We start from the raw sequence: 55,589 nt of genomic DNA on the forward strand, positions 1-55,589 counted from the left end.
ACCGTGGTCAGCACCGACCCGACCAACACCACGAACATCACAGGGGACTTGACCATCACCCGCGGATCGAGCTTGCGGATGGCGTCCGGCAGCGACTTCAGCAGCAGCTTGGGATCGAACAGTCCCGCGCCGACACGGCCTTCATCCTTGTGACCCGTGGGCACGTCGCTGTGCGGCGCCCGGGTGGGAGTAGTCGTGGACACGGCGTCCTCTTGCTTCTTCTGTTTCGTGATGTCGGTGGTCATGTCGCCAGCCCCTCGGCCAGCGGCCCCAGTGCCAGCGCCGGGAAGTAGGTCAGACCGGTGATGATCAGGATCGCGCCCACCAACAGGCCGGTGAACAGCGGCTTTTCGGTACGCAGGGTGCCCGCGGTGGCCGGCACCGGCTTCTGCTCGGCGAGCGATCCGGCCAGCGCCAGCACGAACACCATCGGCAGGAACCGGCCGAGCAGCATCGCCAGACCCAGGGTGCTGTTGAACCACTGCGTGTCCGCGTTCAGACCCGCGAAGGCCGAACCGTTGTTGTTCGAGGCCGAGGTGTAGGCGTAAAGGATCTCGGAGAATCCGTGCGCCCCGCTGTTGGTCATCGAGTTGCCCGGGGTGGGCAACGCCATCGCCGCAGCGGTGAAGACCAGCACCAGCGCCGGGGTGATCAGGATGTAGCAGGCCGCCAGCTTGATCTCGCGGGTGCCGATCTTCTTGCCCAGGTACTCGGGCGTACGGCCGACCATGAGGCCCGCGATGAACACCGCGATGATCGCCATGACCAGCATGCCGTAGAGACCGGAGCCGACACCGCCGGGCGCGATCTCGCCCAGCTGCATGCCCAGCAGGTTCAGCCCGCCGCCCAGGCCGGTGTTGGACGAGTGGAAGGAGTCCACCGCGCCCGTCGAGGTGAGCGTCGTGGAGATCGAGAAGATCGACGAGGCGCCGATGCCGAAACGCTGCTCCTTGCCCTCCATCGCACCGCCGGCGATCTCGAACGCCGGGCCGTGATGGGCGAATTCGGTCCACCACATCAGGCAGATGAAGCCCAGCCAGATGGTCGCCATCGTGGCGAGGATCGCGTAGCCCTGCTTCAGCGAGCCGACCATCCGGCCGAAGGTGCGCGTCAGCGCGAACGGGATCAGCAGGAGCAGGAAGATCTCGAAGAGGTTGGAGAACGGGTTGGGGTTCTCGAAGGGGTGGGCGGAGTTGGCGTTGAAGTAGCCGCCGCCGTTGGTGCCCACCTCCTTGATGGCCTCCTGGGAGGCGACCGCGCCGCCGTTCCACTGCTGGGAGCCGCCCGTGAACTGTCCGACCTCATGAATCCCGGAGAAGTTCTGGATGACGCCGCACGCCACCAGCACGATCGCGGCGATCACGGAGATCGGCAGCAGGATGCGTACGACTCCCCGTACCAAGTCGGCCCAGAAGTTGCCCAGTTCACCGGTGCGGGAGCGGGCGAAGCCCCGTACGAGAGCGACCGCCACCGCGATGCCGACGGCCGCGGAGACGAAGTTCTGCACGGCCAGACCGGCAGTCTGCACGACGTGGCCCATGGCCTGCTCACCGTAGTACGACTGCCAGTTGGTGTTCGACACGAAGGACGCGGCGGTGTTGAACGCCTGGTCCGGGTCGATCGAGGCGAAGCCCAGCGAGCCGGGCAGGATGCCCTGGACGCGCTGCAGGACGTACAGGAAGAGCACGCCCGCCGCGGAGAAGGCGAGGACGCCGCGCAGGTACGCGGGCCAGCGCATCTCGGTGTTCGGGTTGGCGCCGATGCCCCGGTAGATCCACTTCTCGACGCGCAGGTGCTTGTCGGAGGAGTAGACCCGGGCCATGTAGTCGCCGAGGGGTCGGTAGGCCAGCGCCAGCGCCGCGATGAGCGCGAGCAGCTGGAGCACACCGGCAAGTACGGGGCTCATGGCGGGCGTCAGAACCTCTCCGGGAAGATGAGGGCGAGGACGAGATAGCCCAGCAGGGCGACGGCCACGATCAGGCCGACGATGTTCTCGGCGGTCACAGCTTCGCCACCCCCTTGGCTATGAGCGCCACCAACGCGAACACCGCGATCGTGGTGACGACGAAGGCCACGTCGGCCATGGGAGCTCCTGGATGAGGTTCGGAGTGAATGGGTGGACAAGGACGATTCCGAGGAAACCTCCACTCCGACCGGATTCGGCCACCGTTGACGGGTCCCATACGCCGACGCATACGCCCTTGACGGTTCTCTTACGGCTCGAGCGCGGACCCCGAGGCTCCATCGTGTGGGAGCGCTTCCATGAGAGGCGTGTTCATGTCACGATGCCCTGGGGGCTCCTTCGTGAGAGGGGCAAGTTGTGAGGTTTTCGCTTGCGCGTGTGGTTGTGGGCGGGCTGCTTCTGGGGCTGTTGGGTGTGGTGGGCGTTGCCGGGCCGTCGTCGGGGGCGGTCGGGGTGCGTACGGAGGCTCCCTCCGCGGCCTCCGCCCGTACAGAGGCTCCCGCCGCGGCCCCCACCGCAGAGCTCACCGAGATCACGAACTTCGGCACCAACCCCAGCAACCTCCAGATGTACCTGTACGTCCCGGACAACGTCGCCCCCAACCCGGCGGTCCTGGTGGCCGTGCACTACTGCACGGGGTCCGGTCCGGCGATGCACTCCGGCACCGAGTACGCCCAGCTGGCCGACCGGTACGGCTTCGTCGTGATCTATCCGTCCGTCACGCGCAGCAGCAAGTGCTTCGACGTCTCCTCGCCGCAGGCGCTGCGCCGGGACGGCGGCAGTGACCCGGTGGGCATCAAGTCCATGGTCGACTGGGTGACTCGTACGTACGACGCGGACACCGACCGGATCTTCGCCACCGGCATCTCCTCCGGCGCGATGATGACGAACGTGCTGCTGGGCGACTACCCCGACGTGTTCGCGGCGGGCGCGGCGTTCGCGGGCGTGCCGTTCGCCTGTTTCGCCACCACCAACGGGTCCGAGTGGAACAGCGACTGCTCGGGCGGCAACCTCATCCGCACCCCGCAGGCATGGGGCGACCTGGTCCGCGGCGCCTACCCGGGCTACGACGGGCCCCGGCCGCGTATGCAGCTCTGGCACGGCACCGAGGACGACGTCCTGCGCTACCCCAACTTCGGGGAGGAGATCAAGCAGTGGACGAACGTGCACGGCGTCGGCCAGACACCCGCCCACACCGACTCACCCCAGGCGGGCTGGACCCGTACCCGCTACGGCTCCACCGGTGACCGGGCTCCCGTGGAGGCCATCAGCCTCCAGGGCGTCGGCCACAACCTGTACGCCTGGGGCATGGGGGCCCGGGTGATCACGTTCTTCGGCCTGGACGGCACGGGCCGGTGAGGCCGTCGACCCGCCTCTTCCGTCAGCACTGGGGATAGCACCGGTAGCGCTGCGTCCCGCCCGGGCCGGGTTCAGACCCGACCCCAGGTCCCCCGGTCCCGGGCCATCGCATGGAGCGCCTCGACATCCGCCGGCTTGAGCACGCCCCCCGCACTGGCCAGCGACGCGACATCCGTGTCCTGGAGAACGCGAACCTCACGCAGCGGCGTCGCCACCGACACGTTCGACGGCGCGTAGAGCGCCAGCACCGGATGGACCTCCGCCGTCAGCGCGTACGACGCCCGGTCCGCGACAGCCCGAACCCGCCGCAGCAACGGTGTCGGTTCCCGACGGCCGACCGTGACCATGGGGTCAGCCACCAGCACCCGCTGCTTACGGGCGTACAGCGTGTGGACGGCGAACAGCCCGCCGGGCCCGATCGCCAGGTGGTGAAGACGGTCGCCGCCGGGCAGCGTAAGGGAATGCAGCGCATGCCACCCCGTCCCCTCCAGCCCGTCAAGCGCCTCCCCCACCGCCAGCTCCGACGCCAGCGCCCGCCGCCGGGGATCGGGCCGCAGCCGGTGCGGAGGCGAGGGATCGCGGTCCAGAGCGATCTGGAGGGCCTCACCGGGCCGGTTGGGGGCAAGGTCGTCGTCGGGGTGGAGGGTGAGCCGGGCGAGCTCGGCGGGGGTCGGGACCGGGGGCGGCCCCACGGTCACGGGCCCGGTCAGAAACGGGCCGAGCGCGTCGAGAACATCCTCGCGCCGGTCCTCGCTGAGCAGGTTGACCCGCCCCGCCTCCCTGTCGTACCAGGCGACGTTCCTGCCGTCGGTGTGACAGATGTACAGCCGTTCCTGACCGTGCCGCCAGGTCGGTACAACGCGCAGTCCGTTCATGCGCCATCACCCCACGACCATGGGAACAGGCGGGGTACTCCAGGGGCAAGAACCCAGCTACCTTTGTCACGACTCGAGCGGGAGGCGCCGTTGCTGCCCAGCAGGAAGCAACCCGATGTGCCGGCCCCGGACAGCCCGTGGAGCGAGATCGTGCCCGGCCTGTGGATGGGCGGGCACGAGTACAAGGGCCGGTCCGGCGGGCTGGAGTTCGCTGTCGTACACGATGAGTTCGACCTGGTCCTGACGTTGCTCCGACTACCCGGCCACGGCCCCGACGACGACGTGGAACACCATGTGTGGCCGATCCCGGACGGCCCTCTGGACGGTACGCAGCTCGCGGGCGTCCTGCGGCTCGCACGGGCCGCGGGCGAGGGGCTGGCGCAGGGCCGCCGGGTCCTGGTCCGCTGCTACCACGGCTACAACCGCTCGGGCCTGGTCGTCGCCCACGCCCTGATCGGCGCGGGCCACACCGCCGACGAGGCGATCCGCCTGATCCGTAGCCGCCGTTCACGGTGGGCCCTGCACAACGAACTCTTCGTGGAGTATCTGAAGACCGGCCTCGACACGGTCCGGCTCCTCGAAGAACTGGCCGAGTGATCAGCGGAGTCACCGAGCGCGACCATCCACGACGAACCGCGGCTCAGAACCGGCACGTACCCCGATGGCCCAGCACGACGGGCGCCCTCCAAGGTCGACTCCTAGCGTGGCGATTGATCACCTTTCAGTCACCACCGCACCTTTCAAGGAGGACTCAGTCATGCCCCTGCGTTCCGCTTTCACCCGCCTCGCCATAGTCACCACCACCGCCGCCGCACTCGCCCTCACCGCCACCGGTCCCGCCCTCGCGAACGGCGACGACGGCGGCGGCGGCGGGAACGGAAATGGGAACGCCAACGCCAGCGAGGGCGGCGGTAACGGCAACGGCAAACCCAACTTGGGTGGCGGCAACGGCAAACCCAACTTGGGTGGCGGCAACGCCAATGCCCACTGGGGCGGTGGTAACGACAACGTCAACGTCCACGTCCACGTCCACGGCCACGCCGACCCAGGTGGCGGCAACGCCGACGCCAACTCGACCGGCGGCAACGGCAATGCCGACGCCAACTCGACCGGCGGCAACGGCAACGCCGACCCCAGCGCCAACCCGGGCGGCGGCAACGGGGGCAACAACGGCCGCCCCGACGGCCACCCCAACAACAATCCCAATAGCAACCCCAACAACCCCAACAACAACCAGGAGTTCACCCAGGGCCGCGTCACCGCCATCGGCGGCCTGACCCTCCGCGACCGGCCGACCCGCAACAGCGCCGCGATCGGCCACGCACCCCAGGGCTCGACCGTCCGCATCTTCTGCCGGACGCCGGGCAGCACCGTCGACGGCAACAACCTCTGGTACCTCCTCGCGGACGGCACCTGGGCCTGGGGTCCGGCCCGCTACATCGACACCTTCGGCCACAAGCAGCCCCGCTGGTGCTGAGGCCGACATAACGGGACATGAGCCACATATCCTGTTACGTTCCGGGCATGCTCTCGCCCGGACCGACAGCGCAGGCGGATCCGCCCACTCCCGCCGTACGCCTCCCCCGGCGCCGAGGCATCGAGTTCACGCTCCTCGTCCTGGCGGTGCTGCTCTCGGTGTACGGCTACTGCGCCGTCGGCCTCGCCAGGAACGGCACCCTCCCGCCCGGCGCCGCACGTTACGGCGCCGGGCTCGGCGTGCTCGCGCTTCTCGCGCATGTGGCGGTGCGGTGGCGGGCGCCGTACGCCGATCCGCTGCTGCTTCCGATCGCCGTACTGCTCAACGGCCTCGGCCTGGTGCTGGTCCACCGGCTCGACCTGGAGACTCCGGCCGATCCTGCGGCCCCCACGCAGCTCGTCTGGTCGACGCTGGGAGTCGGCCTGTTCATCGCGGTCGTTCTCGTCCTGCGCGACCACCGGGTGCTCCAGCGCTACGCGTACGTCTGCGTCGTCACCGCGCTCGTCCTGCTGATGCTGCCGATCTTCTTCCCGGCCGTGAACGGCGCCCGGCTCTGGATCAGGGTCGGCGGATTCTCCATCCAGCCGGGCGAGTTCGCGAAGGTGCTGCTCGCGGTGTTCTTCGCCGGCTATCTCGCGGCGAACCGCAACGCCCTCGCGTACACGGGCCGCCGCATCTGGAAACTCCAACTGCCCGCGGGACGCGTACTCGGCCCGATCCTCACGATCTGGGTGCTGAGCGTCGGCGTCCTGGTCCTGGAGCGGGACCTGGGCACCTCGCTCCTCTTCTTCGGCCTGTTCGTGATCCTGTTGTACGTCGCCACGGGCCGCACCGGCTGGATCGCGGTCGGCCTGCTGCTCGCGGCCCTCGGAGCCTTCGCCGTCGGCCGTCTCGAACCGTATGTGCACAGCCGCGTCGAGGACTGGCTGCACCCCTTCGCGTCCGTCGAGGCGGGCCTTGGGCCCAGCCAACTCGCCCAGTCCCTCTACGCGTTCGCCGCTGGCGGGCTGCTCGGCACCGGCCTCGGCCTCGGCCATTCGATCCTCATCGGCTTCGCCGCCAAGTCGGACTTCATCCTGGCGACGGCGGGCGAAGAACTGGGCCTGGCCGGACTCTCCGCGATCTTCCTGCTGTACGGGCTGCTGGTCGAGCGCGGCTACCGGGCGGGCCTCGCCCTGCGCGACCCCTTCGGGCGGCTGCTCGCGGTCGGGCTCGCCTCGATCGTGGCGCTCCAGGTGTTCGTGATCGCGGGCGGGGTGACCGGGCTGATCCCGCTGACCGGGATGCCGATGCCGTTCCTGGCGCAGGGCGGTTCGTCGGTGGTCACCAACTGGATCATCGTGGCCCTGCTGATCCGCCTCAGCGACTCGGCACGCAGCCGGTACGACGGAGCGCCGTACGACGCGGAGGGCGCACCATGACCGGGGACGGCCGCCCCATGCCCCGGTACATCCGGCACGCCGCCGCCTTCTGCGCCCTGCTCCTGCTCGCGCTCCTGGTGAACGCCACCCGCCTCCAGATCGTCCAGGTCCGCTCGTACGACGAGAACCCGGCCAACCGCCGCCAGACGATCGCCCGTTACGGCCAGCCACGCGGCGACATCCTGGTCGGCGGCAGCCCGGTCACCGGTTCCAGGGACTCGGGAGAGAACCTCCGCTACGAACGGACGTACAGGTACGGCCCGTTGTACGCACCCGTCACCGGCTTCGCCTCGCAGACGTACGGAACGACTCTCCTGGAGAACGCCGAGGACGACCTCCTCTCCGGCACCGACCCGATGCTCTCCCCTCTCCCTCTGTGGAACGACCTCACACGCGCCCGCAACCCCGGCGGCAACGTCGTCACCACCCTCGACGCGATCGCGCAGCAAGCGGCGTACGACGGACTCGGCGACCGGCGGGGCGCGGTGGCCGCCGTCGAACCCTCGACGGGACGGATCCTGGCGCTCGTCTCCACCCCCTCCTACGACCCTCAGGAGCTGTCCGGGACGGACAAAGCGGTGGCGAAGGCCTGGGCACGGCTGAACGGCGCGGCGGACCGGCCGATGCTCAACCGGGCCGTCCGCCAGACCTATCCGCCGGGTTCGACGTTCAAGGTGGTCACCGCGGCGGCGGCGCTGGACGCGGGCGTGGTGGAGGACCTGGACGCGCCCCTCAAGGCCCCCGATCCGTACCGGCTGCCGGGCAGTTCGGCGCGGCTGACGAACTCGGTCGACGACTGCGCCGGCGCCTCGCTGCGCTACGCCTTCGCCTGGTCGTGCAACACGGTGTTCGCCAAGCTGGGCGTGGACGTGGGGTTGGCGGACATGGCGCGCACCGCCTCCGGCTTCGGCTTCGACGAGCCGGGGCCCAGGATCCCGTTCCCGGTCTCCACCAGCACGTTCGGCAGCGGCCTCGACCAGGCGCAGCTCGCACTGTCCTCCATCGGCCAGTTCGACACCCGGGCGACACCGCTGCAGATGGCGATGATCGCGGCGGCGGTGGCGAACGGCGGCTCGGTGCGCGCGCCCCATCTGGTGGAGCGGACGACCACGGCCGCGGGCACCCCGGTGTCGACCACCGGCCCGCGGGCCGAAAGCCGGGCCATGAACCCGTCCACGGCCAGGCTGCTACGGGAGTTGATGACGGACGCGGTGCGCAAGGGCACCGGCCGGAAGGTCGCCGTCCCCGGCGCCGAGGTCGGCGGCAAGTCGGGCACCGCCCAGCACGGCATCGGCAACGCCGGTACCCCGTACGCCTGGTTCATCTCCTGGGCCCGGGCCCGCGACGCCGTGGAACCGGCGGTCGCCGTGGCGGTCGTCGTCGAGGACGCGGCGGCCGACCGGGGCGAGATCAGCGGGGGCGGGGACGCGGCACCGATCGCACGGGCCGTGATGAAAGCGGTACTCGACTGACTGGTACTCGACCGGCCGGTACTCGACCGACTGGTATTCAACTCACCCGCTCATCATGGCCGTTGACGAGGGTTCCTGGACGAGCACGGCGGGCAGGGCCACGTACGCCGTGACGCCCGAGCCCGCGGTGGGGCGCAGCTCCACATGGGCGCCGAGGCGGGAGGCGAGCGCGCCCACGACGTGGTGGCCGAGGAAGCGGGTGGGTGCCGTGAGGAAAGAGCCGCTGCCGGAGAGCAGGGCGTTGGCCTCGGCCATGCGTTCCAGGGTCATGCCGATGCCACGGTCGACGACGGCCAGGCAGTACTCGGCGCCGTCCTGCCAGCCGTAGACCTCGACGGGCTGCTGGGGCGGGCTGAACATCAGGGCGTTCTCGAGGAGTTCGGCCAGCAGATGGGACAGCTCGGCGACGGCGTGGCCGCGGATGCGGCAGGCCGCGACGTCGACGGCCGTGACCCGGCGGTACTGCTCGACCTCCGAGACGGCCGACTGCACCACCTCGGTGACGGAGACCATGCCCGGCCAGGAGCGGGCGGGCGCCTCCTCGCCGGCGAGGACGAGCAGGGACTCGGCGTTGCGGCGCATGCGGGTGGCCAGATGGTCGAGCTCGAAGAGTTCGGCGAGGGCGTCCGGGTCGATTTCCTGGTTCTCCAGGGCGGTGATCAGGCCGAGCTGGCGCCTGAGCAGCGTCTGGTTGCGGCGGCCGAGGCTGGCCAGGGACTCGGTGCTGTTGCGGCGCAGGACGGCCTGTTCGGCGGCGAGGCCCACAGCGGTGTGCTCGACGTTGCGCAGGGCGGCGGCCAGGCGGGTGATCTCCCGTGCGCTGCCCGGGAGTTGGGTCCGGTCCGAGCCGTCCGGGTCGCCCGGTTGGGGCGTGTCGGGGTCGGCCTCCTGGATGCGTTTGACGACCGTCGGCAGTCGGGTGCCCGCGACCGCGTCGGCCTCGTCGGCGAGGGCGCCGAGGGGACGGGTGATGGAGCGCGCGGAGATGACGGCGAGCGCGACGGCCACGGCGACGATCAGCGCGCCGAGCCCGAGGAAGCCGCCGAGCTCGCGGGTGGCGGCGCTGCCGCTGTCGGCGGCGTCGGCCCGTACGTCGTCGCCGACGGTGCGCTGCACGTCGTGCAGGTCGTCGACGAGGGTCGTCATGTCCCGCCACCAGCGGGCCGGGGCGACGTTCAGCGATGAGCCGTCGGCACCGCGCTCGGCCTGCGTCTCGTAGCCGCTGACGCGCCGGGCGGCGGCCGTCCTGAAGGCGGCGTCGAGATCGGACTGCTGGGCGGATGTGGCGAGTTGGCGGAACTGGCCGAGCGCGGCGAGGCGGGTGGCGCGGATCTCGGTGAAGTCGAGGTACTCGCCGCCGCGGAAGCGTCCGGCCGCGAACACCCCGTTGAGCGAACCGCGTTCGAGGGCCACGGCCTCGGTGGCGCGGGCCAGGGCCTGCAGCGCCTGGACGCCCTCGGTGATACGGCGCTCGCCGTGGGCCGCGCCCGCGGACTCGGCGTCGATGAGGGCGGTGACGGCCTTCGTGTAGTAGGCCAGGGTGTCGGCCCGGTCGGCGGTGCCGGCGTCGACCTCGGCACGGGTGGCGGGAAGGTCGGCGAGGGGAAGCTGGGCATCGTCGAGGGCGGAGGAGGCTGCGTCCGGCAGATCACCGCTCTCCTCCGAGAGCACCGTTCGCAATGCGGAGCGGGCGTCGTCGGTACGGTCCCGCTGGTTCCGTACGTCGTCCTGGTACTCCTCGGCACCACCCAACAGCCCGTTGGTGAGCCCGCGTTCGCGCTGCACTTCCCGTACCAGATCCTGCACCCGCAACAGCACGCCCACCTGCGCCTCGGTCCCCCGCGCGGCGGACCAGTCGGCGGCACGGTCGGCGACGCCCAGCCCCGTCAGCACGAGCAGCAGGCAGGTCGGCACGGCCAGCACGATGGCCATGCGCCCACGGATGGAGTTCCAGCCGGGAAGGGCAGGAAGGGTGGGAAGTTTGGTCAGCACGTTCCCCGTCATGCTCCGCGAGGCTACGGGCGGGCCGGTCAGGCGGCGGTTTCCCGCCCGTAAGACGTCGGTTCACAGGAACTCACGCTGCGTCGGGGGCAGTTGTGAGAAGGGGAGGTACGGGACGGAGGCGCGCCCACATCGTCCGCCCGGCCGGACGGGTTCGTGTCCGAGGGTTGAGAAAGGCCTTGAGCACGCCATCGAGCCGACCTAACGTTCGGTCCATGACGCAACCCGCCGCGTACGAACTCGCCCAGGTCAACATCGCCCGCCTCAAGGCCCCGTTGGATTCCCCTCAGTTGAAGGACTTCGTCGACGCCCTCGACCCGGTGAACGCGGTCGCCGACTCCTCGGACGGCTTCATCTGGCGCCTGCAGAGCGACTCGGGCAACGCGACGGACGTCCCCGTCTTCGGCGACGACTGGCTGATCGTCAACATGTCGGTATGGCGCGACACCAACGCCCTCACGGCCTTCATGTACCAGGGGCAGCACCGGGAGTTGCTGTCCCGCCGCCGCGAGTGGTTCGAGAAGCTCCAGGAGGCGGTGACGGCCCTGTGGTGGGTCCCGGCGGGCCACCGCCCCACGGTCGCGGAGGCGGAGGCCCGTCTGCTGCACTTGCGGACACACGGGCCCACGCCGTACGCGTTCACGCTGCGGACGTCGTTCCCGCCGGGAGCCTCGGAGCCGGTGCTCGGCGAGGTGCCGGAGGGGCTGGGCTGCTCGGTCTAAGTGGCTCAGGCCTGCAGGTCCGGGAACTCCGAGGGGGGCGCGACTGGCGGTCGGCGGTTGATGGCAGTGAGATCGATGGTAAGGGGAAACGGGACGGTCAGCTTCAGCCGATCGTGGTGGATGCCGGTGACGCCGTAGGTGTTCGTGGATCGATCGAGCTCGTAGGTGTAGACCACGGGCAGGCCCTCGCTCTCCTCCACGCGCCAGAAGTACGGAATGCCCGCTGCCGCGTATTTGCGGGGCTTGACCTCACGATCACGCGCCGTGGAGTCCTCGGAGACGACCTCGATGGCGAGGACGACGGCATCGGAGTGGTGCCAAGTCTGATGTGGTCCGGTAGCTGCGTCCGCCCGGTACACGAGGACGTCAGGCTCGGGCCGGTTGCGTCGGTCCAGCCTGACGCTGAACTCCCGATCGACGTCGTACGCATCCGGTGCCTGGCTGAGCAGGGCGTACTCCAGAAGCCGGATCGTGCGCAGGTGAAAGCGGGTCTGCGGACTCACGAAGACGAGGCTCCCGTCGATCAGCTCCGTGTGCGGAGGAAGATTCGGGAGCCGGTCCAGGTCATCCGCCGTCCAGCCGCCCTCCGGCGGACGGGGCCACTCGTAGTCCTCGTCCAGCCCGTACTCGCGTCCGGCGCTCATGATCACTCCCATGGAACGGAGTCTGCCTGGCATCGTCAGCGTACCCAGGACGAACAGCGATTCGCCGCCCCATCGAGTGATCAACCATCGAGGTGTTGACCTGCCTCGATCGCCCCCTCCACCTCCGCCACCCGCTCCCGCTCCTCCACCGCGAAGCGCTCCGCGTCCAGCTTCTCCGCGATCTCCTCGTCCTGCGCCATCAGCAGATCCAGATTCGAGTTGCCCATCTCGAAGACACCCATGTCGACGTACGCCTGCTGGAGGCGCTTGCCCCACAGGCCGATGTCCTTGACGCAGGGGACGATGCGGCTGAAGAGCAACTGGCGGAAGAGAGCGAGGAATTCGGACTGCTCGCTGTACTCCTCGGCCTCCGCCCTGGGGATGCCGAAGTTCTCCAGGACCTCGACGCCGCGCAGCCGGTCGCGCATCAGGTAGCAGCCCTCGATGACGAACTCCTCGCGTTCGCGCAGTTCGGCGTCGGAGAGCTGCTTGTAGTAGTCGCGCAGCGCCATGCGGCCGAAGGCCACGTGACGGGCCTCGTCCTGCATGACGTACGCGAGGATCTGCTTCGGCAGCGGCTTGTCGGTCGTATCCCTGATCATGCCGAAGGCGGCAAGCGCGAGGCCCTCGATCAGGACCTGCATTCCGAGATACGGCATGTCCCAGCGCGAGTCGCGCAGTGTGTCACCGAGCAGGGACTGGAGGTTGTCGTTGATCGGGTAGACCATCCCGATCTTCTCGTGCAGGAAGCGTCCGTAGATCTCCGCGTGCCGGGCCTCGTCCATCGTCTGGGTCGCGGAGTAGAACTTGGCGTCCAGGTCGGGCACGGACTCCACGATCCGGGCCGCGCACACCATCGCGCCCTGCTCGCCGTGCAGAAACTGGCTGAACTGCCAGGAGGCGTAGTGCTTGCGCAGCTCACCCTTGTCCCGCTCCGTCATCTTCGCCCAGTGCCGGGTGCCGTAGAGGGTGAGTGACTCGTCGGGGATTCCGAGCGGATCGTACGGGTCCACCTCCAGGTCCCAGTCGATCCGCCGCTGTCCGTCCCACTGCTTGTCCTTGCCCTTCTGGTACAGGGCAAGGAGCCGGTCGCGTCCGTCGTCGTACTCCCAGCTGAACCGTGCCGCACCGCTCGCGGGCACCTGCCAGAGGGGGTCTCCGGGGTCCTGGGCGTAGAGGTCATAGGTCGGCATGATGCGCAGGCTCTCGCGTGCTAGACGAAGTGTCAACAAGTCTTACGCGAGGGATTGACGAGCTTGCTGACAAGCGGTCTCATAAGCCTTGACCGCCGGTAACTCCCTTGGCCTGTCCGGATCTTCGAAGAGGTGGCGCGACCATGACGCCCGTGACGGAAGCCGATGCGCTCGACGGTGTGCGCGACGCGCTCGGCCTGCTCAAGGACCGGGAACAGGTGGCCGCACGGCTGCTCGACGCGTCCGCGAAGCACTCCTTCGACCCCGACGAGGAGCTGGACTGGGACGCGCCCTTCGAAGAGGGCAAGTGGTTCTGGCCGCCGGAGCTGGTGTCGCTGTACGGCACGCCGATGTGGCAGCGGATGTCCCAGGAGCAGCGGATACTCCTCTCCCGGCACGAGGCCGCGGCGCTGGCCTCGCTGGGGATCTGGTTCGAGATCATCCTGATGCAGCTGCTCGTACGGCACATCTACGACAAGGCGGCGACGAGTGCCCACGTGCGGTACGCGCTCACGGAGATCGAGGACGAGTGCCGCCACTCCAAGATGTTCGCCCGCCTCATCAGCCGGGGCGACACCCCGTACTACCCGGTGAGCCGCCTCCACCACAACCTGGGCCGCCTCTTCAAGACGATCTCCACCACCCCGGGTTCCTTCACGGCGACGCTGCTCGGCGAGGAGGTCCTCGACTGGATGCAACGCCTGACGTTCCCGGACGAACGCGTCCAGCCGCTGATCCGGGGCGTGACGCGGATCCACGTCGTGGAGGAGTCCCGCCACGTCCGCTACGCCCGCGAGGAACTCCGCCGGCAGATGGTGACCGCTCCGCGCTGGTCCCAGGAGTTCACGCGTGTCTCCTCCGGGGAGTTCGCGCGCGTCTTCTCCCTCGCGTTCATCAATCCCGACGTGTACGCGAACGTCGGGCTCGACCGGGGCGAGGCGCTGGCCCAGGTCCGGGCCAGCGCGCATCGGCGCGAGATCATGCAGACCGGAGCCAAACGCCTGACGGACTTCCTCGACGACATCGGGGTGCTGCGGGGGGCGGGGCGGCGCTTGTGGAGGGCGTCCGGGTTGCTGGCGTGACCCTTGCGGTGGGCTGGGCAGGCGTTTCTTTCCCCAGCCCCGCCCCTTCCCGAAACTGGGGGCTACGCCCCCAGACCCCCCGCCAGGGGGTGGTGGGTGACACTGCGTGTCGCGGCTGCGGGTGCATCGTGGCTGGTCGCGCAGTTCCCCGCGCCCCTGAAAAGCCAAAGCCTGCGGCTTCCCGCACCCCGAGGAGCCGGGGCCCCGGGGAAGCCCGTACCCCCGACGACCCGCGCTCTCCCTCCGGCGGGAGGGGGCGTGGGCCGGTGCGTCCTATGCCCGTCGCTTAGCTCCGGTCTCGGAGAACCAGGGCCTTGTACCAGGCCAGGGCCGTATGCCCGCCCTGCGACGGGCTGACGCACCGGCCCACGACCCCGCCACCCCCCACCCACCCAGGGGCGCGGGGAACTGCGCGACCAGCCACCCACACACCCGCACCCAAAAACGAACCCAACCGCCCAACCCCCGGAGGGATACGCTGAGCCATATGGCCTCCGAGGTCCCCACCCGCACATACCGCCGACTCTCAGTCGAAGAACGCCGCGGCCAGCTACTGAACGCGGCGCTGGACTTGTTCGCCCACCGAGTGCCGGAAGACGTGTCGCTCGACGACGTGGCGGAGGCCGCCGGAGTGTCGCGGCCGCTCGTGTACCGGTACTTCCCGGGCGGCAAGCAGCAGTTGTACGAGGCCGCCCTGCGCTCCGCCGCCGAAGAACTGGAGCACTGCTTCGCCGAGCCCCCTCAGGGTCCGCTGACCCAGCGGCTGGCCCGCGCGCTCGACCGCTATCTGGCTTTCGTGGACGAGCACGACGCGGGATTCAGCGCGCTACTCCAGGGCGGCAGCGTCATCGAAACGTCCCGGACCACGGCCATCGTGGACGGCGTACGACGGGCCGCCGCCGAGCACATCCTGAGTCACCTGGACGTGAAGGAGCCGGGGCCGCGGCTCCGGATGACCGTACGGATGTGGATCACCGCCGTCGAGGCCGCCTCGCTGATCTGGCTGGACGAGGAGAAGGAACCGCCGCTGGACGAGTTGCGCGACTGGCTGGTCGAGCAGTTCGTGGCCTGTCTCGTGGCGACCGCCGGACGCGACCCGCAGACCGCCGGCGTCGTACGGGCCGCGCTCGCGCTGGAGACCGCGGAGGGACCGCTCGGCGAGCTGGTCCGCAGGGTGCTCCCGGTGGTCGGCGACGCCCGTTTGTGAGACTGGCCCGGTGAAGAGCGAAGACACTCCCTTCGTGGGCGGCCCTCTCGACGGGCGCGTACTGCCGGTTCTGCTCGGCATGACCGGGCACCCGCCGAAGGTGTACCGGGTTCCGGTGCCGGACGCGGCGGGCGGTCCGCCGACGGTTCTGGTCTACCGGCGCATACCGGCGGCGCAGGGCAAACCGCTCAGTCTCCACCCGGGGTGGAAGTACGAGTTCGACCCCGAGGGCGACAAGGGCGGCAGGCTCAAATGGCCGTGGTCCAAGCCGGAGACCACACCGGACGCCGCACCGCACACCGATCCAGACGCCACGCCGCGCGGCAAGCCCGACGACGCCGACGAGTGACCCCCTTGGGCCGAACCGACCACTGCCCGCGCGCGAGCGCGACGCAGCCGTCTGATGCTCGCGGTACGGGGTGGAGGGGCCACCCCGTACCGGAGGTGATGACGTGTCAGGAAGGTTTCTGCGTCTGGTCTGTACGGCGGCGATCGCAGCCGGCGCAGCTCTCTCGCCAACATCCGTACCCGCGGCGGCCGAGCCCGGCGAACGGCCCGTAGCCGAGCTGCTGACAGACCTTCAGCGCCTCTACCAGGAAGCCGAACAGGCCACCGAGACCTACAACGCCACCGAGGAGAAGCTGACCGACCAGCGCACCGAGGTCGCGAAACTGAACCGGCGGCTCGCCAGGGCCCGGCTCTCCCTGCACGACAGTCGGAGCGCCGCCGCACGGCTCGCCCGGCAGCAGTACCAGAGCAGCACCGAGATCTCCCCGTACGTACGCCTTCTCCTCGCCCGCGACCCGCAGCACGCCCTCGACCAGGGGCATGTGATCCGGCAGCTCTCCAAGCGGCGGGCCGCGACGGTGAACCGGCTGATCGGGAGCGAGAAGAAGACCGACGCACTCGCCCGCGCCGCCCGCAAGGCCCTCGACGGCCAACTCGCCCTCGCCGAACGGCAGAAGAAGGACCGTGACGCCGTACAGCAGCGCCTGAAGGACGTCGAGGAACTGCTCACCTCCCTCAGTGCGGATCAGCTCGCCGAACTGGCCGAGCTGGAGAAGGCCGAGGTCGCCGAGGCGCAGGAGGAGCTGGTGGCCTCCGGCGCGCTCGGCAGCAGCGCGCGCCCGCCCTCGCGGCAGGGCGAGGCGGCGCTGCGGTACGCCGTGGAGCAGATCGGCAAGCCGTACGAGTGGGGCGCCGAGGGGCCGGACACGTACGACTGCTCGGGGCTGACATCCGAGGCCTGGGGGCACGCGGGGCAGCCCACCCCCCGTACCAGCCAGGAGCAGTGGGACCGGCTGCCCCGGATTCCGCTGAGCGAGCTGCGGCCCGGTGACCTGGTGGTCTACTTTCCCGAAGCCACCCACGTCGCCCTCTATCTGGGCGACGGCATGGTGATCCACGCACCCCGTCCGGACGCGACGGTCAAGGTCTCACCGCTCGCGGCCAACCCCGTCCTCGGCGCGGTCCGCCCGGACCCGGCCGGGGAGCCCCTGCGGCAGTACACACCACCGAAGCTCCCCCCGGGCGCGACGGACGGATCCGACGAGGGGTACGAGGGTGAGAGCTGAGCGACCTTGGTGAAGTCCGGTGCGGTACCGCGCCCCTAAGGAGGCCGCAGGCCTCTTAGGGGCGCGGGGCTGTTTCGATATGCGGCTCCGCCGCGTGGGCGCGACCAGCCACGACGGACTCGCAGCCGAATCACTGCACCTCCAGCGGAGCGCTTACGCTCCCGCCACCGACGCCAGATAGGCCTCGGTCTTCTCTGGCTCGTAGAAGAAGTTCTCGTAGTCCGCCGGGTCGTTGAAGCCGTTGGCGAAGCGGTCGGCGACCGGCGGGAGCTGGCCGGCGGCGCCGATCAGGTTCAGGACGTGCTCCGGCGGGGCGCCGAGCATCGCGTTGGTCCACTTGGTGACGTACTGCGCGGTGTCCCAGTAACGCTCGAAGGTCCCCCGCATCCAGGCCTCGTCGAAGGGCTGGTCACCGTGCGAGAGGATCGAGTCCAGGTACGAAGCCGCGCATTTCGAGGCGGAGTTGGAGCCCTGACCGGTGATGGGGTCGTTCGCCACGACGACGTCCGCGACGCCCAGGACCAGGCCGCCGCCGGGGAGGTGGCCGACGGGGTTGCGGACGGTGGGGGTGTAGCGACCGGACAGCGTGCCGTTGGCATCGGTCAGTTCGACCTTGGTGGCCCGCGCGTACTCCCACGGCACGAACCGCTCCATGAGTTCCAGGGTCAGGGAGAGGTGTTCGGCCGGGTCCTTGACGCCTTGGAAGACGTCGAGCGGGCCGCCGGGTATGCCCTCGAAGAAGAGGATGTCGGCGCGGCCGGAGTTGGTGAGGCAGGGCATGACGAAGAGTTCGCCGACGCCGGGGACCAGGTTGCAGCGGACCGCTTCGTAGTCGGGGTGCTCGGGGCGCGGGCCCAGGCCGTGCACGTACGCGACGGCCAGCGCGCGCTGCGGCTCGCTGTACGGGGAGCGGGCGGCGTCCCGGCCGAACATGGAGACCAGCTCGCCCTTGCCCGCCGACACCAGCACCAGGTCGTACGTACGGGAGAAGTAGTCGAGGTCGGACACCGCCGCGCCGTGGATGACGAGCTGGCCGCCGCGCTGCGCGAACGTCTCCATCCAGCCGGCCATCTTCACGCGCTGGTCGACGGACTGCGCGTACCCGTCGAGGCTGCCCACCCAGTCGATCGCGCGCTGCGTGGGGCCCGGGTCGTGGGAGCCGGGGGCCGCGACCGAGACGCCGAGTCCTTCGATCTTCGGGGCCTGGGACTCCCAGAAGTTCAGCTGGAGATCGCGCTCGTGCTGCAGGGCCGTGTGGAACATGCACTGCGTGGACATGACGCGGCCGGTACGGATCTCGTCCGCCGTCCGGTTGGACATCAGGGTGACCTCGTACCCGTGCGACTGGAGTCCGAGGGCGAGCTGGAGTCCGGACTGGCCGGCTCCGACGACGAGTATCTTCCGCATGCGGGTCCTGTCTCCTACCTGGCACTACTGGCCTGGAACTACTGGCGACTACTCGGGGCTTACTTCGAGCGCGTGGCCGACGAGGGCCAGCAGGGTCTCGATCACCGAGATCCGGCGGCGCGCGTCCATGATCATGACAGGTATGTGTGCGGGCACAGTGAGGGCCTCGCGTACGTCTTCGGGCTCGTACCGGTCGGTGCCGTCGAAGTGGTTGACGGCGACGACGTACGGCAGTCCGCAGCTCTCGAAGTAGTCAAGAGCGGGGAAGCAGTCCTTCAGGCGGCGGGTGTCGGCGAGGACGACCGCGCCGATCGCGCCGCGTACGAGGTCGTCCCACATGAACCAGAACCGCTGCTGGCCCGGTGTGCCGAAGAGGTAGAGCACCAGGTCGTCGTCGAGCGTGATGCGGCCGAAGTCCATGGCCACGGTCGTCGTCAGCTTCTCGGGCGTCGCGGTGAGGTCGTCGGTGTCCTCGCTCGCCTCGGTCATCAGCGCCTCGGTCTCAAGAGGCGTGATCTCCGAGACGGCGCCGACGAGCGTGGTCTTGCCGACGCCGAAGCCGCCGGCCACCACGATCTTCGTGGCGATCGGGGCGCGTGTCGGGTCCGTCTGCCAGGCCTGGAGGTTCTCGTCCGCGTCCGGGACGGCTATGGGTTCGGCGACGGCCTCAGAGACGGCGGAGTCCATTCAGCACCCTTTCGAGCAGTGCGCGGTCCGGCTGTCCGGTGCCGTGACCGGTTCCGTACACGCGGATCTTTCCCTGGTCCGCCAGATCGCTGATGAGTACGCGGACCACGCCGAGCGGCATCTTCAGCAGCGCGGAGATCTCGGCCACCGTGCGCATCCGGCGGCAGAGTTCGACGATGGCCCGCATCTCGGGCATGACGCGGGTGTTGAGGGAGCCGTTCGTCAACTCCCGCCGTTCTTCGGGGGCTTCGAGCGCGGCGGTGCTGGCGACGAAGGTCTCGACGAGCAGTACGTGGCCGAAGCGCGTACGGCCGCCGGTGAGCGAGTAGGGGCGTACGCGGGCCGGTTTCCGGTCGGCACCTCGTACCGGAAGCTTGGGCGCCTGGCTGCTCACTGGGTGCTCCCTATCGACGCGTCCTCTATCGACTGGCGCAGCTCGCTGCGGAGTTCGGGGGTCAGGACGTGCCCGGCGCGGCCCACGAAGAGCGCCATGTGGTACGCGACGACGCTCATGTCGCAGTCCGACGCGCCGTGCACACCGAGCAGCGAGCCGTCGCTGATCGACATGACGAAGAGGCTGCCCTCCTCCATCGCGACCATGGTCTGCTTGACGCGGCCGGAGTCCATCAGCCGGGCGGCGCCGATGGTGAGGCTGCCGATGCCGGAGACGACGGTGGCGAGGTCGGCGGAGGAACCCCTGGGTCCTGTGGGCCTGGCCGTGCCCGCCACGGCGACAGCCTCCGCGTTTCTCCCGGGGTCGGAGGAGAGCAGCAGCAGGCCGTCGGAAGAGACCACCGCGACCGACAGGATGCCCGGCACCTCCTCGACGAGGTTCGTCAGCAGCCAGTGCAGATTGCGGGCCTCATTGCTCAGTCCGAAGGTACTCGGCGCCTTCAACTGCTTGCCTCCTCGACGGTGTCCCCCTGGACGTTGTCCCCCTCGGTCTCCACGACTTGTGCTGCGCGTTCCGCTGCGGGTTCTGTGGCGCGTTCCGCGCGTTCCCCTGTCGGCGCCCGCGTCCCGGCCGTCTGCTGCTCGTCGAGCTCCGCCTCGACGTCCCGGCGGCCCTCGATCGCGCCCCGGTGGAACCCGCCCAGCCTGCGGCGCAGCGCCTCGGCGTCCACGGAGGCCGCGCGCGGCCTGGCAGCCGGTGCAGGCGCGTTGATCTTGGGCGTCCGCTTGGGCAGGCCCTTGTCGGTGACCCGCTCCGGCTCGTCCGCGACCTGTCCGTCCGTGACTTGCTCGCCTGCGACCCGCTCGCTTGCGAAACGGTCGTCGTGAGCCCGTTCGTGGGAGTCGGGGCCGATGGCGTAGGGGTCGGGGTTGCCGGCCTGGGCGGGGATGGCGATGAGCGCCATGGTGGTCTCAGGCCCGGAAGGCTCGGGTGGTTCCGAAGGCCCAGCGGGCTCCGGTGGCTCTGGGGCCTCGCCCGGCTGAGCGGACTCTGCGAGCTGAGCGGGCTCTGGTGGCTCTGGGGCCTCAGCGGGATCTGGGGCGTGGGCGGGATCTGGGGCCTCGCCCGGCTGAGCGGGCTCCTGGAGCCCAGCGGGCTGATCGAGCTCAGCGGGCTCCGGGAGCTGATCGGGCTGAGAGGGCTCAGCGGATTTCGCGGGCGCGCGCTCGGCTTCCGATGCGGAGGGCGCGAGGGACGCCGCGTCGTCCCGTACGGCTTCCCCGGCGCCGGTGTCGGAATCGACGTCGGCTCCGGTGTCCTCCCGTACCGCCCCCTCCGCCGCCGCGATCAGCGGATCCCGGCTCGAACCGCTCGATTGGCCCGAACGGCCCTGCAGCACATTGGAGTTGACCTCGGAGTCGGCGCCGGGGAACGACAGCGAGCCGGCGCTGCCGACCGCCGGGTGGGTCGTCGACGGGACCGCTATGGCCGGTGCGGCGGCGAGCAGCGACTTGGGCAGGACCACGACCGCCGCGATACCGCCCTGCTTCTGCTCGCGCAGCCGTACCCGTACGCCGTGCCGGTGGGCGAGCCGCGCCACCACGTACAGGCCGAGCCCGAGACCCTCGCCGCCCTCCTGGTCGTACGTGTCGTAGCTGTCATCGGGGCTGAAGTCCGAGAGGCGGGCGTTGAGCTGGTCGAGCCGCTCGGTGGTCATGCCGATGCCCTCGTCCTGTACGGAGAGCATGACCTCGCCGCTTTCCAGGAGCCAGCCGGAGACCTCGACGGGGATGTCGGGCGGCGAGAACGACGTGGCGTTCTCCATGAGTTCGGCCACCAGGTGGCTGATGTCGTCCGCCGCGAACCCGGCGAGGTGCGCGTGTGGCGGCACCGCGGCGATCCGTACCCGTTCGTAGCGCTCGATCTCGCTGACGGCGGCGCGTACGACATCGATGAGCGGGACCGGCTCGGGGTGCTGGTGGCCGTGTTCGGCGCCCGCGAGGACCAGCAGGTTCTCGCTGTGGCGGCGCATGACGGTGGCGAAGTGGTCGAGACGGAAGAGCGTGCCGAGCCGGTCGGGGTCCTGCTCGCGCTCCTCGAGCTGCTCGATGACGGAGAGCTGCCGCTCGACGAGGCCGAGGGTGCGCAGCGAGAGGTTGACGAAGGTGCCGTGGATGTTCTGCCGTACCTGCGCCAAGTGGGCGGTGGCCTCGGCGAGTTCACTGCGCAGCTTGTCGCGCTCGTCGGCCATGTGCTGCCGACCGCCGATGAGGTGCTTGCGGTCGCTCTCCAGGGTCTTCAGCCGCTCCTGGAGCGCGACGGCGTGCGCGTGCAGGGCGTTGACGGAGCGTACGACCTGGGCGAACTCGTCGTTGCGGCCGGTGAACTTCACCGGCTCCTCGGTGGCCGGGGCGGCGGCGAGGCGGGCCGAGCCGAGGCGGAGCACGGCCAGCGGGCGGGTCAGCGTACGGGCCATGGCCGTGGAGACGCCGACGGCGAGCAGCATCAGGAAGCCGAGGAGTGCGATACGGATCTCCAGCGCGGTGACGTCGTCGTCGCGCAACTGGGCGAGATCCCTGGCCCGTTGGCTGTTGAGGGACGCCTCGATGCCGCGCATCGACTCGACGCGGGCGGAGAGCGCGGCGTCCAGTTTCTCGGTGTTGGTGCCGAGTTCGGACTCGGAGAGGGTCGCCCGGTCGACGAGGGTCGCGAGGTACCTCTCGGCGGAGGTGACGTCGGGGCCGGTCACCGTGGAGTAGTACGAGGCGCTGTCGGTGTTCGGCGCGCCGTCGTGGAAGTCGGCGAGTGCGGCCTGCTCGCGGACGTTCGCCTGCTGGGCGGCGGCGCTTAGGGCGTTGCGCGTCCTGGTGTCGGCCGCGGAAGACGTGGTCTCCCTGCTGGTCTCGCCGGTGATCGGGTCGGTGACGGTCTCGGTCCTGGTGGGCACGTTCAGCGCGGCGAGGAGCAGTCCGCGGGTGGCGGCGGCCTGCTGGACGGCGGTGTCGAGGTCGGCGAGCGCGTGCGCGCCGGAGCCCGCGCGGGGCGGCAGCTGCTCGGCCAGGTCCTCGGCGAGGCCGTGGAGTTCGGTGATGGCGGCGGAGTACGCCCGATGCGCTTCGAGAGCGGTGCTCTCACCGGTGAGCGCTGCTCTGCGTACGGAAGCGATCTCGTCGAGGTCCTTGCGCAGCTCGGCGGGCGCCTCCTCGGTGCTCAGCTCGTCGACCTGCCGGTCGACGCGGGCGCTGTGCCGTTCGGAGGGGCCCTCGCCGTCGGGGCGGCCGGCCGCGATGTAGGAGGTGACCTCGTCGCGTTCGTCGGCGAGCGCGTGGGCGAGGGTCAGCGCGTCCTTGGTGTGATCGGCGAGCGTGACCAGGTTCTGGGAGTCGTTCAGGTCGCTGGAGGCGGTGACGATGGAGGGGGTACCGGCTCCGGCGATCGCGGCGGCCACGACGGCGACGGCGACGATCAGCCGGGTGCGTACGTGGGCGGGGCGGCCTTTTCCTGCGGGGTCGGGGCGACCGGGCTCTCGCGCCGGGGAGTTCGGGGAGCCCGGCGGGCGCCCGGAGGCCTCGTTCGAGGCCGTCTGATTGCCTTTGCGCCGAGGCCGCATCTTCTGCACCGATGCTCGCATTCTTGACTCGTGTACCCATGGGCCCGGGTGACGATCAGTAAACAGACGTGTCGCCACCGTTACGGCTTCCGACCCTCCCAGTGCCGGTGGGCGGTGGCCGCGCAACGCCTGACCCACCACCCAAAGGAGTGAACCCCGGTGGGGCAGGGGTGGGCAAGTTCTTCTGGCCAGTGCAGCGACCTTGCGCGGCGGGCCGGTTGGACTCCCACAGCGGCCGGTGGCAAGATGCGCCGCCACGCCCCGGCGGAGCCTTTTATTCCGCCCCATTTCAGGCGCGTGACCTGCCGCTCCGCGCCAATTCGGCGACGATTGCCAGCCTTTGAAGAAGCTTGTGAAGAGCTCGTGCAGACTGGCCGAATGCGTACGGAACTGATCTCGGTGCCCGGCGACCCCGCCCGCCCGAACGAGGACTACGCGGCGGCCGGGCTCCCGGCCTCCGGTCAGGGCGGTTCGCTTGTCGTGCTTGACGGTGTGACTCCGCCGGCCACCGAGGTGGACTGTCGGCATTCGGTCCCGTGGTTCACGGCGCGGCTCGGCGGAGCGCTGGGGGAACTGTCCGTTTCACGCCGAGATCTGCCCCTCACCGAGGTGCTGGGCCAGGCCATCTCACGAACCGCTGACGCCCATCGCACCACATGTGACCTTTCTCACCCACGAACCCCTCAGGCCACTGTGGTCCTCGCTCGCTGGTCCGCGCACGAGGTCGAGTACCTGGTCCTGTCCGACTCCGCCCTCCTCGCCGAGTCCCCCTCCGGCACGGTCACCCCGCTCCTCGACGACCGCCTCTCCCGCGTCCCCCGCACCTCCCTGGCCACACACGCGATCACCGACGCGACGATCCGCAACAAGGAGGGCGGCTTCTTCACGGCCGCCGCGGATCCCTCGGTGGCGGCACGCGCGGTGACCGGCACTCTCCCGCGCGCCGACGTCCGCACGCTCACCGCCCTGACGGACGGCGCCACACGCTGGGTGGACAAGTTCCGCCAGGGCGACTGGGCCGACCTCGTCACGCTGGTACGCAAGGAGGGCGGCCAGGCGCTCGTCGACCGGGTACGGGAGCTGGAACGGGCCGATACGGGAAGGGAGTTCCTGGGGCGGAGCAAGACGCATGATGACGCGACGGTGGTGTACGTGGAGCTGTGATCCACTCGTACTCCCCCGGAGGTCAGCCCTCACTCCTCCGGTTCAACTGGTTCAGCAGCCGGGCCAGTTCGGCGACCTCTTTGCGATCCCAGTTGGCGAGCTGGCGCACGTAACGCGCCCGTCGCGCATCCCGGACCATACGGAACCTGGCCCGCCCCTCCTCCGTGAGGTGGACCAGCCAGGCGCGGCCGTCGGCGGGGTCGGGCTCGCGGGCGATGAGGCCCAGCTCTTCGAGGGCCCTCAACTGCCGGGACATGGTGGCCTTGCCGACGCCGATGAAGGCGGCGAGCTCGGTGGCACGCTGACCGCTGCGCTCATCCAGGCGTGCGAGCAGCCCGTACGCGGCGGACTCCAGATCGGGGTGGACCTCCCGGGCCATCTCCCCGGAGGAGGCCCTCGCGCGCCGCAGGAGAACGGTCAACTCCCGCTCCAGGGCCAGGAACTCCTGATCCACACCCTGCCCCGACCGCAACGGCTGCTCCTCACCGTTTCCGCCCTCGCCCACATCGGCCCCTGACTCTGCTTCCCGATCCTGAAAGTTGGCCGAAGCTTAGTCATTCCCGCAGCTCCGGGGGTATTTCCGGGCTGCGGGCGCCCCGAGAAGCAGACCAGGGCACGTGCGCCCCGTCAGGGCGCGGGAAGCCGCAGGCTTTTGCTTTTAGGGGCGCGGGGCTGTATCGATTTGCGGCTCCGCCGCGTGGGCGCGACCAGCCACAACGAACCTGCACCCGGCAACGAACCCAAAACCCACCCCCACCCCACCCGGCCGTATGCCGAAGACCCGGGCCCCGCAAGGGGACCCGGGTCTTCATTCCCGATGGCGTCCGTCACGCCGCCACCGGAACCTCCGGAGCCGCCCCGTTCGTAGCCGGCGACAGCGCCAGCTCCAGCACCTGGCGGACGTCCGTGACGGCGTGGACGTCGAGCTTCTCCAGAACCTCGGCGGGGACGTCGTCCAGGTCGGGCTCGTTGCGCTTGGGGATGATGACGGTGGTGACACCGGCCCGATGCGCGGCCAGCAGCTTCTGCTTGACGCCGCCGATGGGCAGCACCCGCCCGGTCAGCGAGACCTCACCTGTCATCGCCACATCCGTACGCACGAGCCGCCCGCTCAGCAGCGACGCGAGAGCCGTCGTCATCGTGACGCCCGCGCTCGGTCCGTCCTTGGGGACCGCGCCCGCCGGGAAGTGGATGTGCACGCCCCGGTCCTTCAAGTCGGCCACGGGCAGCTCGAGTTCGGCGCCGTGCGAGCGGAGGAAGGAGAGCGCGATCTTCGCGGACTCCTTCATCACGTCGCCCAGCTGACCCGTGAGGGTCAGACCCGCGGCTCCCGTCTCCGGATCGGCCAGCGACGCCTCCACGTACAGCACGTCACCACCCGCGCCGGTGACCGCGAGCCCGGTGGCGACACCGGGGACGGCCGTACGACGCTCGGCCGGGTCCTGGGCGGACTCGGGCACATGGTGCGGCCGGCCGATCAGCTCACGCAGATCGCCCTCGCCGACGGTGAACGGCAGCTTCCGCTCGCCGAGTTCGTGCTGAGCGGCGACCTTGCGGAGCAGCCGTGCGATGGCCCGCTCCAGGTTTCGTACACCCGCTTCCCGCGTGTACTCACCGGCGAGCTTGCGCAACGCGCTCTCGTCCAGGGCGACTTCGGCCTCCTCCAGACCGGCCCTCTCCAACTGCCGCGGCAGCAGGTGGTCCCGGGCGATGACGACCTTCTCGTCCTCGGTGTAGCCGTCGAGCCGCACCAGCTCCATCCGGTCGAGCAGCGCCTCCGGAATGGCTTCCAGGACGTTGGCCGTGGCCAGGAACACCACGTCGCTCAGGTCGAGTTCGACCTCCAGGTAGTGGTCGCGGAAGGTGTGGTTCTGGGCGGGGTCGAGGACTTCGAGCAGGGCGGCGGCGGGGTCGCCCCGGAAGTCGGAGCCGACCTTGTCGATCTCGTCCAGGAGCACGACCGGGTTCATGGACCCGGCCTCCTTGATGGCGCGGACGATACGACCGGGCAGCGCGCCCACGTACGTACGCCGGTGACCGCGGATCTCGGCCTCGTCGCGTACGCCACCGAGGGCGACCCGTACGAACTTCCGCCCCATCGCGTGCGCGACGGACTCGCCGAGGCTGGTCTTGCCGACACCGGGCGGGCCGACGAGCGCGAGCACGGCACCGCCGCGGCGACCGCCCACGACTCCCAGCCCTCGCTCCAGGCGCCGCTTGCGCACGGCGAGGTACTCGGTGATCCGCTCCTTCACGTCCTGCAGCCCGGCGTGCTCGGCGTCGAGGATGGCCTGGGCGCCCTGGATGTCGTACTCGTCCTGCGTGCGCTCGTTCCAGGGCAGCTCGAGCACGGTGTCGAGCCAGGTCCGGATCCAGGAGCCCTCGGGCGACTGGTCGCTCGACCGCTCCAGCTTGTCGACCTCCTTGAGGGCGGCCTCACGGACCTTCTCGGGAAGGTCGGCGGCCTCGACTCGGGCCCGGTAGTCGTCGGACTCCTCGCCTTCCTGCTCACCGTTCAGCTCGCGCAGCTCCTTGCGTACGGCTTCGAGCTGCCGCCGCAGCAGGAACTCGCGCTGCTGCTTGTCGACGCCTTCCTGTACGTCCTTGGCGATGGACTCGGCGACGTCCTGCTCGGCGAGGTGCTCGCGGAGCTGCTCGGTGGCGAGCTTGAGGCGGGCGACGGGGTCGGCGGTCTCGAGGAGCTCGACCTTCTGCGCGGTGGTCAGGAAGGGCGAGTACCCGGAGTTGTCGGCCAGGGCGGACACGTCGTCGATCGCCTGCACCCGGTCGACCACCTGCCAGGCGGCGCGCTTGCGCAGCCAGCTGGTGGCAAGGGCCTTGTACTCCTTGACGAGCTCGGCGGCGTGACCGGGCAGCGGATCGGGCACGCTCTCGTCCAGCCGGGTCCCCTCGACCCACAGCGCGGCTCCGGGCCCGGTGGTCCCGGCCCCGATCTTCACCCGCCCGCGCCCGCGGATCAGCGCGCCCGGGTCACCGTCGGCCAGCCGGCCGACCTGCTCGACGGTCCCGAGCACACCCGTACTCGCGTATGTCCCGTCGATGCGTGGAACAAGCAGTACCTTCGGCTTGCTACTCCCACTGGAACGCGCGGCGGCCTGTGCGGCCTCCACCGCGGCTCGTACATCGGCGTCGTTCAGGTCCAGGGGCACCACCATTCCGGGCAGCACGACCTCTTCGTCGAGCGGCAGCACGGGCAGGGTGAGCGGTGTGGACGTCGAAGTCATGGTCTCCCCTATGGCAGTCAAGTTGAGTTATGCAGACTCAATGCACAGGGGTTGTGGAATGTTCCCCGCGCTGGGGACCGTTCGCTGTCAGCGATCACAGAGCACTACGCTCTCCTCCTTGAGGAAGGCGGCGAACAAAGATCACGCGAGCGGCAGACTGACCCCATGACCGCATCGGATCCCAAGGCTGACCTTCGCTTTTACCTCCAGTCCGCCCGCGATGCCCTGCTGTGGAAGCTCGAAGGGCTCTCGGAGTACGACACCCGCCGCCCACTGACGCCGACCGGCACCAACCTCCTGGGCCTGGTGAAACACGCGGCAACCCCGGAGCTGGGCTACCTCGGCGACACCTTCGGACGACCGTCCGGCGAGCCGCTGCCCTGGCTCGACGAGGGTGCTGAGCCCAACGCGGACATGTGGGCCACCGCCGACGAGTCACGCGAGTACATCGTGGGGCTCTACCACCGGGCGTGGGCGCACGCGGACGCGACGATCGACGCACTGACGCTGGACACGACCGGCAGGGTGCCGTGGTGGCCCGACGGCAGGGACGAGGTGACGTTGCATCATGCCGTCGTGCGCGTGATCGCTGATACGCACCGGCACGCCGGGCACGCCGACATCGTCCGGGAACTCATGGACGGCGCCGTGGGGATGAACAAGGGCAACGACAGCATGCCGCCGGGTGACTCGGCATGGTGGGAGAACCATCGAAGCCGACTGGAGCGTGTGGCTCGGGAAGCCGACCGAGACGCGTGACGTCGGACTGATGGGTTCGGCGGGGCATCGCCGAACTCTTAACTCAGCCCTCGGGGCGAACCGCACGCCTCGCGCAGCCAGTCGTCGAGTACGGCGAAGTCCGTATCGACGAGGCCGACCGTGGAATCGACGCGGTGGAGGAGGGCTTGCCCTGGATGGTGCGTCGACACCCAGGCGCAATCGAGATCGGTGATCTCGTCGTCGACCCAGATGAACGGGCGCCCCGCCGCAGCCTGGACGAGGGCTCGGGTCTTCCAGTGCAGCACGCCTGCCTCGTCCTCCTCCGGCGCGTCCGGCAGGTCCGCCACCGGAAGCTCGGGCAGCCCGAGCAGGGGAGCTATCACCTCGTTGGCGTCGTCCATCCACGCGGTGGCCCACATCAGGGTGCAGGGCAGCGCCAGCAAACGCGGACCGTGCGCGAGATCGATCTTCGCCAGCTGAGGATTCGACACGTCCTGCCAGCCGTCCCAGTCCTCAAGCGCCGAGGGAAGCCGCGCTCCCCCAACGGGCAGGAGCGTTCCATCGACGTCCAGGAAGAGCAGCGGGCGCTCCGCGTGTTCGGCCATGGCCGCACGCTATCGGCTCGCCCCAAGCGGGCGGCTGCGCTCCATCAAGCGCTGCTGCCCACCGACAGGTGGGTCCGGAAAATGTGACACCTTCCCCCATCACTGTCACATTTTCCCGCGCACGCCCCTCCCCCTCCCCTCCGGGGGAGGTGACCGGCCCCGGACTACCGTGACCGCATGACGACCGACTCGGCCTCACCCGAAGACCTCGCATCGTTACCCAAAGCCGAGTTCGCCTTCCCCGGACCGCTGCGCGACCAGCTTGTCGCGGCGATTCTCGACGGTTCCAAGACGTCCACGACGGGGCTTCTCGTCGACTACGAGCACGAGGGTGAGCCACTGCCCGAGGCGGGGAGCCGTTCGGTGGTCGTCGACTCCGACGACCGGCCGGTGGGAGTCATCGAGGTGACCGACGTCCGCGTCGTACCGCTGGCGCAGGTGGCTCTCGCCCACGCGGTGGACGAAGGTGAGGGCTACACCGGCGTGGCCGAGTGGCGGGCGGGCCACGAGCGGTTCTGGCACAGCGAGGAGATGCGCGCGGCACTGGAGGACCCCGGGTTCACCGTGGACGACACGACGCCCACGGTCCTGGAACGCTTCCGCCTCGTCGCCGACCTCCGCCCCGCCGGCTGACCTGCCGGGCCCGGCCAACGCCGCCCTCGCAGGACCGACGCCACGTGGCTCCGCCAATTCGGCTGCCCCTCGCCGGAGCGACTTGCCAGGATGGCCCCATGACCACCCCGTACGACACCCCCGTAGACCCGGAAGCCCCCGTAGTCATCGACCGCCGCGACGGCCCGTACGGCGAAGTCGTCCTGCGCCGCCACGGCGAACTGCTGCAGATCATCGCCAACGGATGCTTCCTGATGGACACGTCGGACGGCCGCTCGGAGCGGCTGCTCATCGACGCCGCTCGCGACACCCTGGACGGGCGGCGGCCGGAGCCGAGCGTGCTGATCGGCGGTCTCGGTGTCGGGTTCTCGCTGGCGCACGCGGCCGCCGATCCGCGATGGGGGCGTATCGCGGTGGTCGAGCGGGAGCGGGCGATCATCGACTGGCATCTGGAGGGGCCGCTGGCGGAAATCTCGGCAGCCGCGCTCGCGGATTCGCGTACCGAGATCGTCGAAGACGACCTGGTCGCTTACGTCAATGAGACATCGGACACATACGACGCGCTGTGCCTGGACATCGACAACGGGCCCGGATGGACCGTGACGGAGGGCAACGAAAGCCTCTATTCGGCGGCCGGACTCACCGCGTGCGCAAGGTTGTTGAGGCCAGGCGGGGTGCTGGCCGTGTGGTCGGCCCAGCCATCGTCTGATTTCGAGGGAACCTTGCGGAATGCCGGGTTCCAGCAGGTGCGTACCGAAGAGATCCCGGTTGCCCGGGGCGTTCCGGACGTCGTGCATCTCGCGGTCGGGCCTGGATAGCCGAGCGGTGGTAACTGCCCGTACTCTGCTCACCGACGCGGATCATTCAAGCGTCAAGCGCAGTCATGGAATCACCCCCACGATTCCGGAAAGCACACTTCAGGGGCGGGCGATGGAGCAGACCCACACATCCCAAAACGGCACGGCGGCCACGCCGGGCGCACAGCGCCGGGTGCTGGTGGTCGAGGACGATCCGACGATCGTGGACGCCATCGCCGCCCGGTTGCGTGCCGAGGGATTTCTCGTACAGACCGCAGGTGACGGACCGGCCGCCGTCGACACGGCCGAGGCCTGGCAGCCCGATCTGCTGATCCTCGACATCATGCTGCCGGGCTTCGACGGCCTGGAGGTCTGCCGTCGGGTGCAGGCGCAGCGACCGGTGCCGGTGCTGATGCTGACCGCGCGCGACGACGAGACGGACATGCTGGTCGGGCTCGGCGTGGGCGCCGACGACTACATGACGAAGCCTTTCTCCATGCGTGAGCTGGCCGCGCGTGTACACGTGCTGCTGCGCCGCGTGGAGCGCGCCGTGGTCGCCGCGTCGACTCCCCGTTCCGGCATCCTGCGCCTGGGCGAGCTGGAGATCGACCATGCGCAGCGGCGGGTGCGGGTGCACAACGAGGACGTCCATCTGACGCCCACCGAGTTCGATCTGCTGGTCTGCCTGGCCAACACGCCGCGTGCGGTGCTCTCGCGCGAGCAGCTGCTCGCCGAGGTGTGGGACTGGGCGGACGCCTCCGGCACCCGGACCGTGGACAGCCACATCAAGGCCCTGCGCCGGAAGATCGGTGCCGAGAGGATCCGCACCGTGCACGGTGTGGGATACGCCCTGGAGACGCCGACGCCGTGAGCGAGGCGGAGGGCACGGAAGAGCCGTACGCCGGGCAGGGACGCCGCCCCGCCCCGGGGCGGCTCCTCGCGACCGCCCTCCTGTGGTGGTCGAAGGCCCTGCTGTGGTGGTCCGACGTGCTGCTGCGGCGCTCCGAGATCCTGCACCGGCGGTCCGACAGCCTGCGTCGGCGGTCCGACGCCGCACGCCTGCGGGCCGAAGCCGTGCTCCGCACGAAGGAAGGGCCCGTCGCCGGCAGGCTCTTCGGGCCTCTCGGTGCGGCGCTCCAGCATCTGCGGCCCTTCTCCATCAAGACGAAGCTCGGCACGCTCGTCGTCGTCTCGGTCTTCATCACCACCGGTCTGATGACGATCGCCGTGCGCACCGAGACCGAGCTGCGCTTCATCACGGTCTTCTCGATGATCGCGACGCTGCTGATCACGCAGTTCGTGGCGCACTCGCTGACCGCCCCGCTGGACGAGATGAACACCGTGGCCCGGTCCATCTCGCACGGCGACTACACGAGCCGGGTCAGGGGCGCCGACCGCCGCGACGAACTGGGCGACCTGGCCCAGACGATCAACCGCATGGCCGACGACCTGGAGGCCCAGGACCTCCAGCGCAAGGAGCTGGTGGCGAACGTCTCGCACGAGCTGCGCACCCCCATCGCGGGCCTGCGCGCGGTCCTGGAGAACGTCGTGGACGGCGTGTCGGCCGCTGACCCCGAGACGATGCGCATCGCCCTGAAGCAGACGGAGCGCCTCGGCCGCCTGGTGGAGACCCTGCTCGACCTCTCGCGCCTGGACAACGGCGTCGTACCGCTGCGCAGGCGCCGTTTCGAGGTGTGGCCGTATCTGTCCGGCGTGCTGAAGGAGGCCAACATGGTGTCCTCCGCGCGCGCGGGCATCTCCTCGGGCTCCGGCACCCACACGCGTACGGATGTGCATCTGCACCTGGACGTGTGGCCGCCCGAGCTGACCGCGCACGCCGACCCGGAGCGGATCCACCAGGTCGTCGCCAACCTCATCGACAACGCGGTCAAGCACAGCCCTCCGCACGGCCGCGTGACGGTGAAGGCACGGCGCGGGGACTATCCGGAGTCGCTCGATCTGGAGGTTCTGGACGAGGGCCCCGGGATCCCGCAGTCGGAGTGGCACCGGGTCTTCGAGCGTTTCAACCGGGGCGGAGTCGTCGCACCGCACGGTCCGGGCAGCGACGGCGGTACGGGTCTGGGGCTGGCCATCGCGCGCTGGGCCGTCGATCTGCACGGCGGCCGGATCCGGGTGGCCGAATCCCAGCGCGGTTGCCGAATCCAGGTCACCCTTCCGGGGCTGCCTCCGCTCACGGGCTGACGTACGGTTCGAATCCGGATCGCCAGATCATCGCAAGATGCACGGATCGGGTCGCAAGATCCCTGGATTCCGCGGGGCGCCCGCAGGGTAACCGCGCTTGTTTCCCGCCATTTCCAGCATCGAAACACGTGTTTCGATGTGACTTACATGACGATCGCCTGGCCCGGTCTGCATCCGGCGGCCATGGGGGCGTAGCCTTGATTCCCGCTGTCCATCACCTTGTGAAGCGGAAGAGGGCGGTTGCCGCCGTGTCGCCACAGTCCCCCAGTAACTCGAGCATCTCCACAGACGACCAAGCCGGGAAGGCCGGGAAGAACCCGGCCGCCGCCTTCGGTCCGAACGAGTGGCTCGTCGACGAGATCTATCAGCAGTACCTCCAGGACCCGAATTCGGTAGACCGCGCCTGGTGGGACTTCTTCGCCGACTACAAGCCGGGCGGCGTCGCCGCCTCGGCCACGTCGCGTACTGCGGCCGCGGGGGCCGCAGGGACCCCCACGACGACGGCTCAGGCCGCGCCCGCCGCGGCTCCGGCTCCTGCTGCCCCGGCTTCCGCCGACGGTCAGGCTCCGGCCGCCCCCGCGGCGCCGAAGCCCGCAGCCGCTGCCCCGGCCCAAGCTCCGGCTCCGGCCAAGCCCGCTGCCGCCGCCAAGCCGGCCGCGGCGAAGCCCGCGCCTGCCAAGGCCGCGCCCGCGACCGAGGCTCCGGCCGGACCGGAGTACGTGCCGCTGCGCGGCCCGGCCGCCGCCGTCGCGAAGAACATGAACGCCTCTCTGGAGCTGCCCACGGCCACGTCCGTGCGCGCGGTCCCGGTGAAGCTGCTGTTCGACAACCGCATCGTCATCAACAACCATCTGAAGCGCGCCCGGGGCGGGAAGATCTCCTTCACCCACCTCATCGGCTACGCGATGGTGCAGGCCATCAAGGCCATGCCGTCGATGAACCACCACTACGCGGAGAAGGACGGCAAGCCGACCCTGGTCAAGCCGGAGCACATCAACTTCGGCCTGGCGATCGACCTGGTGAAGCCCAACGGCGACCGTCAGCTCGTCGTCGCCGGCATCAAGAAGGCCGAGACGCTGAACTTCTTCGAGTTCTGGCAGGCCTACGAGGACATCGTCCGCCGCGCCCGCGACGGCAAGCTGACGATGGACGACTTCTCCGGTGTCACGGTCTCGCTGACCAACCCCGGCGGCCTCGGCACCGTCCACTCCGTGCCCCGCCTGATGCCCGGCCAGTCGGTCATCATGGGCGTCGGCTCGATGGACTACCCGGCGGAGTTCCAGGGCACGTCCCAGGACACGCTCAACAAGCTCGGCATCGCGAAGGTCATGACGCTCACGTCGACCTACGACCACCGGGTGATCCAGGGCGCCGCCTCCGGCGAGTTCCTCCGCATCGTCGCGAACTACCTCCTCGGTGAGAACGGCTTCTACGACGAGATCTTCGAGGCCCTGCGCATTCCGTACGAGCCGGTCCGCTGGCTCAAGGACATCGACGCCTCGCACGACGACGACGTCACGAAGGCCGCCCGCGTCTTCGAGCTGATCCACTCCTACCGGGTCCGCGGCCACGTCATGGCCGACACCGACCCGCTGGAGTACAAGCAGCGCAAGCACCCCGACCTGGACATCACCGAGCACGGGCTCACCCTGTGGGACCTGGAGCGCGAGTTCGCGGTCGGCGGCTTCGCCGGCAAGTCGATGATGAAGCTGCGCAGCATCCTCGGCGTCCTGCGCGACTCGTACTGCCGCACCACCGGCGTCGAGTTCATGCACATCCAGGACCCGAAGCAGCGCAAGTGGATCCAGGACCGCGTCGAGCGCGGCCACACCAAGCCGGAGCGCGAGGAGCAGCTGCGCATCCTGCGTCGGCTGAACGCGGCGGAGGCCTTCGAGACCTTCCTGCAGACGAAGTACGTCGGCCAGAAGCGCTTCTCGCTGGAGGGCGGCGAGTCCGTCATCCCGCTCCTCGACGCGGTCATCGACAGCGCCGCCGAGTCCCGCCTGGACGAGGTCGTCATCGGCATGGCCCACCGCGGCCGGCTGAACGTGCTGGCGAACATCGTCGGCAAGTCGTACGCGCAGATCTTCCGCGAGTTCGAGGGCAACCTCGACCCGAAGTCGATGCACGGCTCCGGTGACGTGAAGTACCACCTGGGCGCCGAGGGCACGTTCACGGGCCTGGACGGCGAGCAGATCAAGGTCTCGCTGGCTGCCAACCCCTCGCACCTGGAGGCGGTCGACCCGATCCTGGAGGGCATCGCCCGCGCCAAGCAGGACATCATCGGCAAGGGCGGCACGGACTTCACGGTCCTGCCGGTGGCCCTCCACGGCGACGCGGCCTTCGCGGGCCAGGGCGTGGTGGCCGAGACGCTGAACATGTCGCAGTTGCGCGGCTACCGCACCGGCGGCACGGTCCACATCATCATCAACAACCAGGTCGGCTTCACGGCTCCGCCGGAGTCCGCGCGCTCGTCGATGTACTCCACCGACGTGGCCCGGATGATCGAGGCGCCGATCTTCCACGTGAACGGTGACGACCCCGAGGCCGTCGTCCGGGTCGCGCGCCTGGCCTTCGAGTTCCGGCAGGCGTTCAACAAGGACGTCGTCATCGACCTCATCTGCTACCGCCGCCGCGGTCACAACGAGACCGACAACCCGTCGTTCACGAACCCGCAGATGTACAGCCTGATCGACAAGAAGCGCTCGGTGCGCAAGCTCTACACCGAGTCCCTCATCGGTCGCGGCGACATCACGCTGGAACAGGCCGAGCAGGCGCTGCAGGACTTCCAGGGACAGCTGGAGAAGGTCTTCACCGAGGTCCGCGAGGCCGTCCACGCCCCCGCCGAGGTGCACGTCCCGCAGCCGGAGGCGGAGTTCCCGGTCCACGTGGACACCGCGGTCTCCCAGGAGGTCGTGAAGCGGGTCGCCGAGTCGCAGGTCAACATCCCCGACCACATCACCGTCCACCCGCGTCTGATGCCGCAGATGCAGCGTCGCGCGGCGATGATCGAGGACGGCACGATCGACTGGGGCATGGGCGAGACCCTGGCCTTCGGCTCGCTGCTGATGGAGGGCACCCCGGTCCGTCTTTCGGGCCAGGACTCCCGCCGCGGCACGTTCGGCCAGCGCCACGCGGTCCTGGTGGACCAGAACACGGGCGAGGACTACACCCCGCTCCAGTACCTCTCGAGCGACCAGGCGCGCTACAACGTCTACGACTCGCTGCTCTCCGAGTACGCGGTCATGGGCTTCGAGTACGGCTACTCCCTGGCCCGTCCCGAGGCGCTGGTCCTGTGGGAGGCGCAGTTCGGCGACTTCGTCAACGGCGCGCAGACGGTGGTGGACGAGTTCATCTCGTCGGCGGAGCAGAAGTGGGCCCAGACGTCCGGCGTCACGCTTCTCCTCCCCCACGGCTACGAGGGCCAGGGCCCGGACCACTCGTCCGCCCGCCCGGAGCGCTTCCTCCAGCTCTGCGCCCAGAACAACATGACGGTCGCCATGCCGACCCTCCCGTCGAACTACTTCCACCTGCTGCGCTGGCAGGTCCACAACCCGCACCACAAGCCGCTGGTCGTCTTCACCCCGAAGTCGATGCTGCGTCTGAAGGCGGCGGCGTCGAAGGCGGAGGAGTTCACGACGGGCGGCTTCCGTCCGGTCATCGGTGACGCGTCGGTGGACCCGGCGGCGGTCCGCAAGGTCGTCTTCACGGCCGGCAAGGTCTACTACGACCTGGACGCCGAGCGCCAGAAGCGCGGCATCACGGACACGGCGATCATCCGCATCGAGCGCCTGTACCCGATCCCGGGTGCCGAGCTCCAGGCCGAGATCGGCAAGTACCCGAACGTCGAGAAGTACCTCTGGGCCCAGGAGGAGCCGGCGAACCAGGGCGCCTGGCCGTTCATCGCCCTCAACCTCATCGACCACCTGGACCTGGCGGTCGGCGCGGACATCCCGCACGGCGAGCGGCTGCGGCGGATCTCCCGCCCGCACGGTTCGTCTCCGGCGGTGGGTTCGGCCAAGCGGCACCAGGCCGAGCAGGAGCAGCTGGTTCGGGAGGTGTTCGAGGCGTAGGCCTCGGGCGTACGTCCTCTGCGGGGCCTGGCACCGAGTTCGTCTCGGGGCCGGGCCCTCTGGCGTATCCGGGCGCGTGCGGTTGAAGGTCCGGCTCCGCATAACCTGGAGACGTCAGACCTACGCCCCCAGGAGAGCACCCGTGTACTTCACCGACCGTGGCATCGAGGAACTTGAGAAGCGGCGCGGCGAGGAAGAGGTCACCTTCGAGTGGCTCGCCGAGCAGTTCCGTACGTTCGTCGATCTCAACCCGGACTTCGAGGTACCGGTGGAGCGGCTGGCGACCTGGCTGGCGCGACTGGACGACGACGAGGACGACGAGTAGGGCTCGCGACGCCTCAGCAGTCCGGCGGCGGGCGTCGAACCTGCGCATTCACCTCTTGCGAGATCACTGGAACGTGTGTCTTGACTTTCCGTGACCGCGATATATCGTGAATAACGGAAGACGCGATATGGCGCGATCGGCCTTGGCTCGTGCTGGCTGGTGCCCCCTGTCGCGATGTTTCGCAACGTCCCGTTCGTTCGCGTCGAGGAGGTCAGCACCATGTCCGAGTGGTCCGTCGCCGAGCCCAAGAAGCTCACCTTCGATGACCCCGTGACGGAGCTCCATGTGCGCCTCGTCAACGGAACGGTGAACGTCGTGGGGGTGGACGAGGGTTCCACCCGCCTCGAGGTGACCGAGATAGAGGGACCGCCTCTCACGGTGACCCACAAGGACGGCACGCTCACGGTGGCGTACGAGGACCTGCCGTGGAAGGGCTTCCTCAAGTGGCTCGACCGCAAGGGCTGGCGCCGCGACGCGGTGGTCTCCCTGGCGGTTCCGGCACATACGCGCGTCGAGGTGGGCGTGGTCGGCGCCGCCGCCGTGGTCTCCGGGGTGGACGGCCCGACGGTGGTGAAGGGCGTCACGGGAGACACGACACTCGTCGGCCTCTCCGGCTCCGTACGCGCCGACACGGTCTCGGGGAATCTGGAGGCCCAGGCCGTCACCGGCGACCTGCGTTTCAACTCCGTCTCCGGCGACCTCACCGTCGTCGAGGGCTCGGGCTCCACCGTACGGGCCGACTCCGTGAGCGGCTCGATGATCGTCGACCTCGACACGGACAGCCCCACCGACGTCGTGCTGAACAACGTCTCGGGGGAGATCGCCATCCGGCTGCCGCACCCCGCGGACGCGGAGGTCGAGGCCAACACCGCGAGCGGCACCGTCTCCAACGCCTTCGACGACCTCCGGGTCAGCGGCCAGTGGGGCGCCCACAAGATCACCGGCCGCCTGGGCTCGGGCACCGGAAAGCTGAAGGCGACGACCGTCTCGGGCTCGATCGCGTTGCTACGGAGGCCTCCGGCGGAGGACGAGCCATGGGACGCCGAGCCGGAGGACACCGGTACCGGCCCATCCGACAAAAGCCCCGACCACCCCTCCGACCGCCCGACCGTCCCTCCCTCCGAGGGCTCCCCCAGCGGCTCACCCGACAGCCCCACCTCCGGCCCGAACGACAAGAAGGGGCTCTGACATGCCTCCCGTCTTTGCCCACGGACGACTCCGGCTCTACCTGCTGAAGCTGCTGGACGAGGCGCCACGCCACGGGTACGAGGTGATCCGGCTCCTCGAGGAACGCTTCCAGGGCCTGTACGCGCCCTCGGCCGGCACGGTGTATCCCCGGCTGGCCAAGCTGGAGGCCGAGGGCCTGGTCACCCACACCACCGAGGGCGGCCGCAAGGTGTACGCGATCACGGACGCGGGCCGCGCCGAGCTGGCCGACCGCAGCGGCGAGTTGGCCGACCTGGAGCTGGAGATCCGCGAGTCGGTGGCAGAGCTGGCCGCCGAGATCCGGGCCGATGTGCGGGGCGCGGCGGGTGACCTGCGCCGCGAGATGCGGGCGGCGGCGAGCGAGGCACGCCGGGGGCCCACCACGGGCGGCGCCAAGGGGTGGCGAGGGGAACACGAGACCGCCCACGGGGACTCCACCGAGTACATGGAAAAGGAGGCGTGGCGTACCGCGAAGGAAGAGATGCGCCGCGTCAAGCAGGAGTGGAAGGAACAGGCCCGGCGCGCGAAGGACGAGAGCCGACGAGCCCGCGAGGAGGCCCAGCGGGCACGCCGCCAGGCCAAGGAGGCGCAGGAGAGGGCGCGGGCCCAGGCCCAGGAACTCCAGCGCGTCGCCAAGCGCGTCCAGGACCAGGTGCAGGACCACTTCGCACGGGGCGACTGGCCGACGGGTGTACGGGAGGGCCTTTCCGAACTGGCCAAGGAATTCGGCGAGTTCGGCAAGGGCTTCGGAAAGGACGCCGGCGCCGGCCGGCCGGAGAGGGAGCGGACGCCGGAGCCCGACTACACGGTCACCCCCGAGGACTTCCCCGCCGACTACGAACCCGCCTGGGCACACGACGACTCGACCGGCGAACCCACCCGCGACCTCGACCGCCTCCTGGATCGCTTCCGCGACGACATCCGCGACGCGGCCCGCGACAACGGCGTGACGGAGGACCAACTGCGGGAGTGCCGCCGCCACTTGTCGACGGCGGCGGCACACATAGGGGTGGTACTGCGGCCCAAGGGCTGAGCGGGGAGCCCTCGGGGGTGCGGCGCCCGCGGAAGCGCCGGGCGCCGCACCCCAGTTGGCCCTTCGCCTCAGCCTGCCTTCGCCTCGCCGCCGCCGTAGAGCACGCGCGTGACGGTCTCGTACGTCACGCCGTGGTCGGCAAGGGCCTCGGCGGCGACTCCGGGGAGGACAGTGAGGGCGAGGAGGATGTGTTCGTCGCCGATATGCCGGTCGCGCCGGCCCACGGCGATGCGCAGGGACTTCTCCAGGGTGTCCTTGGCGCCGCGGGTGAAAGTGCGGTGGCCTGACCACCACCTCTTGTCCTTCTTGTCGCCGCCGAGTGCGCCTACGCCATGGGTCTCCTCAACCCGGGAGACGATCTCCGCGACATCGATGCCAAGGCCGGACAGCGCGTCGGCGTCGGCGCGCGACAGCCCCCCGCGGCGGCGCACCTCGGCCAGAGCCTCCTTCACCGACTCCTTCTGACGGTCGAGCCCCAGGGAAGCGAGAGCGAACGACCCGCGACTGCCCTCACGGTCGAGCAAGGAAAGCAACAGGTGCCCCTCCTCAACCGTCTCCGCACCCATCCGCTCGGCGTGCTCGACCGCGCCCAGCACCACCGCGCGGGCGTCCTTGGTGAACCGTTCGAACATCACTGCCTCCCGTACTTCTTGTGGACGGCCTGCCTGCTGACACCCAGTTCCGCGGCGATCTCCTGCCACGACCAACCCTGATTGCGCGCACTGCGCACCTGCACCGCTTCGAGCTGCTCCAGCAGCCGCCGCAAGGCGGAGACGGCCCGCAGCCCGATCCGCGGATCGCGGTCGCCCGCACGCTCGGCGAGATCTGTTGCTTCGGTCATGACGTCAACATACGTTGACACGCCCCTTGACGTCAACCTCAGTTGACATCAAGGGGCGTGCAAGAGACGGGTGAGTGTGAGGCCGACGCGTCAGGAGGCAGCGAGGACGATCTTCCCGAACTGCTCGCCCGACTCCATCCGCTCGAAGCCCTCACGGGCGCGGTCCAGGGGCAGGACTTCATCGATGACGGGGCGCACACCGGTGGCGGCGCAGAAGGACAGCAGGTCCTCGAGCTCGTCCTTCGTGCCCATCGTGGAGCCGACAACCTTGAGTTCGAGGAAGAAGATGCGGGTCAGTTCGGCGTGCGAGGGACGGTCGCCGCTTGTGGCGCCCGAGATGACGAGGGTGCCGCCGGGCTTGAGGGACTTGACGGAGTGGGACCAGGTGGCGGCACCGACGGTCTCGATGACCGCGTCCACGCGCTGTGGCAGCCGGGCACCGGATTCCACGGCCTCCACGGCGCCCAGGTCCACGGCCCGCTTACGCTTCGCCTCGTCACGGCTGGTGGCGAAGACCCGTAGCCCCGCCGCCTTCCCCAGCACGATCGCGGCGGTGGCCACACCGCCTCCGGCGCCCTGTACGAGAACCGAGTCACCGGGGCGTACGCCGGCGTTGGTGAAGAGCATGCGGTACGCCGTCAGCCAGGCGGTGGGCAGACAGGCGGCCTCCTCGAAGGAGAGCTCCTTGGGCTTCGGCAGTACGTTCCAGACGGGTACGGAGACCTGTTCCGCGAACGTCCCCTGGTACCGCTCGGTGAGGATGGAACGCGGCTCCTTGGGTCCGACTCCGTGTCCCGTCTGCCCGATCACGGAGTGCAGCACGACCTCGTTGCCGTCCTCGTCGACCCCTGCGGCGTCGCACCCCAGGATCATCGGCAACCGATCCTCCGGGAGGCCTACGCCCCGCAGCGACCACAGGTCATGGTGGTTCAGGGAGGCCGCCTTGACCTTCACGGTCGTCCAGCCGTCCCGGACCTCGGGAGCGGGCCGCTCCCCCAACTCCAGCCCGCTCAAGGGCTGATCCCGATCAATACGTGCGGCGTATGCAGCAAACATGTTCTGACCCTAGCCCTTGCCTCCGGCGGTTGGGCGGGGCGCCTACCGGGTGGGTGGGTTCGGTTCACTGGCGACTGCGGGTGTGTGGGTGGCTGGTCGCGCCGTTCCCCGCGCCCCTGGGTTCATTGGGGTGCGGGGCCGTGGGCCGGTGCGTCAGCCCGTCGCAGGCCGGGCATACGACCCTGACCTGGTACAAGGCCCTGGTCCTCCGAGACAGAACCTAAGCGACGGGCATACGACGCACCGGCCCACGCCCCCTCCCGCCGACGGACAAGTGTCGGCACATTGTGGCTTGGGGCTGGCGGGAGCCGCAGGCTTTTCAGGGGCGCGGGGAACTGCGCGACCAGCCACGACGAACCTGCAGCCGACAACGCGCCCAACCGCCGGAGGCGCCGGCGTCAACGCCGAGCGACTCCTTCCGCCCGAGCCGCCGCGGCAACCGCCGCCGTTACGGCCGGAGCAACCCGCTCATCGAACGGCGACGGAATCACGTAATCCGCGGCAAGGTCGTCCCCGACGACCGCAGCCAACGCCTCGGCCGCAGCGATCTTCATTCCCTCCGTGATCCGAGAGGCCCGCACCTGAAGCGCCCCCGCGAAGATCCCGGGAAACGCCAGCACGTTGTTGATCTGGTTCGGGTAGTCGGACCGCCCGGTCGCCACAACGGCCGCGTACTTGTGCGCGACGTCGGGATGCACCTCGGGGTTCGGGTTGGCCATGGCAAACACGAACGCGCCCTCGGCCATGGAAGCGACGGCCGGCTCCGGAACCGTACCGCCGGACACCCCGATGAACACGTCGGCACCGGCGAGCGCGGCCTCCAACGACCCGGACAATCCCGCCTTGTTGGTCAGCTCGGCAAGCTCCCGCTTGACCGGCGTCAGATCGTCCCGGTCCGCCGACACGACACCCTTGCGGTCCGCGACAGCGACATCCCCGATCCCTGCTTCGAGCAGGAACTTGGCGATGGCGACGCCGGCCGCCCCCGCACCCGAGATCACCGCACGCAGATCCCCCAGCGACCGCCCCGTCAGCCGGGCCGCGTTCCGAAGAGCGGCCAGCGTGACGACAGCGGTCCCGTGCTGGTCGTCGTGGAAGACCGGGATGTCCAGCCGTTCCTGCAACCGCCGCTCGATCTCGAAGCACCGGGGCGCCGAGATGTCCTCGAGGTTGACCCCGCCGAAGGACGGCGCGAGCCGCACCACGGTCTCGATGATCTCGTCGGTGTCCGTCGTGCCCAGAGCGATCGGCACGGCGTCGACCCCACCGAACTGCTTGAACAGGATCGCCTTGCCCTCCATCACGGGGAGGGAGGCCTCAGGGCCGATGTCCCCGAGCCCGAGCACCGCCGTACCGTCCGTCACCACGGCCACCACGGACGACTTCCACGTGTAGTCGTAGACGAGTTCCGGCTGCTCGGCGATGGCGCTGCACACCTTCGCGACGCCGGGCGTGTACGCGAGGGACAGGTCGTCCTTGTCGCGGACCGGCACGGTGGCCTGCACGGCCATCTTGCCGCCGCGGTGCAACGCGAACGCCGGATCGAAGGAATCGAGGGGCTCGGCCCCGGCCTCCTGCCCCGTACTGCTGTCGCTGCGAGGATTGACGATCTCCGCTGCCACTTTGTTTTACCCCTTAAGTCTTGAACGGTTGAGGGTGTCCACTCCGGGTGAGGGGTGGGCGGGCACCGCGTATGTCCCTGATGTGACGGCTACGTACGGGTACGTACGGGCACATACGCGACGGGCGCGCCGCACACGCGCCCTGAGCCCCGGATGAGGGGTGTAAGGAACCTTCTTACCGGACGGACGGCATCGCCGACGAGTCCATAACACGAAGGTCACATGACGCTGACATGACTTGTGGCTGAATGCCTGGACATATCCTGACAGGTCAACAGGGCGCCGCAAGTGCGGAGATGCGGTCGTTCGCATCGCGCGAAGCGCCGAAGATATTCCGGCCGGAAGGAGAAAAATCCGTACATGATCCGGTCAGGATGGGCCGGTCCGGCACGGTTCGGGGGTCACCCGTTATCCGATTTTGACATGGCGGGCACCCTGGGGGCATCCGTCCGAATGGCAAGATTGCCGTCATCACACGAGGTCGCGACACCCAAAGGTGTGTGTTCTCTCGACCCATCGGCACTCCACCCTTCCGCCGGAGGAATCACCATGACCGCAAGCTCCACCCGTCGTACGACCGCCGCGCACTCCCGGATAGCCGCGGTCGGTGCGATCGCGGTCGCCGGCGCCCTGCTGCTCACGGGCTGCGGTGACCAGACCGAGAGCAGCGGCTCGGACAGTACCGACACCCCCTCGGCGAGTGCGGCCCCGCTGGCCGACAAGCTGCCGAAGGAGATCCGTGACGCGGGCGTCGTCAAGGTCGGTTCCGACATCGCGTACGCGCCGGTCGAGTTCAAGGACGACTCCGGCAAGACGGTCGGCATCGACCCCGACCTCGCGGCCGCGATGGGCAAGCAGCTCGGCGTGAAGTTCGAGTTCGAGAACGGCACCTTCGACACCCTGATCACGGGTCTGCGCTCCGACCGGTACGACATCGCCATGTCCGCGATGACCGACACCAAGGACCGCCAGGAGGGCGTCGACTCCGACACCGGCAAGAAGGTCGGTGAGGGCGTCGACTTCGTGGACTACTTCACCGCCGGTGTCTCGATCTACACCCAGAAGGGCAAGAACACCGACATCAAGACCTGGTCCGACCTGTGCGGCCGGAAGATCGTGGTGCAGCGCGCTTCGGTCTCCGAGGACCTCGCCAAGGCCGAGGCCAAGAAGTGCCCGAGCGGCAAGAAGCTGACCATCGAGTCCTTCGACAACGACCAGCAGGCCCAGACCCGCCTGCGCTCGGGTGGCGCGGACGCCGGCTCGTCCGACTTCCCGGTAGCCGCGTACGCGGTCGCGAACTCCGGCGGCGGCAACGACTTCCAGCTCGTCGGCGAGCAGGTCGAGGCCGCCCCGTACGGCATCGCGGTCGCCAAGAGCGACACCCAGCTGCGGGACGCCCTCCAGGCCGCGATGGACGCGATCATCGCGAACGGCGAATACGAGAAGGTCATGAAGAAGTGGGGCGTCGAGGACGGCGCCGTGACGAAGGCCACCATCAACGGCGGCAAGTGACCGCGCGGCCGGCGGGCACTGGAAGGCAACACCCGTGACTGTTGACATCGACAAGACGGACGGGCCGGCGGACACCCCGCCGGCCGGCCCGGAGGCCATCAAGGCCATCCCGGTCCGTCACTATGGGCGGTACGTCTCCGCCGTCATCGCCCTCGCCCTGCTGGGCGGGGTCATCTACGCGTTCTCCCAGGGCAGGATCAACTGGGGCGCGATCCCGGACTACTTCTTCAACGACCGCATCCTCAGCGGCGTCGGCAATACGATCCTGCTCACGGTGCTGTGCATGCTCATCGGCGTCGTCGGCGGCATCCTGCTGGCGGTGATGCGCCTGTCGAAGAACCCGGTCACCTCGTCCATCGCGTGGTTCTACATCTGGTTCTTCCGCGGCACCCCGGTCCTGGTCCAGCTGATCGTCTGGTTCAACCTGGGCCTGGTCTTCGAGTACATCAACCTCGGGCCGGTCTACAAGGACGAGTGGTCGCAGTTCATGACCCCGTTCCTGACGGCGCTGCTGGGCCTCGGCCTCAACGAGGCCGCGTACATGGCGGAGATCTGCCGGGCCGGTCTGCTCTCGGTCGACGAGGGCCAGACCGAGGCCTCGCACGCGCTGGGCATGAGCCACGCCAAGACGCTGCGCCGGATCGTCGTCCCGCAGGCGATGCGCGTGATCGTGCCGCCCACGGGCAACGAGGTCATCAACATGCTGAAGACGACCTCGCTGGTGTCCGTGGTCCAGTACTCGGAGCTGCTCCGCGTCGCCCAGGACATCGGCCAGACCTCCGGTGCCCCGGCCGAGATGCTGTTCCTCGCCGCGGCCTGGTACCTGGTGCTGACCTCGGTCTTCAGCGTCGGCCAGTACTACCTGGAGCGGTACTACGCCCGCGGTTCCAGCCGCACGCTCCCGGACACGCCGTTCCAGAAGATCAAGGCGAACATGCTGTCCCTGTCCAACCGTCCGGGATCGACGCCGGGAGGTGCCGCATGACCGCCATGGTGAAGGCCGAGGGCGTCCACAAGTCGTTCGGCCTGGTCGAGGTCCTCAAGGGCATCGACCTGGAAGTGCAGTCCGGCGAGGTCTTCTGCCTCATCGGCCCGTCCGGCTCCGGCAAGTCGACATTCCTGAGGTGCATCAACCACCTCGAGAAGATCAACGCGGGTCGTCTGTACGTCGACGGGGAGCTGGTCGGCTATCGCCAGAAGGGCGACAAGCTGTACGAGCTGAAGGACAGCGAGGTCGCGGTAAAACGCCGGGACATCGGCATGGTCTTCCAACGCTTCAACCTGTTCCCGCACATGACGGCGCTCGAGAACGTCATGGAGGCCCCGGTCCAGGTCAAGGGCATCAGCAGGGCACAGGCGCGGGAGCGCGCCGGCCAGTTGCTCGAACGCGTCGGCCTCGCCGACAAGGCGAGCAGCTACCCCTCGCAGCTCTCCGGCGGCCAGCAGCAGCGCGTGGCGATCGCCCGTGCGCTGGCCATGGAGCCGAAGCTGATGCTCTTCGACGAGCCGACCTCGGCCCTCGACCCGGAGCTGGTCGGCGACGTCCTCGACGTCATGCGCGACCTCGCCGAGTCCGGCATGACCATGATCGTCGTCACTCACGAGATGGGCTTCGCCCGCGAGGTCGGCGACAGCCTGGTGTTCATGGACGGCGGCGTGGTCGTCGAGTCGGGCCACCCCCGCGACGTACTGACGGATCCGCAGCACGAGCGGACGAAGTCGTTCCTGTCCAAGGTCCTCTGAGGGTACGGACGAGAAGGGGTGGTACGGGTCCTCCGTACCACCCCTTCCTCATGCCGTCGTCACTTGAGCGCGAGGACCAGCGCGTCCGACGGTGACCGCCACACGGCCCTGGCCTCGGCGAAGCCCTTTTCGCGCAGCACGCGCGCGTGCCACTCGGCGGACGGGGTGTCGCCCTCGGCGTGCTCCCCGTAGATCTCGAAGCGGCGGGCGGTCGGCTCGGCGAGTACCGGGTCCTGTGCGGCGAGCTGCCACCACTCGGTCCAGCCGAGTACGCCGGCCTCCTTGGCACGGTTCATGCGCTCGTGCCGCTGCGCGCGCTCCGCCGCGTTGATCTGCGGGGTGGACTCGTCGATCATGTGGTCCGCGTTCATGAACACACCGCCGTCGCGGACGAGTTCCGCGATCTGACCGTAGAGGGCCGCGAGGGGTTCGAGGTGCAGCCAGTGCAGGGCGGTCGCGGCGAGGACGGCGTCGTACGAGTCGTACGGCAGCTTGGTCGTCCAGTCGGGGTCCTTCAGGTCGGCCGTGACGAAGGTGACGCGGTCGTCATCGGCGAAGGTGCCCTCGGCGATGGCCAGGAGCGCCGGGTCGAGGTCGACGCCGGTGCTGACGGCCTCCGGGAACCTTTTGAAGAGCCGGGCCGTGATACTTCCCGTACCGCACGCGAGGTCGAGTACGCGCGGTGCGGGGCCCACCAGGGCCTCGACCATGTCGAGCATGACCCGGAAGCGTTCCTCACGATCCGGGAGGTACCACTCCTGCTGCGCATCCCAGCTCGCTTGCCATGCAGGCCAGTCGGCTCCGGTCACGGTGGTCATGGAAGCCCCTCCCCTCCAGGAGTAATACCCTGGAATCACAGTCAGCCATTACGCGCTCGCACCACGACCATAGAGCGCCCTCGTAAGGACTACAAGTGGAACTGGCCTATTACTCGGACTACGCCGTACGTCTCGTCAACAGCGAGGAACCGGCCCGGGGCAAGGACTCACTCACCTCGGTCGAGGCCGTCCGCGACCTCTTCGGGGGCAACGCCTCGGCGGCCCGCCGCGCCACGGACGCGGACGTCACCCGCTTCAGGGGCGTACGGGGGCGGCTGCGGGCGGTCTTCGAGGCGGCGGACGGCGGCGACGAAACACTCGCCGTGGACCTGCTGAACTCGCTCCTCCTCGAGTTCCCCGTCAGCCCGCAGATCTCCGGGCACGACTTCCGGGACGACGACGGCCGCCCGCTGTGGCACATGCACCTGGCGGACCACCCCTCGAACGCGACCGCCGGCTATGCCGCGATCGCCGCGATGGGCCTGGCCTTCCACCTCACCGAGTACGGCGTGGACCGCCTCGGCCTGTGCGAGGCCGCGCCGTGCCGCAACGCCTACCTCGACACCTCGACGAACCGTTCCCGCCGCTACTGCTCGGACCGCTGCGCGACCCGCGCCAATGTCGCCGCCTACCGCGCCCGCAAGCGTCTGGAGGCCGACCGGTCGGGGAACACCGGCCGCGCGGCCGAGAACGCCCAGCGCGCGACCGCGAGCGGCGAACGCTGACCCTCCTTCAGGGGCCGGTACCGGAACCACGCCTTCCCGAGGACGAATTCCTCGGGCACGGTCCCGTAGTCCGTGCTGTCCCCACCCGCGTACGTGTTGTCCCCGAGCACCCACCAGCCGCCCTCGCGCCGCTCCACGGCACGCTTGACGACCAGCAGGTCCTGCTGGAACGGATGACGCAGAACGACCACGTCTCCGGGCCTGATGCGCGCCCCGTACTGCACCACGAGCAGGTCCCCGTGATACAGCGTGGGCACCATGGACGGCCCGGTCACTTCGGCCACCCCGAAAGGCACGACAGCCCTCCCGCGCTCGGTCTCCTGCGACAGCTCCGGCATCACCGGCACCTCCCCGGTCCGATCCTCCACCAGTCTCAGTCTGACCCCGGACTTTTGTCCTAAGCCCATGGGGGCACTCGCGAAATCCCGTCCAGCACGGAGTAATGTCCCACCTGAGAAGACGATCACGAGGAAGGACAGCTCAATGCTCTCCCGCCTGTTTGCCCCCAAGGTCAAGGTCAGCGCACACTGTGACCTGCCCTGTGGTGTGTACGACCCGGCCCAGGCCCGCATCGAGGCGGAGTCGGTGAAGGCCATCCAGGAAAAGATGGCCGGCAACGACGACCCTCACTTCCAGGCCCGGGCGACGACCATCAAGGAGCAGCGCGCCGAGCTCGCCAAGCACCACGTCTCGGTGCTGTGGAGCGACTACTTCAAGCCGCCGCACTTCGAGAAGTACCCGGAGCTCCACCAGCTGATCAACGACACCCTCAAGTCCCTCTCGGCCGCAAAGGGTTCCACGGACCCGGCGACCGGCCAGAAGGCGCTCGACTACATCGCCCAGGTCGACAAGATCTTCTGGGAGACCAAGAAGGCCTGATCTTCGATCATGCTCTCTGACCTGCGATTACGTTGGTTGCAGCGTCTCCCTTTCCGCACCCGGTCCTCGGGTCGCCCAGAGCGGCGGCCGTGATGGATCGGGTGCGGTCTTTTTGTCCGGCCGGGTATGTCGACGGCGCCGAGGTCCAAGGTGGAGTTGTACGCGGCGATCCGTCGGGGACTGCGCGCCTGGCCGGCCCCCGGCCGCCCGGAAGCCGGATCGTCCCTCGACAGGGCCCTCTCTTTCCAGTCTGCGAACCTACGATCGCGCGGGTTGGTTGGCGATCAGAAGGGTGCTGCCGGCAGGGCGGAAGCCCAGGCGTGAGTAGACGCGAGCAACGGCGTCCTCCGCATAGGCGAGGAAGACGGTGTTCACCCCGTGGTCGCGCGCGTGGGTGACCAGGGCCGCCGTGACGGCGGCGGCCAGGCCCTGGCGGCGGGCGATGGGAAGGGTGCCGATGCCACCGATCTCGGTGGTGCCGTTCGCCGGGTGGTAGTGGCCGACGGCCAGCGGGGTGCCGTCCGGGGCGAGGGCGGCGATGAGCGTTTTGTGCCCGGCGCGGATCGTGGGGCGGGTTGTTGCCACGGTGCCGTCCTCGGTCAACTCCTCGGCCACCACCGACAGTTCCTTACGGCCCGCCGAGCCCACCGCGGTGCCTTCCTCCGCGAAGGCCAGGCGGGGCAGGGCGAGGGCTGCGGGCAACGCGGGGTCGTCGGCTTTCAGCGCACGTAGCGTCACGCCCTCGGGCAACGGTTGCGGGCTGATCCGGTGGTGCGGATCCAGAGCCATCAGCGGGCGTTCCGCCACGGGCAGGCCGGCGGCCTCGATGGAGGAACGCAGCATCGGCGCCGCCTCGGCCAGCCACTCGAAAGCCTCTGGCACGCCGAGCTCGCGCTGCCGGGCCCGCACCCGGGCGATGTCCACAGCGGTAACGGCCGAGGCCCCCTCCGCGGTGGGTTGGGCATGGCCGGGGCCACCGTAGTACGGGGCACCCGGCTTCCTGCGCACGAACAGCCGTAACGAACCGAACTCTTCGGCGTCAGCGAACAGCAACGGCACGGTGGCGTAGTACTGCTCGATGCGGGCACGCAGCGAGTCGCTCATGCGGCGCATCCCACCACGGGACAGTGCCGCACCGCATCCGAGATCTGCGGCCGGCTGCCGTTCACACCGCGGAGAAAAACCGTCCAGCCGCCATGTGTTGCTGCCTCACTTCGATCACTGCCGCGACAGGAGGTTGCGTGCCCCCGCCCTACAGGGCCGGGCTCTGGTTGCGGACAGCCGGGGCCCGGGCAGCGAGTTCCTGGAGAGGTTCACCGCTCAGTCGGCATACGGTCCACTCGTCCAGGAGCTCCACGCCGAGCGACTTGTAGAAGTCGATCGTCGGTTCGTTCCAGGCCAGGACCCACCACTCGAAGCGCTCGTAGCCGTGTCGCTCGCAGATCGCGGCCAGGGAGGCGAGCAGAGCCTTGCCGTGTCCGCCGCCTCGGGCGTGCGCCCGTACGTAGAGGTCCTCCAGGTGCATGCCCCGCGTGCCGGTCCAGGTCGAGAAACGGGGGAACCACAGGGCAAAGCCCACTGCCTCGCCCGTCTCGTCGTCCTCGGCGATCAGTGCGAACGCAGCGGGAGATTCTCCGAACAGCGCCTCGCGGAGCTGCTCCTCGGTCGTACGGGCCTGCTCAACAGCCCGTTCGTACTCGGCTAGCTCGCGGATCATCGCGCGGATCTCCGCGACGTCGTTCACTGTGGCGGCACGGATCATGCCGGAGATCATCGGTCACGGTACCGAGCCGTGTCCATCCAATTCAGCGCCTTCTGAGCGGCGTGAAGTGGACTGCCCGGGCTTGGCCTTGAGGCACCCCACCCGCTCACGCTGTTTTCTTCGCCTCCCGCCACGACAGTTCGCGCTTGATCTCTCCGGCGGTGATCCGTGGAATCCCGCCGTAACGGCCGCAGAGGTAGCCGAGTTCGAGGTTCTCTTCCTTGCGTGGCTTGGCGTCGGTGAGCGCGTAGAGCTCGGTCTCACCGGAACGCCGCTCAGAGGTCAGCGCAGGACCAGCAGGACGGCCAGCGCGATCAGCAGCGAGTCGATCCGGTCCAGCAGGCCGCCGGAGCCGGGTAGCCAGTGGCCGGCGTCCTTTGCCTGTGCACCTCTTTTGATCATGGATTCGAGAAGGTCGCCGGCCGGGCCGCCGACCGCCACCGCGACCGCCATCGGCCAGGTCAGCGCGGACAGCACGGCGAGCACGCCGACGCCGGCCACGACCCCGGCCAGGGTCCCGCTCCACCGCTTGGCCGGTGACAGCGGCGACAGCCGCGGCCCGCCCAGCCGTTGACCGGCGAAGTACGCCGCGATGTCGGCGACCGAGACCGCCACGAACAGCACGAGCGCGCTCGCCCCGAGCGGCACCAGCGCGGCCAGCACACTCAGCCAGGCCAGCCCGAGCAGACCGGTGCAGAGCCGGTGCAGGCCGTGGTCGGCGTCGCCGGACAGGAGCGGCACCGCGGCCACCGCGAGCGCCCCGATCGCGACCGCCCGGAGCTCCTGTCCGGGCGCCAGCCAGGCGGCCAGCACCACGCCTGCCACCGCCGCGGCCAGTACCACCCGGTCCGCCCGGCCCAGCTGCATCAGCCCGCCGAACTCCATCACCGCGATCACCCCGACGGCGATGGCGATGGCCGCGGCGCCCGGGCTGCCCCACCAGAACGCACCGGTGACCAGTGGCACTCCGACCGCCCAGGCGCACCACCGGATCAGCAGCTCGCGGCGCCGGGACGCCGCCACCGCGATGCCGCCAAGCGCCAGCGCCCCACCGAGGTAGGGCGCCAGGGAGGCCACGGTGATCACCGTGCGGATCCGGCGGCGGGAACACCGGCAGGCATCGAAACGGGCGAGGCCGAACCAGGCCGCAGTACATCCAGGGCTGCCTGAAAGCCGCCCACAATGCGCGCGTTCTCGGCGGTGTCCTTGACCGCGATACGCACGGTGCGCCCTTGGTACGCCGACGACAACGGCGACAGGTCGCGCAGGTAGACGTCGCGGCGGCGGCACTCGTTCACCACCTGTGCGGCACTCGGCCCGCCGGACGGCAGGGTCACGGTGAGGAAGTTCGCCACACCCTCCTCGACCACCACGGCCTCATCCAGCCCGGCCAGGTCGGCGGCCAACTGCCGGCGCAGCGCGTGGGTACGAACCCAGCAGTCGCTGTAGTACGCCGGGTCGCGCAGGGCTGCCACGGCGGCCAGCTGTGCCGGGAGGCTGACCGGCCAGGGCGGTGTTCGCAGGCGCAGCCGCGCCGCGGTGGTCGGCTCGGCCACCAGGTACGCGGCGCGCATACCGGACAGCGCATACATCTTGGACAGTGAGCTGCAGACCACTGCCCGCGGATCCGTCGCGGCGAGGCCGGCGAGCGACTCAGCCAGGTCGACATAGCCCAGGTACGCCTCGTCGATCCACCAGCGGGTCCGGGCCGGCGCGGCGGCGATCACCGAGCGCAGCTCCGCGGCCGGTGCGTGGCGTCCGGTCGGGTTGTTCGGGTTGACCACCACCACGAGGTCGTAGCGGCCGGAGGCGACGGCAGCGGACAGCCGGGCCGGATCGATCCGCCAGCCGTCTTCGCGGCGCAACCGGAACCGGTCCACCCGGCATCCGATCACCCGCTCCGTGACGTGGGCGTACTCGCCGTAGCCCGGGTCCATCAGAAGCACCCTGCTCTGCGGGGTCAGCCACTGGCCGAACGCCCGGAAAATCAAGTCGGATGAACCGGCGCCGACCGCGAGCGTCTGAGCCGGCAGGGCCCGGGCCTCGGCGATTTCCGCCAGCAGGCCCTCGGCACCGGTCGGTGGCGAGGTCCGGGCGGCCCAGGCCGGATCTTCCGCGAGCGCCACCCGCACCCCGGGGGCCGACGGGAACCAGGCATCCAGCACGTCGGCCGCGACGACCTGAAGGCGCCGGTGCAGGCTACGGAAGTCCGTGCCGATGGCGGTGAACGAGGCGCCGCCGTGTTCGCAGCCGTCCGGCCGGGGTGCGAACGGCATGTCCAGCCGCCAGTCCACTTCGGACCGCAGACGTTCCAACATGGTGCCGTAACGGTCCATCGTGACCTTCGTCAGCTCGGTCACGCTGCCGGTCAGCACCTCGAACGTCAACGCACCACTGTGGACGGTACGGCCGACCGGGCGCAGGCCGACGGCCAGGTACATGGTGAGCAGCTCGGTGCGCCCCATCGCCACCACCCGGCGACCGCCCCGGGCGGCGATCCAGCGCAGCGCCGCGTACATCAGCAGCGGTGCCGCGGCGGTGGTCCGCCAGCGCGGCTCGACGGTGAGGATGCGTACCTCGAAGAGATCGTCCTCGGTCAGCAACGGCAGCTCGTCGCGGGTCAGGTACTTGTCCAGCGCGTACCGCCCCAACCAGGGCGGAGTCAGACTGACAAAGCCGATCCGGTCCGCGCCTCGCGCCGCGACCAGGTAGACGTTGTCGCCGTCCAGCCCGTCGCGAAGCCGGCCGGACGGATCCGGCACATGCTGGCCCAGCTCCCGTGCGTAGACCCGGTGGCGCAATTCGTGGATCCACTCCAGATCCTCCGGAGTGGCAGCGCGCAGCTGCAGGTCACGTCCCATGAGTACCTCTTTCGACGCGGGTGGGCCCGTCCCATCGTGGGGAACGCGGACCGGCCGCGACAGCGCCGAGCGACACAGTGCGCCTGAGTACGCGTACTCAGGCGCAGTCGCCCCCCGCGTGCTCCGTCCACGGAGGTCAGCGGCAGGCGATTTGGTGGGCGTGATCGGCTGCGGCGCGTCCCGGTGCAGCAGCAGGTAGGCAAGCAGCGACTCCGCACGAGCGGAGTCCAGCGGCCCCAGCCGCCGTTCTCCGCTGCGCAGATCCATGCCGCTCAGCAGGCGCGCGTGCAGAGCTTTCCCGTCCATCAGCCGACTCCCGAGCACACGGCCCGGTATCCGGGTACCGTCCGCCACCCCACGGACCGGCCGAGGGCCCGGTCACCGGTACGGCGTCCACGGTTTCCAGGCTGCGGCCTTCAGTCGGCCGGTGGCAGCAGAGTTCCCAGTGGCCCCAGGTCCAGGTTGAGGTCCTCCAGGCGGAGGTCGTGGTGGGCGCAGAGTTCTTGCATGCGGTCGTGGAGGAGCATCAGGGTCAGGCCGATGCGTTCTTCCTGGTCCTCCGTGAGGTCGTTGTTGTCGACGCGGTGGAGGGCCTGGCGTTCCATGAGCTGGCGGAGGAGTTCGACGACCGTCAGGACGAGTTTGACCAGGTCGCGCTCGACGGTGTCCGGGTCGGTGGACAGGCGGTGGGCGGCGGCGCGGGTGTCTGAAGGCGGGGGCGGCGGGGGCATGGAGGCCTCACAACGGCTGGGTGGCGGCGTCGACGGCCGCGGCGGCGACCGGAGCGATGACGGCGCGCAGATCGATGCGTACGAGATCGACGTCGGCGATGGAGAGGACGAGGTCGCCGGTGATGACGACACCGCCCTGGAGGAGGCGGTCGAGGAGGTCGATGAGGGCGACCGGGCGGTCGGCGACAGGAACTACGGTCACGAGACGGGCTCCGCCGGGAGGGAGAAGGAGTACGGGGCCCAGGGGCCCGTCACTTCCACATGGACGCCGGGGAGGCCCTCGGCCGCTGCCAGGACGCGGGTGCGGAAGTCCTCGACGCGGTCCTCGGGGACCAGGTAGGCGTCGTTGCTGACGTTGGGGCCGGGGACCGAGCCTGCGAGTTCGCCGCGTTGAGGGTGGAAGGCCACGTGGTCGACGGCCAGGGTGCCCGCGAGCTCCCTGAGGCGGGCGGCCGTGTCGGTGGCCGCCTGCCAGGCGTCCTCCGTCGAGCGCTTTCGGCGGCGGCGTCCGGCCAGGTAGGCGCGGCCGACGCCCAGGCCCTTGGCCTTGGTCGGCTCGGGGTCGGATGACTCGGTGTCGGGAGCCGCGTAGATCTTGACGCCCAGTTCCACGTGCCCCGTGACGCGGTCCAGCAGGGGCAGGAAGTCGTCGCGGCGCGCTTCCAGGGTCTGCCGTACGCGGTCCTCGTCGCGGTAGACGGTGACCAGGCGCAGCGGCAGCACGGCGATGCCGCGCCCGGTGAGCGCGGCGACCACGGCGTGGTGGGCCCGGGCCGTGGCTTCCAGCCAGCCCAGGTCCTCCAGTCCGGCCTTGAGGGACGCTTCGTCGAAGTCCGCGGCCGGGACGGGGCCGACGACCGCGGCGAGCGCCGGGGGGCGGCGTTCCGGTGTGTCGTCCGGATCCGGGGTGCCATCCGGTGCGTCGTCCCCGAACTCCAGGAGGCGGATGGGCTCGCCTGCGACCCCGCGCAGGTTCGCGACCGCACGGGCGGCTTCCGGGGTGCGGCGCAGCACGGCGTAGGCGTAGACGATGTCGGTCTTGGCGGTCTGGTCGACGTCGGTCTTGACGTCGTTGCTCATCTCGGCGTCGAGGTCGGACTTGGCGTCGTTGTCGATCTCGGCGTTGATCTCGGCGTCGAGGTCGATGTCAGCGTCGATGGCGGTCTTGATATCGGTGTCGGTCATGAGGCAGGACTCCTGTCGGCGGATCGCAGCGCGGCGATCTCCGCGCGCAGGCGTTCGTTCTCCTCGGCGAGGGAGCGGGCGGGATCTTCAGCGAGGGACCGCCGGTCCGGCTGCTCCGCGAGCGCCCCGTTCGGCGGCTGCTCCTCGCGGGACCGGTCCGCGGGCCTGGCCCGCGAGGAGAGGGACGGATCGTGTTCCCACCAGTCGATGCCCATCTCCTTCGCCTTGTCGACGGAGGCGACGACGAGCCGCAGCTTGATGGTGAGCAGCTCGATGTCGAGCAGGTTGATCCGGATGTCGCCCGCGATCACCACGCCCTTGTCGAGGACCCGTTCGAGGATGTCGGCGAGATTGGCGCCCTGGCCGCCCGGCCCCTGGTCGTACGGGGACGGAAAGCGGGGCGATCCGCCGAGTGCGCCTGCTACCGGTTGCGTCATGGTCATCGCCTCATGGTCGGGACGCTCGTCTCCAAGCGGTGATCTCGTCGAGTCGGTCCAGCAGTTCGTCCTCGCGGCGGTCGTACTCGTCCTCGTCGATACGTCCGTCCAGCAGTGCGCGTTCCAGTTCGGTGAGCGCCTGTTGGACGGGGGCCGGGTCGTAGTACTCCGCTTCGGCGGCGTCCCGTACCTGCTCGGCGACCCAGATGGTGGTGCGCAGGGGCGCGAGCGGGAGGGTGAGGATGCCGGTCAGCAGGCCCATGGGTCAGGCCGCGAAACTGTACGGGGGCAGGGGGCCGCGCAGCCGGAAGTCGTAGCCCTCGCCGAAGTCGCGCGCCAGCCGCTGT

General features: G+C 69.6%; 55 protein-coding genes and 1 pseudogene (2 of these 56 cut by a window edge). 25 read left to right on the plus strand and 31 right to left on the minus strand.

Translation table 11 applies throughout. The features are described 5' to 3' along the window. The 3 genes in view from kdpB to kdpF are tightly spaced (at most 8 nt apart) and all read right to left on the minus strand, a layout consistent with a single transcriptional unit that may run on beyond the window. A protein-coding gene (kdpB, locus tag IEZ21_RS05395) for a potassium-transporting ATPase subunit KdpB (protein WP_189320707.1) crosses the window boundary here: on the minus strand, positions 1-245 show its 5' portion. The gene continues 1,891 nt to the left of window position 1, outside the view; only the first 245 of its 2,136 coding nucleotides appear in the window; it begins with the start codon at positions 243-245; the stop codon falls past the left edge of the window. Beyond that, positions 242-1,906 (minus strand): potassium-transporting ATPase subunit KdpA, encoded by a 1,665-nt coding sequence (kdpA, locus tag IEZ21_RS05400; protein WP_189320708.1) that lies wholly within the window; start codon positions 1,904-1,906, stop codon positions 242-244. The genes kdpB and kdpA overlap by 4 nt, the downstream gene beginning before the upstream one ends. Positions 1,907-1,914: 8 nt before the next feature. Continuing rightward, positions 1,915-2,004: a K(+)-transporting ATPase subunit F gene (gene kdpF, locus IEZ21_RS05405; RefSeq protein ID WP_037659531.1), complete on the minus strand. Its 90-nt coding sequence runs from the start codon at positions 2,002-2,004 to the stop codon at positions 1,915-1,917. Between the two features lie 376 nt (positions 2,005-2,380). Here kdpF and IEZ21_RS05410 point away from each other — a divergent pair. Continuing rightward, positions 2,381-3,316, plus strand: a pseudogene (locus IEZ21_RS05410) (extracellular catalytic domain type 1 short-chain-length polyhydroxyalkanoate depolymerase); the annotation flags it as partial. 77 nt (positions 3,317-3,393) lie between these two features. Here IEZ21_RS05410 and IEZ21_RS05415 read toward each other — a convergent pair. After that, positions 3,394-4,197 carry a nuclease-related domain-containing protein gene (locus tag IEZ21_RS05415; RefSeq protein ID WP_189320709.1) on the minus strand — a complete coding sequence of 268 codons (804 nt, stop codon included), beginning with the start codon at positions 4,195-4,197 and terminating at the stop codon, positions 3,394-3,396. 90 nt (positions 4,198-4,287) lie between these two features. Here IEZ21_RS05415 and IEZ21_RS05420 point away from each other — a divergent pair, with 90 nt between their 5' ends. The 4 genes from IEZ21_RS05420 (at position 4,288) to IEZ21_RS05435 (ending at position 8,567) form a co-directional block, all read left to right on the plus strand. Then, positions 4,288-4,794, plus strand: a complete 507-nt coding sequence (locus tag IEZ21_RS05420) for a protein-tyrosine phosphatase family protein (RefSeq protein WP_246567327.1) — start codon at positions 4,288-4,290, stop codon at positions 4,792-4,794. Between the two features lie 160 nt (positions 4,795-4,954). Then, complete coding sequence (locus IEZ21_RS05425; protein WP_189320710.1) at positions 4,955-5,674, plus strand: SH3 domain-containing protein; 720 nt, start codon at positions 4,955-4,957, stop codon at positions 5,672-5,674. Between the two features lie 47 nt (positions 5,675-5,721). Continuing rightward, the gene (locus tag IEZ21_RS05430) at positions 5,722-7,095 is read left to right on the plus strand and encodes an FtsW/RodA/SpoVE family cell cycle protein (protein WP_189320711.1); all 1,374 of its coding nucleotides are present in this window, start codon (positions 5,722-5,724) and stop codon (positions 7,093-7,095) included. A gap of 17 nt (positions 7,096-7,112) precedes the next feature. Next, complete coding sequence (locus IEZ21_RS05435) at positions 7,113-8,567, plus strand: penicillin-binding transpeptidase domain-containing protein (protein WP_189320934.1); 1,455 nt, start codon at positions 7,113-7,115, stop codon at positions 8,565-8,567. 42 nt (positions 8,568-8,609) lie between these two features. Here the strand turns inward: IEZ21_RS05435 and IEZ21_RS05440 are convergent, their stop codons facing one another. Beyond that, on the minus strand, positions 8,610-10,571 hold the full coding sequence (locus IEZ21_RS05440) for a sensor histidine kinase (protein ID WP_189320712.1): 1,962 nt from the start codon (positions 10,569-10,571) through the stop codon (positions 8,610-8,612). A 212-nt stretch (positions 10,572-10,783) separates the two neighbouring features. Between IEZ21_RS05440 and IEZ21_RS05445 the strand changes: the two genes are divergently transcribed. After that, positions 10,784-11,290, plus strand: a complete 507-nt coding sequence (locus tag IEZ21_RS05445) for a DUF3291 domain-containing protein (protein WP_189320713.1) — start codon at positions 10,784-10,786, stop codon at positions 11,288-11,290. Positions 11,291-11,295: 5 nt separating this feature from the next. Here the strand turns inward: IEZ21_RS05445 and IEZ21_RS05450 are convergent, their stop codons facing one another. Both IEZ21_RS05450 and IEZ21_RS05455 read right to left on the minus strand, forming a co-directional pair. Beyond that, positions 11,296-11,934, minus strand: coding sequence for a Uma2 family endonuclease (locus tag IEZ21_RS05450; protein WP_189320714.1), 639 nt, complete (start codon positions 11,932-11,934; stop codon positions 11,296-11,298). Positions 11,935-12,014: 80 nt separating this feature from the next. After that, positions 12,015-13,127 carry a ferritin-like domain-containing protein gene (locus IEZ21_RS05455; protein WP_189320715.1) on the minus strand — a complete coding sequence of 371 codons (1,113 nt, stop codon included), beginning with the start codon at positions 13,125-13,127 and terminating at the stop codon, positions 12,015-12,017. 143 nt (positions 13,128-13,270) lie between these two features. On the opposite strand from IEZ21_RS05455, the gene IEZ21_RS05460 reads away from it, so the two are divergent. The 4 genes from IEZ21_RS05460 to IEZ21_RS05475 all read left to right on the plus strand — a co-directional run bounded on the left by IEZ21_RS05460 (position 13,271) and on the right by IEZ21_RS05475 (position 16,990). After that, the gene (locus IEZ21_RS05460) at positions 13,271-14,209 is read left to right on the plus strand and encodes an AurF N-oxygenase family protein (protein ID WP_189320716.1); all 939 of its coding nucleotides are present in this window, start codon (positions 13,271-13,273) and stop codon (positions 14,207-14,209) included. A gap of 487 nt (positions 14,210-14,696) precedes the next feature. Beyond that, positions 14,697-15,416: a TetR/AcrR family transcriptional regulator gene (locus IEZ21_RS05465; RefSeq protein ID WP_189320717.1), complete on the plus strand. Its 720-nt coding sequence runs from the start codon at positions 14,697-14,699 to the stop codon at positions 15,414-15,416. 10 nt (positions 15,417-15,426) lie between these two features. Then, positions 15,427-15,765 (plus strand): DUF8847 domain-containing protein, encoded by a 339-nt coding sequence (locus IEZ21_RS05470; RefSeq protein ID WP_189320718.1) that lies wholly within the window; start codon positions 15,427-15,429, stop codon positions 15,763-15,765. A 103-nt stretch (positions 15,766-15,868) separates the two neighbouring features. Further along, positions 15,869-16,990, plus strand: a complete 1,122-nt coding sequence (locus IEZ21_RS05475; protein WP_189320719.1) for a C40 family peptidase — start codon at positions 15,869-15,871, stop codon at positions 16,988-16,990. A gap of 153 nt (positions 16,991-17,143) precedes the next feature. On the opposite strand, the gene IEZ21_RS05480 is transcribed toward IEZ21_RS05475, so the two are convergent. From IEZ21_RS05480 to IEZ21_RS05500, 5 genes are read right to left on the minus strand one after another with little or no spacing between them, the layout of a single operon-like run. Then, positions 17,144-18,397, minus strand: a complete 1,254-nt coding sequence (locus tag IEZ21_RS05480; protein ID WP_189320720.1) for a styrene monooxygenase/indole monooxygenase family protein — start codon at positions 18,395-18,397, stop codon at positions 17,144-17,146. A gap of 48 nt (positions 18,398-18,445) precedes the next feature. Further along, a complete protein-coding gene (locus tag IEZ21_RS05485; protein ID WP_189320721.1) occupies positions 18,446-19,084 on the minus strand; it encodes a GTP-binding protein in 639 nt (212 codons plus the stop codon). After that, positions 19,065-19,478, minus strand: a complete 414-nt coding sequence (locus IEZ21_RS05490) for a DUF742 domain-containing protein (RefSeq protein ID WP_033320097.1) — start codon at positions 19,476-19,478, stop codon at positions 19,065-19,067. The genes IEZ21_RS05485 and IEZ21_RS05490 overlap by 20 nt, the downstream gene beginning before the upstream one ends. After that, on the minus strand, positions 19,475-19,981 hold the full coding sequence (locus tag IEZ21_RS05495; protein ID WP_033320096.1) for a roadblock/LC7 domain-containing protein: 507 nt from the start codon (positions 19,979-19,981) through the stop codon (positions 19,475-19,477). The genes IEZ21_RS05490 and IEZ21_RS05495 overlap by 4 nt, the downstream gene beginning before the upstream one ends. Continuing rightward, positions 19,978-23,109, minus strand: coding sequence for a sensor histidine kinase (locus IEZ21_RS05500; RefSeq protein ID WP_189320722.1), 3,132 nt, complete (start codon positions 23,107-23,109; stop codon positions 19,978-19,980). Before IEZ21_RS05500 ends, IEZ21_RS05495 begins: the two co-directional genes overlap by 4 nt. Positions 23,110-23,466: 357 nt before the next feature. On the opposite strand from IEZ21_RS05500, the gene IEZ21_RS05505 reads away from it, so the two are divergent. Continuing rightward, positions 23,467-24,252 (plus strand): protein phosphatase 2C domain-containing protein, encoded by a 786-nt coding sequence (locus IEZ21_RS05505; RefSeq protein ID WP_189320723.1) that lies wholly within the window; start codon positions 23,467-23,469, stop codon positions 24,250-24,252. A gap of 22 nt (positions 24,253-24,274) precedes the next feature. Here the strand turns inward: IEZ21_RS05505 and IEZ21_RS05510 are convergent, their stop codons facing one another. Together IEZ21_RS05510 and lon are read right to left on the minus strand one after the other, a co-directional pair. Further along, positions 24,275-24,757 carry a MarR family winged helix-turn-helix transcriptional regulator gene (locus IEZ21_RS05510; protein ID WP_189320724.1) on the minus strand — a complete coding sequence of 161 codons (483 nt, stop codon included), beginning with the start codon at positions 24,755-24,757 and terminating at the stop codon, positions 24,275-24,277. Between the two features lie 322 nt (positions 24,758-25,079). Beyond that, positions 25,080-27,497, minus strand: coding sequence for an endopeptidase La (gene lon, locus IEZ21_RS05515; protein WP_189320725.1), 2,418 nt, complete (start codon positions 27,495-27,497; stop codon positions 25,080-25,082). 165 nt (positions 27,498-27,662) lie between these two features. Between lon and IEZ21_RS05520 the strand changes: the two genes are divergently transcribed. Continuing rightward, entirely contained in the window at positions 27,663-28,256 is a 594-nt protein-coding gene (locus IEZ21_RS05520) for a DinB family protein (RefSeq protein WP_189320726.1), read from the plus strand. A gap of 38 nt (positions 28,257-28,294) precedes the next feature. Here IEZ21_RS05520 and IEZ21_RS05525 read toward each other — a convergent pair whose 3' ends face one another. After that, complete coding sequence (locus tag IEZ21_RS05525) at positions 28,295-28,822, minus strand: HAD domain-containing protein (RefSeq protein ID WP_189320727.1); 528 nt, start codon at positions 28,820-28,822, stop codon at positions 28,295-28,297. Positions 28,823-28,999: 177 nt separating this feature from the next. On the opposite strand from IEZ21_RS05525, the gene IEZ21_RS05530 reads away from it, so the two are divergent. The 8 genes from IEZ21_RS05530 to IEZ21_RS05565 all read left to right on the plus strand — a co-directional run bounded on the left by IEZ21_RS05530 (position 29,000) and on the right by IEZ21_RS05565 (position 39,070). Then, positions 29,000-29,455: an ASCH domain-containing protein gene (locus IEZ21_RS05530; protein WP_189320728.1), complete on the plus strand. Its 456-nt coding sequence runs from the start codon at positions 29,000-29,002 to the stop codon at positions 29,453-29,455. Positions 29,456-29,553: 98 nt separating this feature from the next. Then, on the plus strand, positions 29,554-30,252 hold the full coding sequence (locus IEZ21_RS05535; RefSeq protein WP_189320729.1) for a spermidine synthase family protein: 699 nt from the start codon (positions 29,554-29,556) through the stop codon (positions 30,250-30,252). Between the two features lie 112 nt (positions 30,253-30,364). Further along, complete coding sequence (locus IEZ21_RS05540; protein WP_033320088.1) at positions 30,365-31,102, plus strand: response regulator transcription factor; 738 nt, start codon at positions 30,365-30,367, stop codon at positions 31,100-31,102. 272 nt (positions 31,103-31,374) lie between these two features. After that, positions 31,375-32,433 (plus strand): HAMP domain-containing sensor histidine kinase, encoded by a 1,059-nt coding sequence (locus tag IEZ21_RS05545; RefSeq protein ID WP_189320935.1) that lies wholly within the window; start codon positions 31,375-31,377, stop codon positions 32,431-32,433. A 248-nt stretch (positions 32,434-32,681) separates the two neighbouring features. After that, a complete protein-coding gene (locus IEZ21_RS05550; RefSeq protein WP_189320730.1) occupies positions 32,682-36,506 on the plus strand; it encodes a multifunctional oxoglutarate decarboxylase/oxoglutarate dehydrogenase thiamine pyrophosphate-binding subunit/dihydrolipoyllysine-residue succinyltransferase subunit in 3,825 nt (1,274 codons plus the stop codon). 142 nt (positions 36,507-36,648) lie between these two features. Continuing rightward, the gene (locus IEZ21_RS05555; RefSeq protein WP_033320086.1) at positions 36,649-36,831 is read left to right on the plus strand and encodes a DUF6104 family protein; all 183 of its coding nucleotides are present in this window, start codon (positions 36,649-36,651) and stop codon (positions 36,829-36,831) included. Between the two features lie 219 nt (positions 36,832-37,050). Further along, entirely contained in the window at positions 37,051-38,019 is a 969-nt protein-coding gene (locus IEZ21_RS05560) for a DUF4097 family beta strand repeat-containing protein (RefSeq protein WP_189320731.1), read from the plus strand. Position 38,020: 1 nt separating this feature from the next. Continuing rightward, on the plus strand, positions 38,021-39,070 hold the full coding sequence (locus IEZ21_RS05565) for a PadR family transcriptional regulator (RefSeq protein ID WP_189320732.1): 1,050 nt from the start codon (positions 38,021-38,023) through the stop codon (positions 39,068-39,070). Positions 39,071-39,138: 68 nt separating this feature from the next. Here the strand turns inward: IEZ21_RS05565 and IEZ21_RS05570 are convergent, their stop codons facing one another. From IEZ21_RS05570 to IEZ21_RS05585, 4 genes are all read right to left on the minus strand, one after another. Next, entirely contained in the window at positions 39,139-39,702 is a 564-nt protein-coding gene (locus IEZ21_RS05570; RefSeq protein WP_189320733.1) for a Clp protease N-terminal domain-containing protein, read from the minus strand. Beyond that, on the minus strand, positions 39,702-39,911 hold the full coding sequence (locus IEZ21_RS05575; RefSeq protein WP_010984411.1) for a helix-turn-helix domain-containing protein: 210 nt from the start codon (positions 39,909-39,911) through the stop codon (positions 39,702-39,704). Before IEZ21_RS05575 ends, IEZ21_RS05570 begins: the two co-directional genes overlap by 1 nt. Before the next feature lie 90 nt (positions 39,912-40,001). Then, complete coding sequence (locus tag IEZ21_RS05580) at positions 40,002-40,967, minus strand: zinc-binding dehydrogenase (RefSeq protein ID WP_189320734.1); 966 nt, start codon at positions 40,965-40,967, stop codon at positions 40,002-40,004. Between the two features lie 398 nt (positions 40,968-41,365). Next, positions 41,366-42,589 (minus strand): NAD(P)-dependent malic enzyme, encoded by a 1,224-nt coding sequence (locus IEZ21_RS05585; protein ID WP_189320735.1) that lies wholly within the window; start codon positions 42,587-42,589, stop codon positions 41,366-41,368. 549 nt (positions 42,590-43,138) lie between these two features. On the opposite strand from IEZ21_RS05585, the gene IEZ21_RS05590 reads away from it, so the two are divergent. Genes IEZ21_RS05590 through IEZ21_RS05600 form a run of 3 tightly spaced genes read left to right on the plus strand, consistent with a single transcriptional unit; the run spans position 43,139 to position 45,844 of the window. Beyond that, positions 43,139-44,101 carry an ABC transporter substrate-binding protein gene (locus IEZ21_RS05590; protein WP_189320736.1) on the plus strand — a complete coding sequence of 321 codons (963 nt, stop codon included), beginning with the start codon at positions 43,139-43,141 and terminating at the stop codon, positions 44,099-44,101. A 34-nt stretch (positions 44,102-44,135) separates the two neighbouring features. Then, positions 44,136-45,086: an amino acid ABC transporter permease gene (locus tag IEZ21_RS05595; protein WP_189320737.1), complete on the plus strand. Its 951-nt coding sequence runs from the start codon at positions 44,136-44,138 to the stop codon at positions 45,084-45,086. Continuing rightward, a complete protein-coding gene (locus tag IEZ21_RS05600) occupies positions 45,083-45,844 on the plus strand; it encodes an amino acid ABC transporter ATP-binding protein (protein ID WP_281399386.1) in 762 nt (253 codons plus the stop codon). The genes IEZ21_RS05595 and IEZ21_RS05600 overlap by 4 nt, the downstream gene beginning before the upstream one ends. Before the next feature lie 59 nt (positions 45,845-45,903). On the opposite strand, the gene IEZ21_RS05605 is transcribed toward IEZ21_RS05600, so the two are convergent. Then, on the minus strand, positions 45,904-46,662 hold the full coding sequence (locus IEZ21_RS05605) for a class I SAM-dependent methyltransferase (RefSeq protein ID WP_189320738.1): 759 nt from the start codon (positions 46,660-46,662) through the stop codon (positions 45,904-45,906). Between the two features lie 95 nt (positions 46,663-46,757). Here IEZ21_RS05605 and IEZ21_RS05610 point away from each other — a divergent pair, with 95 nt between their 5' ends. After that, the gene (locus IEZ21_RS05610; RefSeq protein WP_033320077.1) at positions 46,758-47,387 is read left to right on the plus strand and encodes a CGNR zinc finger domain-containing protein; all 630 of its coding nucleotides are present in this window, start codon (positions 46,758-46,760) and stop codon (positions 47,385-47,387) included. Here the strand turns inward: IEZ21_RS05610 and sodX are convergent. Next, positions 47,291-47,725 (minus strand): nickel-type superoxide dismutase maturation protease, encoded by a 435-nt coding sequence (sodX, locus tag IEZ21_RS05615; RefSeq protein WP_189320937.1) that lies wholly within the window; start codon positions 47,723-47,725, stop codon positions 47,291-47,293. The two genes, IEZ21_RS05610 and sodX, sit on opposite strands and share 97 nt — an antisense overlap. A 145-nt stretch (positions 47,726-47,870) precedes the next feature. Here sodX and sodN point away from each other — a divergent pair, with 145 nt between their 5' ends. Then, the gene (gene sodN / locus IEZ21_RS05620) at positions 47,871-48,266 is read left to right on the plus strand and encodes a superoxide dismutase, Ni (protein WP_189320739.1); all 396 of its coding nucleotides are present in this window, start codon (positions 47,871-47,873) and stop codon (positions 48,264-48,266) included. Between the two features lie 258 nt (positions 48,267-48,524). Here sodN and IEZ21_RS05625 read toward each other — a convergent pair whose 3' ends face one another. The 10 genes from IEZ21_RS05625 to IEZ21_RS05670 all read right to left on the minus strand — a co-directional run. Beyond that, positions 48,525-49,370: a GNAT family N-acetyltransferase gene (locus tag IEZ21_RS05625; RefSeq protein WP_189320740.1), complete on the minus strand. Its 846-nt coding sequence runs from the start codon at positions 49,368-49,370 to the stop codon at positions 48,525-48,527. A 148-nt stretch (positions 49,371-49,518) separates the two neighbouring features. After that, complete coding sequence (locus IEZ21_RS05630; RefSeq protein WP_189320741.1) at positions 49,519-50,028, minus strand: GNAT family N-acetyltransferase; 510 nt, start codon at positions 50,026-50,028, stop codon at positions 49,519-49,521. A gap of 282 nt (positions 50,029-50,310) precedes the next feature. After that, positions 50,311-51,114 carry a phosphatidate cytidylyltransferase gene (locus tag IEZ21_RS05635; RefSeq protein WP_189320742.1) on the minus strand — a complete coding sequence of 268 codons (804 nt, stop codon included), beginning with the start codon at positions 51,112-51,114 and terminating at the stop codon, positions 50,311-50,313. Further along, positions 51,111-52,889: a histidinol-phosphate aminotransferase family protein gene (locus IEZ21_RS05640; protein ID WP_189320743.1), complete on the minus strand. Its 1,779-nt coding sequence runs from the start codon at positions 52,887-52,889 to the stop codon at positions 51,111-51,113. The genes IEZ21_RS05635 and IEZ21_RS05640 overlap by 4 nt, the downstream gene beginning before the upstream one ends. Before the next feature lie 416 nt (positions 52,890-53,305). Next, entirely contained in the window at positions 53,306-53,692 is a 387-nt protein-coding gene (locus tag IEZ21_RS05645) for a gas vesicle protein K (protein WP_373302180.1), read from the minus strand. Beyond that, positions 53,628-53,822, minus strand: coding sequence for a gas vesicle protein GvpJ (gvpJ, locus tag IEZ21_RS05650; RefSeq protein WP_189320745.1), 195 nt, complete (start codon positions 53,820-53,822; stop codon positions 53,628-53,630). Before gvpJ ends, IEZ21_RS05645 begins: the two co-directional genes overlap by 65 nt. Beyond that, a complete protein-coding gene (locus IEZ21_RS05655) occupies positions 53,819-54,805 on the minus strand; it encodes a GvpL/GvpF family gas vesicle protein (protein ID WP_246567291.1) in 987 nt (328 codons plus the stop codon). The genes gvpJ and IEZ21_RS05655 overlap by 4 nt, the downstream gene beginning before the upstream one ends. Continuing rightward, positions 54,802-55,242, minus strand: coding sequence for a gas vesicle protein (locus IEZ21_RS05660; RefSeq protein ID WP_189320938.1), 441 nt, complete (start codon positions 55,240-55,242; stop codon positions 54,802-54,804). The genes IEZ21_RS05655 and IEZ21_RS05660 overlap by 4 nt, the downstream gene beginning before the upstream one ends. A gap of 10 nt (positions 55,243-55,252) precedes the next feature. Next, positions 55,253-55,504: a gas vesicle protein GvpG gene (locus tag IEZ21_RS05665; protein WP_165341760.1), complete on the minus strand. Its 252-nt coding sequence runs from the start codon at positions 55,502-55,504 to the stop codon at positions 55,253-55,255. Between the two features lie 3 nt (positions 55,505-55,507). Continuing rightward, a protein-coding gene (locus tag IEZ21_RS05670) for a GvpL/GvpF family gas vesicle protein (protein ID WP_189320940.1) crosses the window boundary here: on the minus strand, positions 55,508-55,589 show its 3' portion. It continues 629 nt past the right edge of the window; 82 of the gene's 711 nt are visible here — the last part of the coding sequence; its start codon lies beyond the right edge, outside the window; its stop codon occupies positions 55,508-55,510.

It is taken from the genome of Streptomyces flaveus (assembly GCF_014647675.1).
Lineage (GTDB): Bacteria > Actinomycetota > Actinomycetes > Streptomycetales > Streptomycetaceae > Streptomyces > Streptomyces flaveus.

What these genes read in the sequence shown, in the direction of transcription:
- IEZ21_RS05445 (WP_189320713.1), top strand. Translation starts at nt 10,784, where the DNA reads ATGACGCAACCCGCCGCGTACGAACTCGCCCAGGTCAACATCGCCCGC.
- IEZ21_RS05605 (WP_189320738.1), bottom strand. Translation starts at nt 46,662, where the DNA reads ATGACCACCGTGACCGGAGCCGACTGGCCTGCATGGCAAGCGAGCTGG.
- IEZ21_RS05480 (WP_189320720.1), bottom strand. Translation starts at nt 18,397, where the DNA reads ATGCGGAAGATACTCGTCGTCGGAGCCGGCCAGTCCGGACTCCAGCTC.
- IEZ21_RS05435 (WP_189320934.1), top strand. Translation starts at nt 7,113, where the DNA reads ATGCCCCGGTACATCCGGCACGCCGCCGCCTTCTGCGCCCTGCTCCTG.
- IEZ21_RS05570 (WP_189320733.1), bottom strand. Translation starts at nt 39,702, where the DNA reads ATGTTCGAACGGTTCACCAAGGACGCCCGCGCGGTGGTGCTGGGCGCG.
- IEZ21_RS05525 (WP_189320727.1), bottom strand. Translation starts at nt 28,822, where the DNA reads ATGGCCGAACACGCGGAGCGCCCGCTGCTCTTCCTGGACGTCGATGGA.
- IEZ21_RS05600 (WP_281399386.1), top strand. Translation starts at nt 45,083, where the DNA reads ATGACCGCCATGGTGAAGGCCGAGGGCGTCCACAAGTCGTTCGGCCTG.
- sodN (WP_189320739.1), top strand. Translation starts at nt 47,871, where the DNA reads ATGCTCTCCCGCCTGTTTGCCCCCAAGGTCAAGGTCAGCGCACACTGT.
- IEZ21_RS05580 (WP_189320734.1), bottom strand. Translation starts at nt 40,967, where the DNA reads ATGTTTGCTGCATACGCCGCACGTATTGATCGGGATCAGCCCTTGAGC.
- lon (WP_189320725.1), bottom strand. Translation starts at nt 27,497, where the DNA reads ATGACTTCGACGTCCACACCGCTCACCCTGCCCGTGCTGCCGCTCGAC.
- IEZ21_RS05630 (WP_189320741.1), bottom strand. Translation starts at nt 50,028, where the DNA reads ATGATCCGTGCCGCCACAGTGAACGACGTCGCGGAGATCCGCGCGATG.
- IEZ21_RS05440 (WP_189320712.1), bottom strand. Translation starts at nt 10,571, where the DNA reads ATGACGGGGAACGTGCTGACCAAACTTCCCACCCTTCCTGCCCTTCCC.
- IEZ21_RS05665 (WP_165341760.1), bottom strand. Translation starts at nt 55,504, where the DNA reads ATGGGCCTGCTGACCGGCATCCTCACCCTCCCGCTCGCGCCCCTGCGC.
- IEZ21_RS05415 (WP_189320709.1), bottom strand. Translation starts at nt 4,197, where the DNA reads ATGAACGGACTGCGCGTTGTACCGACCTGGCGGCACGGTCAGGAACGG.
- IEZ21_RS05640 (WP_189320743.1), bottom strand. Translation starts at nt 52,889, where the DNA reads ATGGGACGTGACCTGCAGCTGCGCGCTGCCACTCCGGAGGATCTGGAG.
- IEZ21_RS05655 (WP_246567291.1), bottom strand. Translation starts at nt 54,805, where the DNA reads ATGACCGACACCGATATCAAGACCGCCATCGACGCTGACATCGACCTC.
- IEZ21_RS05425 (WP_189320710.1), top strand. Translation starts at nt 4,955, where the DNA reads ATGCCCCTGCGTTCCGCTTTCACCCGCCTCGCCATAGTCACCACCACC.
- IEZ21_RS05460 (WP_189320716.1), top strand. Translation starts at nt 13,271, where the DNA reads ATGACGCCCGTGACGGAAGCCGATGCGCTCGACGGTGTGCGCGACGCG.
- IEZ21_RS05450 (WP_189320714.1), bottom strand. Translation starts at nt 11,934, where the DNA reads ATGAGCGCCGGACGCGAGTACGGGCTGGACGAGGACTACGAGTGGCCC.
- IEZ21_RS05530 (WP_189320728.1), top strand. Translation starts at nt 29,000, where the DNA reads ATGACGACCGACTCGGCCTCACCCGAAGACCTCGCATCGTTACCCAAA.
- IEZ21_RS05500 (WP_189320722.1), bottom strand. Translation starts at nt 23,109, where the DNA reads ATGCGAGCATCGGTGCAGAAGATGCGGCCTCGGCGCAAAGGCAATCAG.
- IEZ21_RS05565 (WP_189320732.1), top strand. Translation starts at nt 38,021, where the DNA reads ATGCCTCCCGTCTTTGCCCACGGACGACTCCGGCTCTACCTGCTGAAG.
- IEZ21_RS05455 (WP_189320715.1), bottom strand. Translation starts at nt 13,127, where the DNA reads ATGCCGACCTATGACCTCTACGCCCAGGACCCCGGAGACCCCCTCTGG.
- IEZ21_RS05505 (WP_189320723.1), top strand. Translation starts at nt 23,467, where the DNA reads ATGCGTACGGAACTGATCTCGGTGCCCGGCGACCCCGCCCGCCCGAAC.
- kdpA (WP_189320708.1), bottom strand. Translation starts at nt 1,906, where the DNA reads ATGAGCCCCGTACTTGCCGGTGTGCTCCAGCTGCTCGCGCTCATCGCG.
- IEZ21_RS05430 (WP_189320711.1), top strand. Translation starts at nt 5,722, where the DNA reads ATGCTCTCGCCCGGACCGACAGCGCAGGCGGATCCGCCCACTCCCGCC.
- IEZ21_RS05660 (WP_189320938.1), bottom strand. Translation starts at nt 55,242, where the DNA reads ATGACGCAACCGGTAGCAGGCGCACTCGGCGGATCGCCCCGCTTTCCG.
- IEZ21_RS05625 (WP_189320740.1), bottom strand. Translation starts at nt 49,370, where the DNA reads ATGAGCGACTCGCTGCGTGCCCGCATCGAGCAGTACTACGCCACCGTG.
- IEZ21_RS05540 (WP_033320088.1), top strand. Translation starts at nt 30,365, where the DNA reads ATGGAGCAGACCCACACATCCCAAAACGGCACGGCGGCCACGCCGGGC.
- IEZ21_RS05520 (WP_189320726.1), top strand. Translation starts at nt 27,663, where the DNA reads ATGACCGCATCGGATCCCAAGGCTGACCTTCGCTTTTACCTCCAGTCC.
- IEZ21_RS05465 (WP_189320717.1), top strand. Translation starts at nt 14,697, where the DNA reads ATGGCCTCCGAGGTCCCCACCCGCACATACCGCCGACTCTCAGTCGAA.
- sodX (WP_189320937.1), bottom strand. Translation starts at nt 47,725, where the DNA reads ATGCCGGAGCTGTCGCAGGAGACCGAGCGCGGGAGGGCTGTCGTGCCT.
- IEZ21_RS05535 (WP_189320729.1), top strand. Translation starts at nt 29,554, where the DNA reads ATGACCACCCCGTACGACACCCCCGTAGACCCGGAAGCCCCCGTAGTC.
- IEZ21_RS05485 (WP_189320721.1), bottom strand. Translation starts at nt 19,084, where the DNA reads ATGGACTCCGCCGTCTCTGAGGCCGTCGCCGAACCCATAGCCGTCCCG.
- IEZ21_RS05590 (WP_189320736.1), top strand. Translation starts at nt 43,139, where the DNA reads ATGACCGCAAGCTCCACCCGTCGTACGACCGCCGCGCACTCCCGGATA.
- IEZ21_RS05575 (WP_010984411.1), bottom strand. Translation starts at nt 39,911, where the DNA reads ATGACCGAAGCAACAGATCTCGCCGAGCGTGCGGGCGACCGCGATCCG.
- IEZ21_RS05560 (WP_189320731.1), top strand. Translation starts at nt 37,051, where the DNA reads ATGTCCGAGTGGTCCGTCGCCGAGCCCAAGAAGCTCACCTTCGATGAC.